Origin of the sequence: Alteromonas sp. S005 (assembly GCF_036864475.1) — a bacterium.
Classification (GTDB): Bacteria; Pseudomonadota; Gammaproteobacteria; order Enterobacterales; family Alteromonadaceae; genus Alteromonas.
Genome location: NZ_JAZETN010000001.1, coordinates 461,372 through 519,042, shown reverse-complemented (window position 1 = coordinate 519,042; position 57,671 = coordinate 461,372). Strand labels below are relative to the sequence as shown.

Below are 57,671 nucleotides of genomic sequence, written 5' to 3'. Positions count from 1 at the left end.
AATGTCAAGGAAACTTACTATGAACCGTTTCGCTTTAGCACCTGCGGTGCTTGCTCTTACAGTCTTTACAACAAACGCAAACGCCAATATAGACCAGCTTAAAGGTCTTTTAGGCGATAAAAAAGCTGACTCAACGGTTACTACTAGTAGCCTGACTGAAATGGCGACTCGCGCTGCGTCTGGTATCGACCTATCTAGCTTGGTTGGCACAGTTTCTGATAATCTCAATGTATCTGAAACCCAGTCAGAAGGCGGTATTGCCTCTATTATGAACTATGTTCAAGGTAACCTTTCTAGTGGTGACTACGCGCAGCTGGCAAACAGTATTCCTGGCATTGATGGCCTACTTGAAAATGTGCCTTCACTTAGCAGCGATACGGCTGCTAGTTCTAGCTCGTCACTATCAGGCTTGCTCAATAAAGCCTCTGAATATAGCTCTACACTTAAATCTGTAAATGATTTGAAGCAACAGTTTGAAGCGCTTGGCCTGTCAACTGATATGATTGCCAGCTTTGCCACTCAAATTAGCTCGTACTTAAATGTAAATGCCGATGAAGAAACCCAAGCACTCTTCAAATCTGGCCTAGATAATTTGCTAGCGGCTCTGTAGTCTATCGAAAGCGTATTGATATATGCAGCCTTGCAGAAATTAATACGCTTTAAATCTTTTTTGCAAGGTTGTATTTCTAATGGCAACCTTGCTCATCTTTTCATACTCAATTACGCAGCCTAATCGCCTATGCAAAATGCAATATCTTGGTTTTCAGCGAAATCAAAGTGGTTTCGAATTTCTACCTACCTTGTCCTTTCCTATCTTACCTATGCCCTTCTATTAGGCGTAGTGACCCCTGCGGTGCTAGAGGCAAAGTTACCTAACCTAGTAAAAGAAAATACAGGTCGAAATGCCACGGTAAAAGATATTGCGATAAACCCTTTTCTATTGAAGGTAGGCATTACTGATTTTGTCATCTATCCAGACTCTAAACCAACAACCACCAGTGACAGTAACAGTGACGAGCAGAGTAAAAATAGCAGTGAAAGCGATGTCAAAAATAACGCGTCAAATAATCGCTTTTTTAGCATCGGTAATTTATCGCTAGACATTGGTTTCTGGCAATCCTTGTTTACTTTCACTCCTGCGATTGAGTCTTTAACTATCAATTCGCCATATGCAAAAGTGGCACGTTTAAATACCGATAACGATACTCAAACATTTAACTTTTCCGATATTCTCGCTCACCTTGAAAAGCGCAGTTCGAATGAGAAAAATGAAGAAGAAGACGTATCCGACGGGCAGATCCCTAGAATAACACTAGGTCTATTTATACTAAGTAACGGCCATATTGTTTTAGAAGATGAAGTTACCGATACTTTGCTTGATTACCCTGAATTGGACGTTGCACTGCAAGACCTAGATACACATGCTGTAATTAGTGTTAATGAAAATAGCCAAGCCGCGTTTAATCAATATCAGTTTGATTTACTTACCGCCGAGAAAGGTAAAATTTCCATCAAAGGTGAGTTCCAACTATCTCCATTTAAAATGGCTACAGACGTTGCGATAAGTGACGTTGCTTTGGCACCGCTTTGGTCACTATCAAAAAATTTGGTAGACGCGAAATTAGTAGACGGCACGGTTAACTTAAGCCTTCAGGCGCAGGCTTTTGAAGAAGAAGATGCATTTCAGTTTTTACTGGAAGGCGGTGAGTTTGCCCTCAACAACTTAGTGTTTAATTCCACAAGGCCATCATCCATATTATCTGCAGCGTCATCAAGTGCGCCAGATAGCGCCAGTATCTCGAAAGAGATCCTCGCCATCCCTTCATTTGCCGTTCACGACATAAACGTAAACGTCGCAGCGCAACAGGTAAATATTGCTAAAGTTGCGCTAAACGATGTCAGAGTGTCGGGCTTGTTTGACGAGACCGGGCTCAATTTACAGCGCCTGTTTACACCTAAAAGTCTGACCGCCTCTGCTACTCAAACAAGCGCCAATGCGAATACAAATTCACAGGAACTAGAGCAAGAAACGACATGGAAGGTTGCACTACAAAAGTTTGTATTCAATAACGGAACTATTGATATGCTAGAGCGCAGTATAAGTGATGGCACCTACTATAGAATTAGTCGATTGGGTATTGAAAGCGGTGAGATCACCACTGATTTATCTAAACCCATTTCTTATACCACAAGTCTACAAGTCTCGGCCGATACCCAAGCTTTTAGCAACACATCAAAAGGTACCCTGACAAGTAGCGGAAGCCTAGTAATTGCAGAACAAACGGTTAAAGGCAAAGCAGCCATTGAACAACTAGCACTTAATCAGTTTCAACAATATATCTCACCCTACGCCAACGTCACCCTCGAAAATGGGCTATTCAATCTAAATGTTGAATTTGACGCTGCAGTTGGTGATGAGGGAACTGAAACATTAATCGTTAAGGCAAATACGAAGGTTGCTGACTTAAGTGTTTTAGATGATGCCAAAGAGCCATTATTGCAATGGCAGTCATTAATAGTGGACGATATTAATTTTAACCACGCCTTAAACCAGCTAAGCGTAGACAATATTCAGTTACAGTCCCCTTTCGCTCGACTCATTATTGACGAAGCCAAGCAAACCAATGTGAGTAAGCTACTTGTTGCTTCAAAAGAAGACAACAAAGAAGAGCAACCCGCTAAAAATAATATCGCTGGCGAACCTGACGGCATGAACTCAACAAATTCGGCAGCATCTGCAACTAGCGAAAAGGCGACTTCAAACGCTCAAGAGCTCGCTATTGTCGTGAACGCTATATCAATAGAGAACGGTAAAGCCTATTTTGCTGACTACTCATTAACACCAAAATTCGCGTCGGCCATTGAGAGCCTAAATGGGAAAGTGACAGGCATAGACTCACGTTCAGATACGCCGGCCAATGTGGATATCACTGGAAAAATAGATAACTACGCACCGGTAAAACTAGCGGGCACCATTCACCCGTTCAAAAGTGATCTAGACCTAGATTTAAACTTCTCTGTAAAAGGCGCTGAACTTACATCGGTTAACCCCTATTCTGGCACCTATATGGGCTATTACATTGATAAAGGTTTGTTGTCATTAGCAGTGCAATACAAACTCAATGGTAAAGCGCTGGAAGGCAAGAATCATGTGGTTATCGATCAGCTAACCTTAGGTAAAGAATCTAATTCTGATCAAGCGCTAAGTTTGCCACTAGGTCTGGCTATCGCGCTGCTAGAAGATAGCAACGGCGTTATAGATTTAGGTTTAGATGTATCTGGAGATGTAGACAGCCCAGATTTTAGCTTTGGCTCCATAATCCTCAATGCTATTGGCAATATCATTACCAAGGCGGTAACCGCGCCGTTTACACTACTAGCAAATCTGGTTGGCAGTGACGATGAGCTAGACAGTGTTGCGTTTACGTTTGGAGAGCACAAGCTAAATGCTGAAGCCAAGGAAAAGCTAAACACCCTAGCTAAGGCCTTAAAAAAACGTCCTGGGCTAAGAGTGAACATTGAAGGTACGGTTAATGCGATATCAGACTCAAGTATACTGGCACAACGCCAGTTAAATGCCACGCTGTTCGCAAAAAGTGGGCTTGTTAACTCCACTACTACCACCGGCAGGTCAACTACGAACGGGAATACTTCTGCAGGTGGTGACATGGAAAATCAAATCTACAATGGTAGCTCCCAAGATGAACCATTAACTGGCAGCCGTATACCTCTGGAAGGCCCATTAGCCGACGCCCTTTTGTCACACTATACAGAGATGTTTACGCCAGACCTTAATCAAGAATATAAGAACATGTTGGCTCAGTTATACCCTGAGTTAGCAAGTGAAGGTAAAGATCTAAACAGTAGTGATGACTTTATTGATGAGATTAACGAAGAGGACGTGCAAAGAGCGCTGACGATTGCCCGATACAACAAGCTTCGTAATAGTATCGACATTCCTGAAAGTGAGTTAATTGAACTTGCCGACTTGCGCAGTAAAGCGGTAAAAAGCTATTTGGCCAACGAAGGAGAAGTTGAAGCAAACCGTTTATTTTTGCTAAATACCCAGCATGACTTACATACTGAAGTTAGCGGCGTTGAGTTAACCCTAGAAGCAAATTAGTAAACAAAAAGGGTAGCCAGTTTCGCTAGGCTACCCTTTTCCTCTAATACTTATTTGAAATTTCCAGCTAACTAAACGCTGCAAGCAACACGCCAGATCCCTTAAAATCTTTACGCTACTTTTTCAAGTGTGGCGCACAGGTTTCAGCAACTTTTGACGCGTCAAAAATCTCAATCCAATAGCCATCTGGGTCTTTAATAAATGCGATGCCTTTCATAGAGCCATCATTGAGGCCTTTTTGAAAAGGAACGTCGAGGGATTCGAATCTGGCGCAGGCGGCTTCAGCATCAGGTACATGAAAACCAATATGGCCAAAGCCCTTAGGTTCGGTATTGCCGTTGTGGTAGCTAACGGTTTCTGGCGTATCGCCCCAATTATGAGTTAACTCTAACATGGCCGGACGACCAAAAGTTTGCTGAGTACGTTCGTTTACATCGTCAGAAATATCAGAGAAATCATCACCTGCCGCCAAAAAATAAAGACTAAACTTCATTTCTTCAAAGTCTAGACGTTTAATGAGCGTCATCCCCATCACTCGCGTGTAAAAGTCTAACGAGCGCTTGGGTTCGGCAATGCGCAGCATAGTTTGGTTGAACACAAAGCCTTGTGTGGCGGCATCTTTCTCTTCATACAGGCCTTCGGCCTTATCGAAATGTCGGCTCATAATTTTTCCTTTTTACTTTATTGAAATAAATTTAGTTATTTTCCTTTTTAACTTCTCTTACAAAGTTAACTACTTTCGAGACAAATTCGTCGGTATCAAATACCGGATCGCCATGGCGATTACCTTTAGCAAGGAACAACTCATTTGGCACGTCAAACTGGTCTAGGCGGCGACTTAATAATTCGCTTTGCGTAGCGGGTACTACACCATCATCAAGTCCATGGAAAATAATAAAAGGCGGCGTTTCATTATCTATATAAGTGGTCGGCGAGGCTTCTCGCGCTAGGGCTTCGTTAACCAGTGGAGATTCACCCAAAAATTGAGCTTCTGCGGCATCAGGCGCGTCGTGATCCACTTTGCCGCTGTTGCCTCGCAAAGCCACAAGATCAGAAGGTCCAAAAAAATCAACCATACCGATTACACGGTAGCGCGGCTTTGCATTAAGAAACGAAACGTCGTCATTGTTTGATGTGGTCAAAAGCGAAGCCAGATGCCCACCCGCTGAGCGTCCCATCATGATCACGTGATCAGCGCTTAGTTTAAGATTATCGCTATTATCAACTAAGAAATTTATCGCATCGTTTATGTCGTTGGGTGCGGCAGGATAAATAGCCTCACCGCTAAGACGATAATTTACTGCCGCAACCGCAACACCTTCATTGAGCAAAGAAGCGACTAAATTACCATTTTTAGACAGAGTTTCGTTTTTACTCCCTCTCATCCAAGCACCACCATGAACCCATACGGCGAGTGTGGGGGCAGTTCCTAAGGAAGTTGGCATGTATAGATCCAGCGCTAAATCTTTGCCATTAACCGTCTTGTAAACTATCGACTGGGGTTTAATGTCGTCTAAATTAGCGTATGGCGTTTCGGTCTTTTCACTCTCTGTTTCTTTTTTATCGCTTTTCGTCGTACCGCACCCTACTAGCATTAGTGCTATGCCAAGAAGTGTAGCGAGCCCAAAAGTAAACCGCATAAATGACAGCTCCATTCAATATTGATTGAAGTCAGTAAGCCTAACAAGCTATCAAACTCTGGCAAATGGAAGCCATCTAGCGGTGAACTTTATTCACCGCTTTTTAGCAGGTAGCTCGCCCCACACAGACGTATTAGTTTGCTTCTTGCCTTTCTGCGCTTCATTGTTAGCACTTTGGCTAACTACGCGCTTAGCCTTGTTAGTTGCCGAAGATGTAACTCTTGGCTCATTAGTATGAGAGTTATTCCCGTTCGGATTTCCTTTGATGCGTTTTCTATCGTTTGTCCGATTTTTTTCTGACACATTAGCGGCTGGCTTGTTAAGACTTGTTTGCGCGCTGCGGCCAGTACCTGATGAATCTGGTCGATATTTTTTCACCATACCCTGCAGTAAATTACGAACCACTTGATCGCCTGCGGGTTTGTAATTGCGGTGGTCTGGCTTTCTAAAAAGTGCAGAAAGTTCACTTTTGCTAATTCTAAAGCCAGCCAATTGAAGTACTTCAATCATATCTTCATCTTTGTAACTCATTGCTATACGAATTTTGCGAAGTACTTCGTTATTACTTAATCGCTCTTTTGGTCCAAGCTCTTTGGGTGCTTGCCCTTCTTGTCGACCTCGGTTCTTTATAATCAATCCATCAAGAAAAAGCGCGATAATCTTATCTCGACACGGCAAATAGCCAACTTCATCTTCTCGCTTCATTACGGCATGTAAATAGTCAATTTCCATATCGTAGTTAACCAATTTGAAAATGCTAATAGCAGCGGTATCGTTTATAGCTAACGCATAACGAAGGCGACGTAGAACATCGTTGTGAATCATGTAAGTAGGCCTGAAAGGTGAGGTCGCCAATAAGCGGCATAGATTAAAGGTGTAGAGCCATCCGCTCTTTTTAACATTTTACACCACTTAAGCATTTGCATCTATCTCGGGCTTAAAAGTAAGCGACATCAATTGGCTCAAGGTGAAACCAAATTAATTTTCATGGCGTAAGGATATTGTAAATCTCGTTACGCTCATTTCTCTGGAGTACTGAAATTGAGCTTATTGGTAAAAGGACACTTCCATGGCAACGTTAAATCTCAATGGGAAAGACGTCGGTCTTCCTGAGGATCCGCGAACTACACTGTTAGATTTTCTTCATCAACATTTATCACTGTTTGGCACTAAAAAAGGCTGCGATCACGGTCAGTGTGGCGCATGTACTGTTATTGCTGACGGAGAGCGCATTAACGCGTGCTTAGTGTTTGCATTTCAGCTAGAAGGCGCTGAAGTCACAACTATTGAAGGTATAGGTAACGGTACTGGTAAAGGTGAAGATGAAGCGCTTCATCCCTTACAACAGGCTTTTATCGAGCGCGATGCGTTTCAATGTGGCTACTGCACATCCGGTCAGATATGTTCAGGGGTATCTTTACTTCGCGAGTTGAGTAATGAAGACCCTAGCGCTGTGACTTACAGCCGCTCTCGTAATAGCAAAGCATCTCTCAAAGAAGACATTAGCGAACGCATGAGTGGTAATCTTTGTCGATGTGGTGCTTATCCAAATATTGTGGACGCAATCACAGATGTCATCGCTTTGGAGAAACAATAATGCAGCCATTTAATCTCCATCATTACAACGGCGAAACTCCATTAGCTAATTACCCCCTAGACAATACTTCACGCTTTTTAGCCGGCGGTACCAACCTGATAGACTTAATGAAGCTACAGGTAGAAACGCCTCAGACTCTCGTAAGTCTAGCGAAATGGGGAAACGCTAACACTATCAGCGAAGACGACAATCACTATTATATTGGCGCCATGGTGACTAATTCTGACTTAGCGAAGTTTGCTCATACGCAACCCTCACTGTCTTTGCTTGCACAAGCTTTATTAAGTGGAGCAACAGTTCAACTTAGAAACCGTGCGACGACGGCCGGCAACTTACTACAGCGTACCCGCTGTTATTACTTCTACGATACAACGAAAGCCTGCAATAAAAGAGAGCTTGGGACTGGCTGTAGTGCTATTAATAGCATGAATAGAATTCATGCTATTTTTGGCACCAGCGACCATTGTATTGCCACCCACCCTTCTGACATGGCGGTGGCCATGATGGCCCTAAATGCACAAGTGCATATCCAGCAACCTAATGGCAGCACTCGCCAAATTTCGCTAAGGGATTTTTATCGTGAACCGGGCGACACTCCACACATAGAAAATCAGTTACATGAAGATGAACTTATCACCCATGTCAGCATAGAGAAGAAAGCTAACGGCACGCAGTACTACCACAAAGTACGAGACCGTTCTTCGTATGCATTTGCCCTTGTGTCTGTTGCCGCTGGCTTAAAAATTGACGATGGACGAGTTAAAGACCTTACGCTTGCTTTTGGTGGTGTAGGCACCAAGCCTTGGTACCCGCAAAAGGCGATTCGTGTTCTTGAAGGCGCAGAAATAACGTCTGAGGTTATATCGCAGGCGGCTGAAGCTGAATTATCAAGCGCGAAAACTTACGGCAGTAACGATTTCAAACCAGAACTATTGCGCAGGACGTTAGAAAAAGTGCTTTTAGAGATAGCAAAACATCAGGAAAAGCACCCCGAGCATGAAGGAGCTTTATATGACAACGCATAACGTTAAAACCGTAGGCACGTCAGTTAGCCGGGTGGATGGCGCGGCAAAAGTGACAGGGCAAGCAAGGTATGCTGCTGAGCATATGAGCGAGCGCACGCCTTTAATAGGCTGGGTTGTATCAAGTGATACTGCTGCAGGTGAAATCACGAGCCTTAATACAGAGCAAGCGGAACAGGCCGATGGCGTACATGCAGTTATCACGTATAAAAATGCAGGTACTCTTAAGCCATTTAGCAAGCCTGCGGATGAAAGCCGGTTCACTCAAAGTCGCGCAGTCCTTAACGAACCTCACATTCGACATTTTGGTGCGCCCGTAGCATTAGTTATTGCTGATACGTTGGAGCAAGCACGCTATGCTGCAAGTCTAGTCAGCTATACCATAGATGGTAAAAGACCAGACTTACTCACAGAGTTTGATGATGCTAATCAAAAGCCTGAGTCATTAGATGGTGGGTTTGAGGCTGACGCATTAAGCGGAAATAAACCACAGCAAAGCGATATTCGCGCAAGCGTCCACACAACCTATACCACGCCAAGCCAAATCTCGGCCGCTATGGAGCCTCACGCTACGGTTGCCGATTTTAAAGATGGCAAGCTTGAGGTTTATTGTAGCGTGCAAATTATTGCAACGGCTGTAGAAGCGCTCGCGATTACCCTAGAAATGGAACCAGAAAACATTGTAGTACAAAGCCCCTTTGTAGGTGGTGGCTTTGGCTCTAAGCTAGGTCTTCATTTTGATGCTACGCTCGCTTGTATAGGGGCTAGGCATTTAGAGCGCGCAGTAAAGGTGGTGTTAAGTAGACGGCAAGTCTTTTATAACACTCCTCACCGCGGTCACAGTACTCAGCACATAAACCTTGCGTCTGGTGATGACCATGCACTGTTAAGCGTACAGCACAAAAGCGCCATGCCAAAAGCAAAAGGCTATGAATTTGCCGAAGCAACAGGTGCTGGCGCACGGGTTACCTATAAATCACAGTTTATTGAGAGCACGCATAGGGTTAAAGACGTAGACCTTCCGCTTATCGACTCTACCCGCTCTCCCGGAGATGCCATTGGCTCTCTTGCTTTTGAGTCGGCTGTTGATGAACTTGCTCACGAAGCAGGTATTGACCCACTTACATTTCGCATAAAGAACCTGCCTGTCGTACACCCTATGAAAGGCACGCGGTTTACCACCCACAACTTAGGTGAGTGCCTTCGCCAAGGCGCGCAAAACTTCAAGTGGCAGCACAAAGCACAGCCCACACCGGGTAAAAAAATCGGTCATGGCGTAGCGAGCGCTATGCGTATGAATGTGTTGGTGGAAAGTTCAGCTGAAGTTGAATTAAGTGCCAATGGTGAAGTAACGGTTCGCACTGATATGACAGATATTGGTACAGGCACCTACACTATTCTTACACAAATTGCCGCCGATACTCTGAATACGTCGGTAGACAATGTCACAGTAAAACTAGGCGATAGCCGCTACCCCGCCTCATGCGGTTCGGGTGGTTCATTTGGCGCTGCGAGTTCTGGCTCGGCGGTTAAAAGAGCGTGTGAAGCGCTCATCACTAGTATCAAAAGCTCCCTCCCCCCTGCCCATAGCAAATCTGACATGCAGATTTCAGATGGAGAAATAAAGTTGGTGCCAAACGTACAAGATGACGGTGAAAAAGCCTCTAAGCCGCAATTACTTGCCAATTTCATGTCTGAAAACGACTTCCCAATATCAGCAATGGGTAAAGTATCCGGCGATGATACAAGCGATGATGAGCAATATTCTTGCGGCGCGCACTTCGCGGAAGTTGAGGTAGATGAATACACAGGTGAAGTTAGACTTCTTCGTCAGTACGGCATGTTCAGTGCGGGGCAAATTTTGAATATAAAAACTGCATCTTCTCAGATAAAGGGAGGAATGGTTTGGGGCGCAGGCTATGCGCTTACTGAAGGGATCCATCACCATAGGGACACGGCAAGCTTTGTAAATCCAGATTTTGGTGAATATCATGTGGCAGTCAATCGCGACATTGCCGAAGTTAGCTTGGATTTCTTACAAGAGGCAGATTATGCCGCATCGCCAGTAGGCGCAAAAGGTATTGGTGAACTAGGCATTACTGGTGCCGGTGCCGCTATCGCAAACGCAATTTATGATGCATGCAAAGTGCGGGTACGAGACTTCCCCATTACCATGGATAAAATAATCGCAGGTAAAAACTAAGTAATAAAAAAGCGGCCTAAAGGGCCGCTTCTATGCTCGTTATTTCAAATGTCTATCAAAAAAGTCTACCGTTCGACGCCACGCTAATTCAGCATCTTTGGGGCTGTAACGACTTGTTGAATCGTTGTGAAAGCCATGCTGTGCTCTGGCATAAGTAAAAGCTTCATACTCAGCGTCTTTTTCCTCTAATATGGCTTTATAGCTCTCCCATGTGGCATTCACTCGCTTATCGTTCTCAGCAAAGTGAATCAATAGAGGACCCTTTACCTGGTCGACTAGCGGCTGCTTGGCTGGTGTGCCGTAAAAAGGAACAGCAGCGTCTAACCTATCAGGTATGCTGGCGGCTAGAAAATTAGCAATATACCCACCAAAGCAAAAACCTACCACGCCAAGCTTACTTGTGGTTTTTTTGTGATCTTTTAACCACAGCGCTGCCGCTACCATATCTTGCTCTATTTTGTCCCTATCAAGGCTCTTTTGCATAGCGCGGCCGTCATCATCATTTCCCGGATAACCACCTAACGGAAACAGCGCATCCGGGGCAAAAGCGACATAGCCTTGCTTAGCAAGCCTTCTGGCTACATCTTTTATATAAGGATTTAACCCGCGGTTTTCGTGCACCACTAAAACGCAAGGCGCCACGCCAGATTCAGGTAAGCTCGTGGGCTGCACTAAATAACCGCCGCCCTCTCCATGGCCTTTGGGCGATGAAAAAACTTCGTAGGTAGCTTTAATTGCTGGGTCGTTAAACGACACTTGCTCTGCTTTGGCGTAGTCAGGAGTAAGTGCACCACCAATAGCGCTCACGGTGAGGCCAGCAACTGAAAGGGAAGCAAGGCGAGTTAGAAACGTGCGACGGTCTATATCCCCGTGGGCATATTCATCGTACCAATCGAACGCCTCTTGAGGGATGTTAAGTTCTTTTTGTTGCGATGCTTCTTGCGATACTTCTTGCAATACTTTTCGCGGTTTTGGGGTGTTATTTTGCTTCATTTTTTGAAACCTTAAGTTTACACCGCTCAGCATTGATAATTGCCCCCTCACTGGGTATTAATCTTTGCTGAGTGGTATTAAGTGGTAGCACAAACACCGTGCCCCGAAAAATGTCGATAATATCTACTGTACGTGGGATAGCCAAAGAAGCAAGGCACGATTCCCTTTTAAGGCAATAGCCCTCATGTCACATAAGCTTAGCAACTTATTGCCACCAAGACGCGGCAACTTGAATTGGAGAAGGGTCGTTAGCATGGGATATCCAGACAACAAGGGCGCGTTTTGTGGTGTCTACATGCGAATTGCTAGGCAAAGGCAGGCTTGTCTCATACTGAAATCCGCGAGTGTTGTCAGTTTCGCTACTTGCCACCGCTTTTTCATAATCTAGCACAACAAAATCATGAGTTAGCTTACGCCCTGCGTTCTCACCCCGCTTTACCGATGTTTCTATGCCAAAGCCCAGTAATGCCGTATGTACCGTTAGTGAAGGATTATCCTTGCTGGCGTTTGCTTTATTGAACGTCACGTCTATGTTGCCGTTTTCTACCGAAGCATGAAGTACGCCAGACAGAGGGACGGTTTTGTTCGGTAACTGCTGTCCACGAAACCAACCGTTCCAAGCGCGACCATTTAAGGCAAAACCGGGCGTGGCAATAGTGCTGGCTTTGCCTACGCGCTTATAGTCTCGTTGCCTTTGACTAAAAGCGCTATCAGCAAACGGGTCTTTCCAACCAAGGTAATCCCAGTAGTCCACATGAAAGTTTATAGGAACCAACTCTGTCCATAATTTATCGCTATCTACAAAGCCCGAAATCCACTTTTCTGCTGGGGGACAGCTGCTACAGCCTTGAGACGTATATAGCTCTAAAACTGTCGTTTGATTAGGCGTACTGGTAAGTAAAAAAGGGGCTTCCGATGCTGCTCGCGGCTCAGGTTCAGGTTCATCGTTCATACTTTCCCGAGAATGAAGCGCAAAAGCAGCCTCTACGATGAGGTTCTTCGAAGCTTGGCTAGGCAACTTTTTTAAGCCGTTTTCTTGAAATTTTGTGGTATTGGTCTGTTCCGGCTGTGCATTAATACGCCAGTCGTAATCAATAAAGCGAAGCTTGTAGTTGGCAGGAATTGGTTGCTCGATATATTGGTTAATGTACTGGGGTAAATCTTTGGCTTTGCCCGACGCAACAAAGTCCTCTGTGTAGAAGTCTAATATTTCTGATACATACACTCGTTTGCGTTTATCATCCAAATAGAAGTGCTTTGGCTTGTTGAAAAATTCATAGGTAAGCTGTCCTAGCGTTTCATTTAATGACTCTGGGTAAAATGGCGTTTTAGGTAGTCGTGGACAATCTTTCACCATGCAGTTAAGGGCGAAGTGTATTCTTGGTTCGTTAAGCGGCCTTATAACATCATTTTCATAGTCGTATAGATTAGTGACCTTCCCACCAATCACCACATCCCGAAACTTAAAAAAAGCGGCGCGAGAGAAGAAACTTGTAAAGCCATCCGGAATACCTTTTTCAATCACGCCAAACATTGCCAATGCATTGTAACTATTGATGTGATAGCTCATTACTTCTTCTGGCGAAGTGAATAATTCAGGTGTTGCGGTTGGGCTAGCAAAGCCGATAAAGGTCACAACATTTTCGAGCGGCGCAATATCCTCAGACAAGCCTTTAAAATTAGTTCGTCCTTCTTCATCAACATAATTTGCTAATACATACTCCCAGTCTTGAGTCGCTCGTTTGTAAGCTTGCTTCAGCATAAAAAGCGCTTGGGTTTCAGCGTTAGCAGTCATTGAACTTACTTCATTTGGCTTTTCGCTTGCACTTACACTTTGTACAAAAAACAACAGGGAAAACGCTAGAACCCATGAAACAAACACCCGCAAAGCGTCACCGAAAGCGCTGTTAAACTTGAGCGAATTAGAATACTGCATGGCTTCTTCCTTACCCTATTTGCTGAAGTTTGTTGATTTAAGGGAACGCTACTTGGTCTAGCGCCAAGATCGTTATTTACCCCGTGAGTTAGCTCCTGGTTTACATCGCTAACTGGCTTACTGCTTGATTCATTCGATGACCTTTCGTTGGGTTCGTGAATCGGCTTATCATCGGCAAGCAGTCGAATAGGGATCACGTTATCCTCTCGATAACGCTCTCCCAATGGCTGGTATTGCTTTACCTGCCCGCGATGGTTGGTGTACGAAAGTGGTTTCAATATATGTTCGTCGCGCTCGGCGTTGTGTTTACACATTGATACAGGGCCATCTGCTGTCATTACCATAAACGAACACGCATCAATTCTGTCCTGCTGCAGCGCACTGGCATCCATAAAGTTTTGAACGAAAAACGACAGCTTGTGCACTCGCCCGCGACTGTTAATTAAACTAGTGCGCATTTCTAACAGCTTTGCCGATGTTGCCTTTGCTAACCGCCAAATCCAGTGAGGGCGCAAAAGTAAAGCTTGAATGTAATCTCTTACTATTTTTGCCTTACCATGCTGCCGGGTTGTTTGTATGTGCTTAAAGTCTTCAATAAATTGCGCAAACAATTGCGCGTTATCAACTACCGAATAGACTTGATTATCGGCAACTAAAGTGGGCATGTAGCTATGACAATCACTATGACCTATACGTACCTTTTCCCATGGCAAAACTTTAGAAATTGTTTTTTCGATTGCCGCTTTTACGGTAAGCGGGTCGACCACATCCGTTCGTGCGCCCCACTCGCCTCGTCCGGTTTCAGCTTGTAGCTGAAACGAAGCAAAACTTACCGCATCTGCGTGCTGTACAAAAAAATCCACCAGCATGGGCAGTTCTTTGAAATTATCGGTGTGTACTGTGGTATTAAAAATGATCATGAGCCCCAAACCTTTGGCTCGTTCTATGTATTCTTCACGAATAGCATTTAGCGACTGCTCATCATCATAACCTTTGCGTTCTTGGGTGGTGTCTACGTGAAATGCAACGTCGTTAAGCCCAGCTTCGGCAAGCTCAATGAGTAGGCCTCTAGTGGCAGCAATACCGTTTGTAAATAGCGCCGTATGTAAGCCAAGCTTATCTGCATAAGCAACAATATCGATAAGCTCGCTGCGTTTTCTTAACGTAGGGTCGCCCCCAGTAATTTGCACGCTGGTTCCAGGCCCATAGTGTTTGAGCACATTGGCTAATCGCTTGAATACTTCTTGAATGGGAATATCACGAACTGCTTGCGAATGCTCTGACAAATAGCATAAGGTGCAATCAAGATTACATTTTTGCGTGATTTCAACAGCAACACAGCCAATGGTATGTGTTCGCCCCAAAAGTTGATTGGGAGTAAAATGTTCACCCATTCGCTTTCGTGTAGAAGCAAGCTGTTGATTTCTTGTGATACTAGGGGAGCACGTCATTTCAATGTGCCTTTTTCAAACTACTCAGTATCAACAAAGACCTTTTACACTTAAAAATACTTTCAAGGCATGCCGTTTTTTTGCACTAGCCACATTGTTTTATTGTGTAATAAGTCATGCAGAAACTAGTGAAGCACAATTCAAAATAGCAACACCATTGAGCGCGTTCGAAGAAGTGAAAAGCCTAATCTTTTCTGACCCTTACTCAAGCCTTCCGCAATATGAGGTGTCGCGCAAACACTTTGACGTCAACGGCGAGAATGTACTGCTGAAACACGCTCAGAGAACCCTTTCATCTAATGCAAACTTTGTCGAATTAGATACCAGTCATAAGCTACTTCAAGCCAACGGAATTTGCTTTGCCGGTATATGGAGGATGAGTCAAATCAGTCCTTACTCTGGGCTTTTTCAAGCGGGCACAGAGGTACCTGTTATTGTTAGGGCATCCGTCAGTTTAAGCGGAACAAAACAACGCGATAAGCGTGCATTTGGAATAGCAATTAAGCTTTTCCCTTATGCCCATAGTGCACTTACTGAGAACATATTTCTTATGCACTCCCTTGGCGGTACAAAAACAAAGCATGTTGCAAACTTGCCTATGACTAACGAACCAGCGCTTGGTGAGCTGCCGCCCTTTAGCCAGTTGCTTACCGCCTATCGATTGGAAAGCGACCTTGAGAAAGCCGATAAAGCGTTTAGCGGTAAAAAAGCCAATGCGCGGTTTAGACCCGTTTCTCATTTAGCTGAGGTAAAGATTGGTGATGCACACCTAAGGCCGGCGCAGCATACAGAAGAAAGTACGCCAAAGCTGAGCCTTTCAGCGCCAACTACTTCGAAACAAATGAAGATAGAGCGCGAACTTGAAGTAAAAAGCAAAGCTGATACACAAACCGAAATACAAGACCTTCACTGGCTAAGAGCTGCATTAAGCCCAGATATACCGCTGGTAGACAAAGATGACTTTCGAGACGAGCTTTCGTTACAGCATTATCCTAATCAGGCGCTGTCTTGGGTTTTATCTGCTGCGAATTTTAACGAAGCAGGAATAGATAAAGCGCGTTGGCAAGAAATTGGCGAAATTATATTAACCGAGTCGGTTGTTTCACTTACTTGCGATACAAAGCTTCACTTTAATCACCCCGCAATCAAATGACACTGGATAATTCCGTTTAAACGGATAAACATCGCGCTAGACGGTTTTTACTGCCTATCAAGATTACCGTATAGTATTCGGTGTATTTATCGTTTTGTTTTAAGTGTTGTTTCATGTCCGCTTCCTTTCGCAAAAACAGTCGCAAGTACAGTCGCAGTATTCACTTGTGGCTGTCACTGGTTATTTTTATCCCTGTGATCATTGTTATCGCTAGCGGCTTGTTATTGCAGGTTAAAAAAGAATTCGACTGGATCCAACCGCCTACGCAAAAAGTGCAAAAAGGCCAAAACAGTACGCCAACGCTGCCCTTTGAGGAAGTGCTTGATGCTGTAAAGCAGGTGCCTCAGGTCAACTTAAGTACGTGGGACGATATCGACCGTTTAGATGTTCGCCCCGGAAAAGGCATCATAAAAGTACGCGGCAAGAACCACTGGGAAGTACAGCTTGATGCGCAAAGCGGCGACGTACTTCAGGTTGCTTACCGCCGCACAGACACCATCGAAGCTATTCATGACGGCAGCTGGTTTTTTGAAGGCGCCAAATTATGGCTGTTTCTCCCCGCTGCCCTTTTACTTTTTGTACTGTGGGTAACCGGCCTTGTTATGCTGTACAGCACCCTGAAAAGCAAATATCGAAAAAAGAAATACCGCCAGCCGCTTAATAACTCATAGTTGGTAAGTGATGGCTAGCTGTACACTTTCCCCTTGAGCAAACGCGGCTTTGTCATCGGCGCTGGTGTAATAACGTTGATTGGTGAGGTTACTCCAGCTTGCTTGAAGTTGAATATCCTCACCTAACTGCCAGTTTGCGCCAATATCTAGGGTAAGAACATTGCTAAGGGCTCGTTCGCCATCTGCAATGTCTGTCTTACTGGCTCGATAGCTTAGTACCGTAAAAAAGCGCGTGTCTTGCCAATTAACACCTACATCTAGGCGCTGATTGTTTGCCGGTATATCTGCAATGGTATTTCCCAAGTTATCTTCACCGCTAATCCACATGCCACTAAGTCGAGCATCTACGATGCTATCTTGTGATTGCCAGCTAACCTGATAGCTTGCGCCTTCTATGGTTGCACTATCTAAATTAGCATATTGAAGTACATCTTCAGCAACAGTAATTCGTTCAATATAGTTATCAATTTGCTGATGAAACACTTCAATCGAGCCCTGAATGTGTTTTGCGCTATAGGCCACGGTTAGCTGTTTATTAAGGGCTTGTTCGGTTTCAAGCTGTGTACTACCCAGCACCGTACCCCGAGGCGTTTCTCCAGTAAAAAAACGCTCAGTTAACGATGGGTTTCGAAATGCACTAGAAACATACACGCTAGCTGACCAATGGGGAGAAAGCTGATAATTTGCGCCCAGATAGCCACTAAAATTCGTGGTTGATTGCGACCTACTGGGCTGGGCATTATTAGGCTGAGCTTCATTAGGCTGAGTTGGGCTGCCACTTGAATCATCAGACTGTCGCTGCCAATCAACCCTTGTACCGATGCCAAGTGAAAGGCTTTGCCACTGGCGTGAAGCATCAACAACGGCTGCAGTATTAATTTCACTGGCGTCAAGCGTACGGACTTCATAAGCTAGGTCGGACTTAAATGAACCTAGTGAAAAGTCTGAGGCCGCAGTGTTGGGCATTACGATTTCTGCTGGCGTTAACGTAAACTCCCTTTCATCAGCCACAACGCCTTCCCGACCGGATAGCTGAAGCTGCCAGTTTACATCCCAGTCTTTTAATTGCGTATCTGTATTGATATTTAAGCCATAATCAAACGCCTTGTTTTCACTGTCATTTATACGACTGCCTGGTCGTAACACCGAAGTATCAAGTGTTGATTTATGCCACCAGATATTCCCAGCAAATAAATTATCTTCAAACGCTATTTTACCGAGCCAGTGGGTATTATCTGGGTAGATTGTTCTTCTGCTTTCAGGGTAGTCACTGCTGGATTTACCTATATCATTGTTATCTGAATATAGTGTCCAGGCTTCTTTTACAATACTGTTGTCAGGTCTATGCCTGAGAAACAGTCCTGTTTGCTCAAATTGATCAAGCAGTGTATTTCCGTTTGCATCCTCACCGTTATTCGCGCTTCTATATGAAATGTTCCAATCTGTAACCCCAGACTTTTCTGTGCCGTTTGCGCCATTTTTGCTGCCATAGGCAGCACTGGTACCGGCATAACTCACGGCTTTCATCTGCTGATTACTGCTGTAACCTACTTTTAAGTAGGACTTTTGCAGTGATTCAAGCTGTAAGTTCACCGCGCCGCCAATAGCGCCCGAGCCTAGATAAGTGGAAGCAGCACCCGGTAATACCGTAGCTGATGAAATAAAATCAGACGGAACAAAGCCTACACTTGAACCTGCGCGCCTATCGCTGATGATAGGTACGCCATCCAGCAAGGTTTGAATGCGCCACCGCGAATACCCTCGTACATTAATACTTTGTATCTGTCCCCCCTGCCCATTTAGCGATACTGACGGCGATTGAAGCAGGACATCATTAGTGTGCAGCGGCGAAACCAAACTTTTTTTATCAAATTTATATTGAGGAAATATGCGTGACAGCGCCTCGTCATAATAAGGGCGCGTAGCCGTTACTGTATAGCGTTCAACGCTTTTGGGTGGTTCACTTTGGGCAAAACTCGGTGTCGCTAACAGTGATAACAAAAACGCTGCAAAAAGCTTTGGGAAACATATAGATGGCAAAGTAATAGATGCAGGCAAACCTGATGAAATTTCAATTAACGTTGAAGGACGTTGAGCTGGCAAAAAAGAAAACAATAAAGGTCTCACTAGCCGATACGTACGAATGATAGAAGTACGTACCGAAAAATTTGGTTAAAAATAAAAAGAAAAACGCGGCAGTAGTGCTACTGCCGCGTACTAAGCCCAACTAGACTAAAAATTAGGCTAGTCGGCTGCTATTTTGCGATGACAGGAAGACCAGAAGTCCAAGGGCCACCGGCATCAACCACAGCTTGTTGCAGCTTAGGTACAGCAGTGTCTTGCAAGGTGCTGATACGCGTCACTACGCTATCTAGGCTGTCTTGAGCATAACCAAGCTGATCTTTGTGCTGCTGTGTCGGCCCATAAGATGAACCTAACGCAGAACGTGCATAACGCAGGCGACTCATGATATTCGCCGGCTTGATGCCCATTTTATCGCGAGATTTAAGACCGTAAAACGCTCTATTCACTTCGTTTATCTCGTCTTGAATCGCAGCAAATTGGGCTTCAAGTTTAGCCACATCATTTGGCGTGCGGTCTATAGCTGTGCGCAACAGAGCCATTGTATCTTTAAGCTGCGTCAGCACTGTCGTTGAAGAAAGTGCACGTTTTTGCGCTGTGCTTACCTTATCTGAATAAGCAGTAATTTCTTCATAAGTAGCACCTTCAAGCGCACCCTGAACAATAGGCTTAAGTTCAAACGAAACAGGTTCAGAAAGTTGTGTAACTTTGGCATTAACGCGCTTAAACAAGGTAGCAGTGTAGGTGCCTGGCAACGCCATCAGACCTCTGTCTTTGCTTTCTTTATCCGTTAGCGGACTCGTCGATGTGTGCTTCATATCCCAAGTGATGCGATGTAAGCCTTTATTAACTTTACCCTCAACGCGCTTTATAACGTCTCCACCGCTGTCGCGTACCTCAACATAAACCGCAGGCGCCGCTTCTTGGTTCTCTGCTTCCACAGCTTCCCAGCTAGGGTATTTTGGGTACTTCTTATCCTCTATTAACTTCTTCTCTGCTTCTTGGCGTTTTTCTTTTGCCGTAAGCAAACTGTCTTTCAGGTAATAAGTGAAAGTTGCACCATGCTCAGGGTTTTCTGCAACAAAGCGGTCGTCGCCGTCAGAGTCAGTATGATTGTCATCTAGCTGGAACCATTTAACTGGGCGGCTTGGGCCAAACAAAATGGCATCTTGCTGCATAGACTTCTCAGTCAATGAACGCAGCGGCGCATAGTCATCAAGAATGTAGATACCACGACCAAAAGTACCGGCCACTAGGTCATTCTCTCGGCGCTGTATTTTAACGTCGCGGGTTGAGATGGTCGGCATACCACCGTCAAGCTCTACCCAATCTTTACCGCCATCTACCGAGAAAAATACACCGAACTCTGTACCGATAAAGAGCAAGTCTTTGTTCACATGGTCTTGCACTATACGCCAAACAAGATGCTTCTCAGGCAGGTCTTCAGCAAGCGATGTCCAGCTTTTGCCTAAGTTAGTCGATTTAATAAGATAGGGTTTATAGTCGCCATATTTGTGATTATCTAGCGCCACATATACAGTATTTGGATCGAACAAGTCAGCGCGAATATCATTCACATACGAATTAGCAGGAATGCCTCTGATATCGTCTAACTCAATCTTTTTCCACGATTTGCCGCCGTTAGTTGTAACTTGGATGATTCCATCGTCGGTGCCTACCCATAGAATATTTTCATCCACTGGGCTTTCAGCAAAGTTGGCGATGGTATGAAATTCGGTCATGGCATATAAGTCCCAACCGGCTTCTACCGACCAAGTGCGCCCCATCAATGGCGAATGCATACGATTACCGTTTTTTGTTAAATCGCCTGATACCGGCGTCCAGCTGTCGCCGCGATCATCGCTTCGCCAAACACGCTGCGATGCAAAGTAAATACGCGCTGGGTCGTGCGCTGAAACATTTATCGGCGCGTCCCAGTTGTATCGTTCTGCCGGGTCGCCTGGAAGTGGCTGAGGTTTAATATAAACCCCTTCGCGAGTCTTCATATCTACGCGAGTTAAATTACCCTGCTGCCACTGAGAATACATAATATCGGGGTTGCCTGGCTCTACCGCTGGGCCGTGTCCGTCACCGCCTAACGTTAAGAACCAGTCTTTGTTCTTTATACCTTCTTCTCGCATAGTGCGTGAAGGGCCGCCTTGTGTTGAGTTATCCTGCGCACCGGCGTAAATCTTGTAAAAAGGCTTTGAATCGTCTGGCGCAACTTTATAGAACTGGGTCAACGGCAAATTAGCCATAAAACGCCAGTTCGCCATTCTGTCGTGAGACATATAAATACCGCCATCAGACCCCATTAAAACAAAATCTGGGTCAGTGGGGTGAAACGCCATGGCGTGGTCGTCTACGTGCTTGCGTTTAGTATTAATAGGCGTCCATGTTTTACCGCCATCATCTGATACTTTACTGTAGTTACTCGCGATATAGACACGGTCAAACTGATGCTGGTCCGCGAAAATTTCTTGATAATAGTGAGGACCAGTTCCGCCGCCAACTTCATCAGACATTTTAGTCCAGCTAGCGCCCTGATCGGCTGAACGATAAAAGCCACCACCGCGATTATCAGTTTCAATAGTGGCATAGATAACATCAGGGTTTATAGGCGATATAGCCATACCAATTTTACCCATATTGCCTTTTGGCAACCCTGTTTTAAGCTCAGTCCAGGTTTCGCCACCATCGTTAGAAGTATGAATACCTGCGCCTTCGTTTGTGCCTACGTAAGCACCAATTGAGCGTTGACGTGCCCACGTTGCTGCGTAAAGTTTATCTGGGTTGCGCGGATCAATAAGTAAGGATGTTACGCCCGTCCATTTATCAGCAGGCTTAAGTACTTGCTTCCAGTTTTCTCCCCCGTCGGTAGTTTTATACAAGCCGCGCTCGCCACCACCACTCCAGAGAGGACCTTGCGCTGATACCCACACGATATCTGGGTTAGTAGGATGAATAATAATGTCTGAAACGTGCTCTGACTTCGACAGCCCCATGTTTTTCCAGGTCTGTCCGCCATCCAATGACTTGTAAACTCCGTCGCCGAAGCTGATGTGTCGACCGCCATTATTTTCGCCAGTTCCTACCCAGATAATGTTTGAGTTACTTGGCGCAATGGTTACATCACCAATGGAATAAACAGGCTGGTCATCAAAGATGGGTTCCCACGTTGTACCTGCGTTGGTGGTTTTCCACACGCCGCCAGAACCTACTGCGGTGTACCATGTAGACGGGTTGTTCTGATCTATGGCAATATCGGCTATTCGGCCGGACATATAGGCAGGCCCAATGTTTCTAAGCTCCATGGCTTCAAAGGTTGAGCTACTGAATATGCCGTCGCTATCGTCTTTATCTGCGTAGGTGGGTGAGCATGAAAGTGCAATTGACACCGCAACTGCCGCTTTAAGAAGCTTTCTCATTATTATTATCCAATGTGTGTTGGTAGAGCATGGCGCTCTGTTTAAATTTTAGTAAACCAGTTATAGCATTACTAATAATTGCTTGAAGTTACAATGTAACACACGACCAACAGCACAATAGTAGAGTTAAATACATTCAGCACTTACTATGCTTTCTTTAATATTTTAATTAATAAACAGCAAAACCAGTAAGATATGCTCAATAGTCTCGAAGTGCCCCCAGTGCTTTTAACTTGTATATTAAGAGCGTCAAATTCATCACGAAAAGAATAACAAATAGCCAACCTTCGCCTATCGAAAGAGCGATACGCAAAGTTAATGTTATAGCTAGTGGTTACCGTATTAGTAAGCATCGCTTTAGTTTTTTACAGAAGCTACGCCGCGTCGCGCCGTAAAAATGCAGAGCTTCACTATCTTGCTACTCACGAAGCGCTTTTCTTTTCAAAGGCAAACGGACGCAACCAAGTTAACGCTTATAGCGCTAACTTGGCAGCGTCTATCAGCATAACTCAAGCAGCCTGCGGTCTTCAGGGGATTAAACTAACGAACAAATTTCTTAGAACGTAACAATGTCGTCGTCTTTTAAATGGCCTACCACCGGGCTTGATTCTGCATCTTCAAATGCCTCATCAATGGCTTTGAACCTAGCCATAGTCACCTTGCGATAGTTTGGGTGGGTGTAAATATACGTTTGTTTTGATTGAAGGGCTTCTATTACACGCTCTGCTAACAGCGAAGCAGATATACCCGACTCAACCGCTTTAGTTGCCGCTTGGGCACCAGCTTTAAGCTTTTCTTTATCAATCCGTTTTTCAGCCGCTACGGCGTATTTTTCTTGCCTATTTCTGTATGACTCGTGAATACGGGTTTTCACAAATGCTGGGCACAATACCGAGGTATGAATACCAAAAGGTTTCAACTCTGGCACCCAGCTTTCCGTCATAGATACAACCGCTGCTTTTGAAGCGCAATAAGCCCCTGCATACGGCATTCCCATCATTCCCGCCATGGACGCCACGTTTAATACCCAGCCGCCTTCACCATGTTCCTTAATAGCAGGCACACATGCTTGTGTGCCGTAAAGCACACCCATTACGTTAACATCCATAACCCATCGCCAGGTTTCATGCTCTGAGTCTTCTACTTTTCCCGGTGTACCACCTACACCAGCATTATTAATGACCATGTGTACCTTGCCGAATTTTTCTTTAGCATTGGTAACAATATCTTCCCATTGAGAATGGTCGGTGACATCAAGAGCGCAGGTCAGTACGTCAAAGCCTTGTTCACGCAGCGCATTACCCGACTCTGTCAAAACCCCATTATCAATATCGCCCATGACGATGTTCATGCCCTGCTTTGCCAGCGCTTCAGCCAACGCTAACCCTATGCCACCGGCGGCACCCGAAATAATGACGGTTTTACCCGCAAATTCATTAGACATTCTACACTCCAATTATTGTTATAGCGCCGCAGGCTTGTCGTATTGAGTCTCTCCACATCCACATAAGAGAAGTCTTTTCGTTCAATTAGCTTACGCTTTTTAAGCACTTCAGCGCTTCTGATCACAATTAGATTATGAATAAACTAGTAGAGAAAATACTTTATTTGGCTAATTAAGAATGCTTCACGAAATTGATAGGTCAGATAATGGTAAACGGGGTTACCCAATATGATGGAAGAGATAATTACGCGAAAACCGGTGACTCGGTAGTGAAAAAGGCAGCCCGTTGACTGCCTCTTCTTTCAAGTCTTTAATCTGCCTAAAACTTTTATTTAGCGGGCATCACATAAACTTCACGCACACATGCTGAGTCGTCTGCGCTTAGTGCAAACAATACCGACTTCGCAATGTCTGCTGGCTGAAGTTTATCTTCCTTAGGCTCGTCAAAAAATGGCGTGTTTACCATTCCGGGGCAGATAGTGGTGCATCGACCGCCCCACTCACGCATCTCTTCAGCAAGATTTTGCCCCAAGCCATAGGCGAACCATTTGCTAGCACCGTAAACAGAACCCTTAATGGCAATTCTTCCGGCAACAGAACTAGTAATAATAAAGTGGCCCTTTGTCTTACGAAGATAAGGTAAACTTGCTTTAGCGGTATAGAGTAAACCGTTGACGTTAGCTCCTAACATGCCATCCCAGTCTTCTACATCGCCTTGTTCGATACCCGCTGCTTTTGCGCCGCGCCCAGCATTGGCAAATACGCCATCTAGACGACCAAAATGTTCATGTACATGCTCAAATGCGCGGTTCACGTCGTCAATGTCACTCACATCAGTCTTGATGGCGCGCGCATTGTCTTCGCCCAAATCGTTGACTAATTCATTTAACTTATCTTCACTGCGCGCCAAAAGCGCAACTTTGTAACCTTTATCAACTAGCTGCTTTGCTGTTTCTTTTCCGATACCGCTAGAAGCACCTGTAATTGCAATAACTTTGTCGCAAGGTGTCGTGTTAGACATATTGTCTCCCGTTTTAACTTATAGAAATTGTTGTGTATCTCTTTCTCTCACAGCTTATTGCCATTAAGAAAAGCCAAAAGTACGAAAGACACTATGCAATCATCTTACTAATTTGATCGACAAAGGCTGGGATATCGTTAGGGTTTCGGCTGGTGACTAATTTATCGCTTACGACTACTTCTTCATCTACCCAATCCGCGCCTGCGTTTTTCAAATCCGTTTTAATGCTAGGGAATGAGGTTAGCGTTGCACCTTTTGCTAAACCCGATTCCACTAGTAGCCATGGTCCATGACAAATCGCACCTACCGCTTTGATGCTATCAGTGTTATTTGCGTTCTTAATAAAGTTCACTGCATCTTCGTTGGTACGAAGTACGTCAGGGTTTATCTGACCGCCCGGAAGAACAAGAGCGTCGTAATCACCAAGGTTTGCCGATGATACCTGCAAATCAACCTTAATGTCTTTGCCCCAATCGTCTTCATCCCATGCTTTAATAGAGGTTTGATCTTCAATGGATAAAACATCAACCTGTGCACCACGCTCAGTAAGCATATTTTTAGGCTGGACCAACTCACTTTGCTCAAAACCGTTGGTTGCTAAAATGGCAATTTTTTTACCCTGAAGATTTTGAATGTTACTCATACTTGTTACTCCTTTTCATAGTTCTATCGAACACCCGTAGCACCACTTGAGCCAGTAAGACTAGACAGCGCCACAGTTTCAATGTAGTAAGTAGCTTTTTTGCAAATTCTTGCAAATTACAAACCACGAACTCAAAACAAACATAACAAATTGTTTTTTATTAGATTTTCATAGGCAAGCTGAATTAATCCCAACATAAGGCTTCATCAATTTTTTGCACGGCCTGTGAATGATTTACAGAGAGCGTTAAGCCGTCTTCTTTATTTTGATGTATATAAGAATACGAATGCGTACTTATCAAAAAGATTAGAGGAACTATGAGCAAGGGACGGTTTAGCCACGCAAAATCTGCATTTGAGCTTTCGCTGAAAAGCTGGTGGAGCATAACAAAACGCATATTCACCAGCCTTCAAAAAGACAATATTCCCCTTATTGCTGCAGGTGTTGCTTTCTACTGTTTATTGGCGATATTCCCCTTACTGGGTGCCACTATTGCTTTATACGGACTTATGGTTTCACCCGAAGAACTACAAAGTCATATGGCGTTACTTGTAAACGTTGTGCCTGCTGATAGCCGATATATTATTGAGGAACAACTTACTAATTTAACGGAGAAATCCAGTACAGCTTTGGGATGGAGCTTTCTATTTACTCTATTGCTCTCGCTTTGGAGTAGCAGTAAAGGCGCAAATGCGCTCATCAAGGCCTGCAATATTACTTACAGTGAATCGGAAGGACGGGGCTTTCTAAAAGGTATATTGGCTCGCGTAACTTGCACAATATTTATGATTCTTGCAGTTATTATCGCCTTAGCCTGTATTACGATTTTGCCTGAGGCTATTGTTTTTATATCAGCGAACACCATTAGCGAAGAACAGTCGATGTGGATAACTTGGCCTGTTATGCTTGGCTTATTCAATTTAGCCTTATCAGCGTTGTACCGCTATGCTCCACATCGTCGGGAAGCTCAATGGCGATGGGTGACGCCAGGTTCGTTATTTGCCACTGCATTGTGGCTTATTGCATCCTATGGCTTTTCAATATATCTAAACGAATTTGCAAGCTATAGCAAAACGTATGGTTCAGTGGGCGGCATTATCATTTTACTTATGTGGCTATACATAAGTGCCTACATCATTCTTATCGGTGCAGAGGTAAATTCGTCAATAGAACTTCAGACCACTGCAGACAGTACCAAAGGCGAAGACAAGCCCATGGGCGAACGAAATGCTTTTGTCGCTGACCACACTCCAGACGATCTGAAACGTTAGCAACTTGAAATAGAGCATGGCGCGGTAAAATTAAAGTCGAATCCTACGGGCAAATAAGTGAGTCACGTAATGAGGGCAGCTTAAACCCTATATTTCTATTCAGCCATTTTCACTTTACCCTGCTATGCACTCTAGGGGCGAAAACCATCCTTTTGCCATTTTTCTTCACCACCTCGCCATAATCACTGTTCATAATTCGCCCTATTCGGGGCGTTTAATAATAAGCATCGTCACTTAAAACGAGCTTATTCCATGCTATTTTCCAAAACACCCAAGCGCGACTACCTTACCCCTACTAATTCGCATAAGCCGTTGTTTCGCGAGCGGCAACATTCGCCAAAGTCTCGTAGCCATACATTGTTGATACTTGTGTCATTGCTCTGTTTTTTGCTTGGTGTTGTGATAAGCCCACTGAGTCACGCAGATTCTGGTGAACTAGTGATGGAGGGCGAAGATGGAGAGTCGGCGCCAGCCTTATTACATTCAACTGACGTTGAGCTAAAAGTTAATGGCATGATTGCTCATGTGACCTACTCTCAAACGTTTACCAATAACAGTGACGAATGGAAACATGGAGTGTACACCTTTCCGCTAAATGAAAACGCAGCGATAAGTAGTATGGAAATGCTTATCGGCGATAGGATTATCCGCGGAAAAGTAAAACCGAGAGCACAAGCTAAAGCAGCGTTTGATGCAGCGCAAAAAGCGGGAAAGAAAGCCAGTTTAACGCAACAACAGCGCCCGAACCTGTTCACTCAACATGTGGCGAATATAGCACCGCGTGAAAATATCACGGTCAAGCTAGGGTACATTCAGCAAGTGATTTATGACAATGGAGAATTTAGTTTCCACTTGCCTACCACCCTCACCCCGCGCTACATACCGGGTATTCCTACAAGAGACTTAAGCGATACCGATTTAATTGAACATGCTTACCCTAGCAACATTGGAGCAAACAATCACAAAGAAGAAAATGTCAATGACGCGTCCAGCGACGACGCTAAAAGTAGAAGTAAGCGAGCCCCGCAAAGCACAGACCATGGAAGCAGTCGTTTAACGAGCGATAACACATTTGTTTCAGGCTGGGCGCTACCCACAAATGAAGTCAATGACGCCGATAAAATAACACCGTTTATGGCGCCAGCTCAGCCCGATAGCAATACGAATCAGCTTTTTTTCAATGCAACAATAAATGCAGGGGTGCCTCTTGATTCCATCAATAGCACTGGCCACAAACTTAACTGGCAGTCTGTTGAAAACGCTAGAAATCAATATCGCGTCTGGCTTGATGTTAAACACATAACCATGAATAAAGACGTCTGGTTACGGTGGCGTCCATCGACGGGTTCCTCCCCACAAGCGGCCTATTTTGCTGAAGATATAGATTCAGACCACTACGCGTTAGTGATGTTGACACCACCTCAAGTTAACCCTAACGATCTTCAAGACTTTCCACGCGATGTGACTTTTATCATAGATACCTCAGGTTCAATGGGAGGACGTCCAATAAAGGATGCCAAAGCCGCGTTGAGACTGGCCATTGAAAGACTAGACACAAAAGACAGGTTCAATGTTGTAGCATTCAATTCAAGCTACACAAAACTATTCAGCCAGCCTGCCAATACTAAGCCGCATAATATTAAGACAGCCCTGTCCTTTATCTCTGAACTGCGCGCCAGTGGTGGAACTGAAATGGCGGGTGCCCTTTTAGAAGCGCTTATCACACAGCCAAAGGAAAACCACATCAAACAGGTTGTATTTATTACTGATGGCGCCGTTGGAAACGAAGCTTCACTCTTCTCACTAATTCGACAACAGCTGGGTAGCGCTCGGCTTTTTACGGTAGGAATTGGTAGCGCACCTAACAGCTATTTTATGACCCGCGCAGCTCAATTCGGTCGAGGCAGTTATGTGTTTATCGACAATGAGAATAACGTACAAAGAGAAATGCAGCACTTGTTTAGCAAGCTAGAGAGCCCTGTGTTGAGCAATCTTTCTTTAACTCTACCTAAGAATATGCAGCACAGGGATGACATTGAAGTTTATCCAAAACGACTGCCAGATCTCTACGCTGGAGAGCCACTGCTCATTAACTTAAAAGTGCCCGACCTCGCCCACGAAGAACACGAAAAACGCGAACAGGGCAATGATTTGGTTGAAAACACCACAGACAATAGCCTAGTGCTTGAAGGTACCTTAACCGATAAAGACGGTAATACCCATAAGTGGCAACGCAGTATACAAGCTCGTTATTTAACAGCTCAGCGTAACAATAACACAAGCGATAATTCGTCCAATGCTAAGCCACCACATTCAACTCAAAGTAAAGGTATCGCTACCGCATGGGCGCGTAAAAAAATTTCGGCACTGATGGATGAAAAGGCACTTGGTAGAGATGCAAACGATGTCAAAAACGATATTGTTAATGTAGCTTTACCGCACAACCTCATTACGGCGTATACCAGCTTTGTTGCTATTGAAGAAGTAGTATCAAGACCTGGATCGGTAAACGTTAAATCGCAGAACGTAAAAAACTTGATGCCGCAGGGTACACAAATGCGTGCCGTTAGCTTTCCGCAAACCTCTGCTGGTATTATCTTTTACCTCACTATTGGTGCTCTTTCATCCCTCTTTTTGGTACTGCTTTACTCAAGTGAAACACAGAGATTTTTTTCAAGGCAATGTCCTATTTTAGTAAAAGATGAAAGAGTAACGCATCATGGTTAAGCCCAAAGTACTCATAAGTTTATTGCTTATTGCGGCTGTCACCTTTGGGTTTGGTAATGCTGCGTGGATAACGATAAAAGCAGAGTTAGCCCAAGTGCTGATTAAAAAAGCGTGGACAAAAACCTTACAAACGGGCGCTGAAGTTAAGCCTTGGCAATGGACAGACACGTGGCCCGTCGGGCGATTAGTACACCCAAAAAGCGATACCGACTTGTATATTCTAGAAGGCTCACAAGGTAATGCCCTAGCCTTTGGCCCAGGAAGACATATCAATGCAGGAGAGTTGGCCAGTGAAACCAGCGTTATTGGTGGCCACAAAGACACACATTTTTCTTTTCTTGAAAAGGTAAATGTTGGTGATGCGCTACAACTTCAAACTTCTGATGGGATATGGCATCCCTATCGAGTTTCAGCCAAGCGCATTGTTAACATAGAAAGCCAAAAGCTACATGTTCAGCTAAATCAAAAAAGGCTGTATTTAGTCACTTGTTACCCATTTAATACCATTGCCCAAGACAACTATTTAAGATTGATTGTCGAGCTCAAGCTCTCATAAAGCCGAAGTGATGGGGTCAGAATTCTTACTCTGGCCCCACTTTCCTTATGAGCGCAGCTTTGTCGCTTTCACTTAAGAACGCTATTGCTAAGGCGTTTTCTTGCGCTTGTCTAATATGAGCAGGAGTCAGGCCCGCTTGCTTAGCCGCCACATCAAATTCGTGATCCAGCTCTATCCCTTGAACGGCCGGGTCATCGGTATTTAGGCAGGCTAATATGCCGTGCTCTAAAAAGGTTTTTAATGGGTGTTCTGGTAATGAAGTGATCGTATTTGTGAGTATGTTGCTGGTTAAACAACTTTCTATGCCAATGCGCTTATCGCGCAAATAGTCCATTAGCTTACTATCATAAATAGCGTTAACGCCGTGGCCTATTCTCGTAGCACCTAAATCATTGATAGCTTGCCAAATACTCTGAGGGTCCACAGCTTCACCCGCGTGCACTGTGATTGCTAACTCTTCGCGCCGCACCTGTTTAAAGTGTTCCACGAACAAGTCACCAGGAAAGCCTTTTTCATCGCCCGCCAAATCGATTGCAGTAATGTGCGTTTTGCACGCCAGTATTGCATCTAACTCTTGTTGACACGCTTTTGCGCCATAAGAGCGCGACAATATCCCTATCAGGTTAACCTTAACATCGTGCTCTTGGGCTGCACTTTTTACACCGTCGATAACCGCTTCAACCACACCTTGTATAGGCAAATCGTGGTTTTCAGCCATAAAATAAGGGCTAAAGCGCAGCTCTGCGTAATCAATGCCCTGCTTTGCGGCATCCTCAACGTTTTCAATAGCCACACGTCTACAAGCATCAAGATTGCCTAACACCTTAACGCCCCACGTTAGCTTATTTAAAAACGATACCAAATCGGGCGCGATTTTCATTACCTGAACATGAGGTCGCAACCCCTCTATCGAGTTAGCGGGCAGATTAATATTAAACTGCTGCCCAAGCTCAAGAATAGTTTCCGGACGCACATTACCATCTAGGTGGCGGTGCAAATCTAAAAGCGGAAGTGGGTTATTAATCATGGTAATACGATTTGAATTGGAGCATTCCCAAGTATAACACTTGCCGCCTTAAACCTCGCTTTCTTGCAAAAAATAACTTTATTATGGCGGGACAAAACTGTGCTTTTTTTGAAACAAAATTTGTTTTAAGTTTGGGCCTATGCGTCGACACACAACTTATCGATGCTTTCAAGTTTTCTTCCAGCAAAGTCCTCTCAATGCTAGAGGCAGGTTTTACACAAAAGCGGTTTTTCACCAAAGGCCGTTTGGTCATCTTCCCAACCACAATGTATTTAACAGGAGCACAGTCATGTGCGGAAAATGTATAGAAGGCTGCTATTTAGCAGGCTGGCGTAATGGCGCGTATTCGTTCGACAACATGCAAGAAGAACCTAGTTTTATGGGGCAAGATGTAATGGCAGCTCATGGGTTAGTAGAGTTAGTTGGTTCGCCGGGTACATCACTTAATGATATAAAAGCGTTCGGCCTAAATTCATCGCCTATGATGGCGTGGGCAGGGTATATTTATTCCACAAGTTCGCCCCATGCCTCTGTCGAATTAACCGACTACAACTGTTACCTAGAAAGCCAAAAAGCGAAACGTTGTTCAACAGACAGTGAATGGACGGAGCTAAATACTCGCTACCCAATAGTTGCGCTATTTTTGGATAACTTAACGTTGCAGCACATTGGTAACCATTCGGATGCAGCTCTTCTAAATGAGATAGAATCGTTACTGCTTGCCATTCATGGCAATGGCTATTACACCTTTGAATTTGTGTCCTCGATGTTTGCTGCTGAAGGTGTGTTCCCAATTGTTGAACTAAGTAAACAGGCTAAGCCTTCTCTATTTGTTGAGCACGCACTTGAAATCTTTTTGCTTACCGAACACCTGTTGCACTACCGACCTTTAAGTTGGGCGCTTCAAACAGCACTCAGTGTTGACCTAACGTGCGATTTTGACAGCTATCACATGTCATGGCGCCGCTATACGGCAGATCGCATTTTACAAAATTTGAACATTGACGATATTCAAACGTTGGGAGGTACGCTAGCGCTCAATACTATTCACGCGGTGTGTCAGCGCAATGTAGAAAATAAACCGCTGCTTAAGGCACTATTGAACGTAGTAAAAGACTGTAAGGGCGATACCTACATTGCCCCTAAAAACCTAGCGTCGCAAATCGCTACCCTACTTGCCGTTTAAGTGCTGGCGGCTTTTTTAAGTGGTGGTGGCGATAGCTTATCAAGGCTCAAGGACTGCGCCTTGATAAGGCTTACTCGGCTCATTACATCTCTTTTTTAAGTGCTTTTGCTACCGCTAATACCAGTTCTACCGAAGGGCGAACTTTGTAATCTGGGTTCACATAACTAAATAAAACTTTCCCTTTTTTATCTAGCATAAAAATAGCAGGCGCTGGCACCGCATTTTGCTGGTAATATAGCGTCAAAATTTGCTGAAGCGTTTGTTCGCATGGCATACAAGGCTTTTCTCAAGCCTTAATAAAAACAAAGCAGGATCACCATGGCTCTTAAAGCGACCATTTTTAAAGCTGACATATCAATAACGGATATGGATCGTAACTACTACAACGATCACAACCTTACTATTGCCCGGCATCCATCTGAAAATGACGAGCGCATGATGCTGCGTATTATCGCCTTTATTGTTAATGCTCACGAGCGCCTGCAGTTTACGAAAGGATTGTCTGACGACGACGTGCCAGATTTATGGCAGAAAAGTTTTAGCGACGAAATAGAATTGTGGATTGAATTAGGCCAACCGTCCGAACAGCGCATCAAAAAGGGCTGTAATCAAAGTCAACAAATGATGATTTATTCATACGCTGACAATAGCTTTGATGCCTGGTGGAAGAAAGAGCAAAACAAATTACAGACAAGAAAGAACCTATCAGTTTTTACTTTGCCAGAGCAGCTAGCCGCTACGTTGGCGAATGCTGTTCATCGTTCTATGCAAATACAAGTTACCATTCAAGACGGGCAAATCTGGCTAACCATTGAAGGTGCTGATGTCACCGAAAGTGTTGAAGTGCCTATCGAGAAACATTTGTAATGAAAAAGCTCTCTGCCGTTCAGCTTAAACAACAGGCACTGGTTTTCAGTATAGCCGATAGCCTAGAGGCACAAGGAATTGAACAACTTGAAGGTATGGAGCAATGTTGGTTTGACGTTCAATATCATCAGTTCCCAGGTTCTTTGCTACTAAGGTTTCAATTCGAGAATGAAGAGGTACTGTCACGGGCCGAGCCTGAATTAAAAAAATGGCAAAGACGATTAAGCGCGGCGCTGCTTAAAAAAGGTGTCGTTTTGAAAGACATGCGTCGACATCTTGTGTTCACTACGCAAGGTCCAGAGGATTAACCCGCGTAGTGCATCACAAAACTGCTTCTTTCGGTGCACATATTTTCTATAAATCACACATTTTTTGTTATAAACCTTTCATTTTTCCGCATAAAGTCTACTTACACTTTATTAGATAAGTAGGCTAGACTGGGCTGGTTGAACATTCAGCTTGCCTAATATTATTAATTTAGTGGCTAGTAAGCCTTAGCCTTATGCTGCATGTTCGAACACCATGTTGACCGGTTATAAAAATAACCACTATCCCAGTAAAAGGAGCTTCATAATGAAAACTAAAGCAATGGCGTTAGCACTACTACTGTCTTTAATGGGCTGTACAGAGTCTAGCGAAGAAACAAAAAGCGAAGTAAGTAAAGAGATGGAACAGGCAGGCGAGAACACTTCTGAAGCCTATGAAGAGGCTAAAGAAAGCGCGGCAGATTCTTGGGATGAAACCAAAGACGCAACATCTGATGCCTACGAAGACGGTAAAAAAATGGCTTCTGATGCCTACGAAGATGGCAAAGAGATGGCTTCAGACGCATACGACGATGGCAAAGAAATGGCCTCTGACGCGTATGACGCAACTGCAGAAAAAGCAGGTGAGTTTAAAGATGCCGCAGCGAAGAAAGCACATGAAGCTTGCGTGAAAATGAAAGAGCAAATGGGCGGCGACGTTAGCGAATGCGACGATTAAATTAACCTAGCTACAAAAAATAGAGAGCGAGCCTTCGGGTTCGCTTTTTTGTTCGCATTTAACTTGGCGAATAATAAAGCTGCCGTTTGTAGCTAAGGCTAATCACACCCCGCTAAAATCACAGAATCGGACGTTATCGTTAAAGGGGCAACCCTTAATAACGTGTTAATACCCAAAATATTATTTCCTTGCGGAAGCACTGCTACCTCCACCGGCCCGACTTCACAAGTGTTACCAATTCGAACAGAGTTCAACTGATACTGAGATACCTTGACGATCTTTCCGTTCGCCATTCTCGCTGCCGAAGTTCGCGTAGCAAGCGGCTTTTGGTTGCGTGTTAAAGCATCGAAGGTGGCTTGATTGAGGGTCAGCAGACTTGAGCCCGTATCCAGTAAAAATGAGGCATTCACATTGGATTCCAAGGTTGCCTCTAAATAAAGCGTACCGCCTTTGCTTTGTGAAAGTGGAATACTTTGTTCTATCGCCGACACTGTCGATGCAAAAGCGAACAATAAAGTTGATAGCGCCAGTGACGGCACCTTTAATTTTAACTTCACCGCAAGTGTACCTTGTGCCAGTTCTTCTAAATAGGTATTAGGTGACAGCAAGATAAAGACCAAAGAGTAAGTAATTGATTTAGCCAGCAGTCTTTAAAACTTCGCGCTGCCAAAGCACCAGAACAGTGCACACAAACATTTATCCTGCACTATAGTTAACCATCTAATTTCTATCATGGCCTATTGTCACTTTACTCACTCGCGAACGTCTTGATTGTTTAAAATACCTTATAAGCAACCAGGTGATAGCAAATAACTATCACCAGTCGGCATTGTTTAGAACTTTTTTGGTCATACAATATACTAAAGTACCAATTCAATAAGAGGACACAACATGAAATTACGCTATGTATTAGGTTCATTGATCACCGCTGTTTCACTTGGCGTTTCTGCAAATACAGCACAGGCAATGTCTGCATCAACCGATGAAACTATAGATGTGCAAGTTGTCGATTACTCTGGCAAGCCACCGTTCAAACGCAAAATCGTAAGCTTGTCAGTTAACGATGTTGCGCAACTAGAGTCGGTAGGACAAGACGCCATTGAGTATGTAGAGGTGAAAGACGTCATTATGCGCGGTAAGCCACCATATCGCAGAGTGACGAAACTGATGCCAGTCTACGACGTAGCTCAACTTGAAGTACTCGAAGAACAAGCTGACACTCAAAAAAGAGGCACGCGCCCACCGTTTAAGCGTCACTAACCATTGCTTGCAACTTCCAACCGATTGCACCAAAGCGATTCACTTTTGCCTGAGTGAATCGCTTTTTTATTGTGCATACGTAATCACGTGACCTGTTATTTTGCTCTGTACTACAACATTCGTTTTGCCTGTTTTATTTTTAATAACGCGTCAGAAGCGATAAAGTAATAAAAAACAAAAAGAGACAGTAAATGCAGCCTCACGACCATTCACCACTCAATGATTTTATCGAATACCCTGAAGAACAAATGCTAGCTCGTAGCGAAGAATTCTTGAAAACCATGCAGCGTCGCCATAGCATTCGACACTTTAGCGACCGACCTGTTGATAAAGCCGTAATTGAAAACTGTATTTTGACTGCTGGTACTGCACCTAGTGGAGCGAATCATCAGCCTTGGCATTTCGCCGCCATTCAGTCGCCCGAAGTAAAACAACAAATACGCGAACAGGCTGAAGCGCATGAGCGCGGTTTTTATAATGGGCGTGCGGGGCAACAGTGGCTAGATGACCTAAAGCCGTTAGGCACTGATGCAAGTAAACCTTATCTTGGAACAGCGCCTTGGCTTATAGCCGTATTCAGTCAAAAATTTGGAGAAACGGAAACTGGGGGAAAAAGCCAAAACTACTATGTGCATGAGTCTGTTGGTATCGCTGTGGGCATACTTATTACCTCACTTCACAACGCAGGTTTAGCAACCTTGACCCATACGCCAAAACCTATGAACTTTCTAACCGACGTGTGCCAACGACCAGACAACGAGCGCGCTTACATGCTCATTATTGCAGGCTACCCAGCAGATAATGCCACCATTCCGGCTCACGCCAAGAGTAAGAAGTCGCTTAGCGAGATTGCAAGTTTTCTATAGAACAAGCGCACACATTTGGCTTGTGCGCACACACTAATAACAGGGTTTAAGCAGCACAGCTTTAGCGAACAATAGATTTGTAAAGCTTTGCTGTGCCGTTCCCCCTTTTTCATCTTATCCATTAGAAAGCACGTGATAACAAGCCATGTGGGCCTAATACTATTAACGACATAGACATGGGAAATGCAGCACTTATAATGCGTCCTCGTTATTAAGGGCTGCGACCTTTTCTTTACGAATTTCGGTCAACCATATTTAACAGTCCCTCGGAGCTCGTATCCTCATGTCATCGCGTCACGCATTTTCTCCACAACTTCCTTTTTTACTGTTAAGTCTATTAACTGGCCTAACATCGTCGTTTGTTACGCCACTGATGAGCTATTTCCTCATTGATGAGATCAACGTTGAGCCTATTTATATCAGTATTTATATGGTGTCCGTTACATTATCAGGGTTGGTGATCAGTCAGTACCTCGGACACTTGGCAGACAAAGGTTTTAACGCAAATCGTCTTTACGGGCTAACCATGATTTGCGTGGGCATTGCCATGGTCGCCTTTATCTTTAGCAAACAGTTTTGGCACGTATTTCTTGCTGGCGTCTTATTTATGTCGGTGGGCGCTGGAGCCGTGTCTCAAATGTTGACCGTTTCGGGATTATGGGCAAAAAACCAAGACATCGATTTAGCCGCATTTAACTCAAAAGTTCGCGCTGCCATTTCTCTCGCTTGGGTAGTAGGTCCGCCGCTTGCATTTACGCTGGTTGCCAATTTTGGCTTCGCAGCGTCCTTCTCTGTGGCCATCGCATGCGTGATTGTTGCAACGCTTTTTGTGGTGAACGTTGTACCGCCTCAAAAAGCCAATCAACAGTCACTTAACACTTCGCTAAAAGGCTCACTCTCTCTGCCTTTTTGGCTGGTTGGTTTGGCCATACTTGCCGGAATGGCAGGTAACGTTATGTACTTATCTTCAATGCCTTTGTACGTTATGAATGAGCTAGGGCTAGCGGAAAATTTGCCAGGGCTAATGATGGGCGTGGTAGCCGCGCTTGAAATACCTACGATGTTGCTAGCAGCCAAATTAGCCCGACGGTTCCCACCTGCGGGTATCATGGCTGTGGCGTTTATTTTCGGCTGTTGCTTTTACGTTGGTGTGTACTTTTCTCAGTCAAGTTGGGAGTTATTGACCCTTCAAATATTGAACGCGCTATTCTACGGTTTATATGCCGGTATTGGATTGACCTTGCTGCAACAACAAGCCCCCGACTTAACTGGATTCACTTCAGCGTTTTATTCAAACGCCACTCGGGTGGGTATGATGCTAGGCACCATTGGCGCCGGCACCGTGGCTCAATTCTTTAGCTTCAGAGATGCCACTATCGGTTCGTTGTGCATTGCCATATTTGGCTTAAACGTGATGTTAGTGTTTATGTTTGTAAAGCGTCGAGTACATCGCTGAAGAGCTACCATGCCTCATTGATTGGGTTACACGTAAAACCCAACCAAAATGCGATACTGCTCAATACGCAATTTAGCTTAAGTCGATAGCAGTTCATCCGTAGGAAAAAAGTGACGGTTCGAGATCACTTCGCCTGGCACCGGCTACACCAATAAAGACGTCGCCCGTTATACGTTTGGCGTTTTATTGGAGTGGCGCAGACTCTACAAGGATACTCTTCCCTGTCGAACACCATAAATCGCGTACCTTCAAAGTTAACGCCTTTTGCTTCAAGCACTTCGCGTAGTTCCGTGTACACTGTATAACCACCAGTTTCATAGCTGCGTTTGCATATGGCTAAGGTGTGATGTGATAAGCTGCGCAGCTGCTCATCAACTAATTGAGAAGGTTTGAGTGATGGATGAACACCTGCTGCAAATAGTATTTCACTGCGAAGGTAATTCCCCAGTCCTGCCATAAAGCGCTGATCTAGATATAAACCGCTAAGTGCCCGGTTATAGAATGCTTTTGAACGTAGTCGTTCCAACACCAGCTCTTCTGTTACCGAATTGTTGAGTACATCAGGCCCTACCCGCTGCAAAAAAGGATGTTCATGAATAGTTTGTGTTGGCCAAATGCTAATGTCAGACGCACTATATAAAATAGCACTGTGTGTTTCAGTATGAAGCCCAACCCTTAATTGACGTGTAGTGTCAGGCAGTTCATTGCGTTTGCAGGTATGCCACACACCATAAAGCTGATTGTGTGAATACATAGAAAGCCCATTGCTAAAATGGGTAATTAACGCCTTGCCACGGGTTTCCATACGCAAGACGTTTTCGCCTTCTAGCTGTTTGGCATAGGGTTTAAGCTGAGCTAATCCAAACTCCACTTTTTCTAGGGGGATATCTTTTATCACCGCTTCGACTTTGTCTGCAGCACGACGAATCTCTGGGCCTTCAGGCATGTTCTTTAAAACCTATATTTATACGTTCTTTTTGCCGACACCTTTGACGTACTTTTAGCATTCTGAAATCCAATATACTTGAATACAAAAAGGGCCCGGTGACCTTTAATGTACCTTTAAACCGTGGTTTACACATCAAAGATCAACGAGCCCTTCTACTTTAATCTATTAAATTAAAGCATGGAGCTTTAAAGCTCAGGCATTAGTCGCCTTTATTAGGCACAATCAGATATTTCGTGCCTGTCTTTTTCGCATTATACAAAGCCACATTCTCTGGCTGTAACGCTTCTTCGAGGCTTAAGTCTTTGCTGTACGATGAAGCAAAAGTAGTGTTAATTTCCGTAGCCACTTTTTGGTATAGCTCGCCTACACGTTTCTTATCAAGCTTACCTAAGAAGCGCATTAGTAACCAACCACCAATACTCCAAGTCATACCGTAAGCACGGTTTAGAATTGTCGGAGAGAAGTCTAAGCCGCCATAGATATACACTTGTTTATTGCTGTCAGAGCCATAGGTGTTGAAACCTTTTGCATCTTTACTGCCCGAGGCTTCCATCATGGTAAGAATATCGCTAACTAGCTCACCGCCACCAATGGCGTCGAACGCAAGTGTAGCGCCAGTGCTATCTATGGCCTGGTAAAGTTCAGCTTTGAAATTCTCGCTGCTGGAATCAAGCACAATTTTCGCGCCAATACCTTTAAGTAGGTCTACCTGCTCTTGGCTACGAACGATATTGACTAGTTCTACGCCTTCCTCTAAACAAATTTTGTTTAGCATTTGCCCAAGGTTAGACGCCGCTGCAGTGTGAACCAAGGCTTTATGCCCTTCCATACGCATGGTTTCAACCATACCAAGTGCAGTAAGCGGGTTAACAAATGAAGACGCAGCTTGTTGCGGCGTAGTGCTATCCATATGAGGTAAACACGCCTGTACGGGTACACACGCATACTCTGTATACGCTGCGCCGGTAAGAATAGATACGGTCTTGCCCATCAAAGCCTGCGCTTCAGGACTATCACCCGCGGCAACTACTGTACCTGCGCCTTCATTCCCAATAGGTAAAGTTTGGTCAAGACGTGACTTAATACGGCTTAGCAAAGGCTTATGAACCGGCGCAACCAATGCGCTCTTATCAGCATCGAAGGTCGCCTTATCAAGACTTGCCGGGCCAAACATGGGCCACATATCTGACGGGTTTATTGGAGAGGCTTCCATGCGCACAATAACCTCGTGCGGCTTCGGCTCTGGAACATCTACCTCTTTTAGCGATACCTGAAGCTCACCTTCTGATGTAATTAGCGTAAATAGTTGTTTAGATTTATTCATATTGACTCTTGTGCCCTAAAAATTAAACGCTGTGTGTGCTGTTAAGCTAACACGCCACCACTATCAGCAGTATTTATATTTCGAATACATATGCGTTTCGATGGTTTATACACCCGATTACCTAGATGAGTTACACTGCAAAGCGAATATCGACCTGTAATAGCGAATAAAAAATGAAAAGACACTGTATATACCTCTTTCTAGGACTCATCGGCATAAGCAATGTGGCGTTTGGTAAAGCTGCTCCTTTGGTCTCAATTCCTTCCCACGATGCGTTTTTTAATTCAATAAAAGCGCACTGCGGGAAAGCGTTTCAAGGGAAAGTAAGTAAAGATAATGTAGGTAATACCTTCGGTGATGCAGAACTTGTTATGCACATACGAAAGTGTACAGACTCAGAAATTCAGATACCTTTTCATGTGGGTGACGACGCATCCCGCACCTGGATATTAACAAAGACTGGCGCTGGTCTTATGTTAAAACACGACCACAGAAATAAAGACGGCAGTTTCCACTCTTCAACCATGTACGGCGGGCACACTGTAGATGAAGGATACGCCCAAGTTCAATCATTTCCTGCAGACGCCTACTCAAAAGCATTATTTATAGAGTCTGGTATTGCAGCATCCACCGATAACGTATGGCAAATGATGATTTACCCCAACCGCTTTAGCTACCGATTGATTCGCCCAGCGCGCGAAGTCCAGGTTGATTTCGTTCTAGATAACACAGTCCCCGTTCCCAGTACGCCCTGGGGCTACAAAGATTGACTGAGGCTGAAACTGGACTCGGGTATCGTTGCGTTTATTACCACAACACCATATAACAAGTTTTAAATTTCTTCTTTATTTTGTCCCAACATACGACAAGATAGAAATAGTTAGACCTAAATCATCAACTACTCGGATAAAAAGAATGTCTTCTGATCCCAATGTTTTACAACAGCTTTTTGGCTTTTCGTCGTTTCGCGAGGGGCAAAAAGAGGCGGTGGATTCTCTACTTAGTGGGCATTCAACGTTAGCGATCTTTCCGACGGGTTCGGGCAAATCTTTGTGTTACCAGTTCGTCGCTACGCAGCTGCCACATTTAACGTTGGTGGTCTCTCCGTTACTGGCGCTAATGAAAGATCAGCTGGAATTTTTGCATAGCAAAGGCATTGCAGCAGCTAGCATAGATTCCACCTTAACACCTGAGCAAAACAAGCAGGTGATGAACGATGTGCGTTCAGGGCAGTGTAAAATTTTAATGGTGTCAGTGGAGCGTTTTAAGAACGAGCGCTTTAGGCAGTTTATTGAATCCGTTCAGGTCAGTATGCTTGTGGTTGATGAAGCGCACTGTATTTCTGAATGGGGCCATAACTTCCGCCCAGATTATCTTAAGCTTCCCGCCTACCAAAAAGAGCTTAATATCCCACTGGTATTGCTACTTACAGCAACGGCCACCAAGAAAGTAAAAGAAGATATGTCGGCCCGCTTTGATATCGCGCCAAGCAATATTATTCAAACGGGGTTTTATAGACCTAACTTAAATTTATATGTGCGGCCCGTTCTCGAACCCCGCAAAAACCAAGTGCTGGTTGAAGAAATTCAAAAACAACAAGGTGCTGGGATTGTTTACGTTACATTACAAAATAGCGCAGAGGACGTAGCGCGCTTTTTGCAGCAGCAAGGGTTTGCTGCAAAGGCCTACCACGCTGGACTTGACAGTGAAATAAGGCAAGGTATCCAACAAGACTTCATGAACAATAAGATTCAAGTCGTTGTAGCTACTATTGCCTTTGGTATGGGAATAGATAAATCGGATATTCGGTTTGTAATTCATTACGACTTGCCAAAATCTATCGAAAACTACAGCCAAGAAATTGGCAGAGGCGGAAGGGATGGAGAAGCAGCAAACTGTACAGTTCTCGCGAACCTAGATGGGCTTGTCACCATAGAAAACTTTGTTTACGGCGACACACCAGATAAAAGCGCTATCGAACGGGTAATTGGTGACATCAAGTCTCAGGCACCTGCCAAGCAAGCTACAATTAAACAAAATGATTCTCTCGTAAACGCAGAAAACAACCAATACCAATGGGAAACTCAGATAAACAGTTTGTCAAGTGCAAGTAATATTCGTCAGCTTCCGCTAAAGACCCTGCTTGTTCAGCTCGAACTGGCTAACGTTATTCGCCCGTTATATGCCTATTTCGCAGAATACAAATTCCGCTTCATTTCAGATAAAGCAAATATACTGAGTTTATTTTCAGAAGAGCGAGCGCGCTTTTTAGACGCCGTGTTTACCCATTCAAACATGAAGAAAGTATGGGGTGTGGTCGATTTTGATAGTATTTATCAGCACTACGGCGCAGAGCGTTCTAGAGTGGTGGCGGCTTTAGAATACTTACACGAACACAATCATATAGAACTCGCATCGCGCTTAATTACAGATGTATACCGTGTTAATAACGAACTACTCCAAGCCGGAGATTTAGCAACTCAACTAGCCCAGTACTTTGCGGAGAACGAGCGTAAAGAGGTCGAGCGCATTGCCGCACTTGTAAGCTTTTTCGAACAAGACACCTGCCTGAGCCACAACTTGTCATCGTATTTTGATGATACTCAAGCACCGAAGGCGTGTGGACATTGCAGTGTATGCAAAGGCGATGTGGCAAAGCTTAGCTATTCATCACCAATATCAACGCCAGATTGTGAGCAAGTATCGGAAGCTATGACAGCGCTAAAAACGCATTTAAGCGGTAAGTTTGAAGGCACCATCACGCCTTCTATTTATTGCCGCTTTCTAACTGGCATGACTATGCCTTTATTTAGCCGTTTGAAAATACGACAAGTAAAAGGATTCGGCAGCTTTGAACACTGCCGATATGCAGACGTATTCGAAGAAGTGAACAAAGTTTTATGCCTTTGACTGGCAGAGGTGGCTGCTAAGGGCCAATAACGGGCCAGCCTTAAATTAACCCCGTGTCCGTTACTAAAAACGGGCATATGCTTCTTACTATATACCCGTTACATTAACCGTGTGTACCACCGGATTAGCGAAACTTTAACGCTAATGCCTGATTACGCTTTATAACGGCGTATCACGCCATATTATCAATCTGCTTTAGAATGCTACCAAAAGCGCGACTTCCAACATTTTGAATCTGTTTATCAAAGTAAAGGCTTCCTAAAATAAAAATGGTAATATGTCCTTTTGAGCGCCAAGTAACATGTGTTTTTCCGTCCTCGTCTTTAAGCGTTATTTCACCTAACTGATGGTCGTACGGTAATGGCTTAGACTTCACCACTTTGTAGCCCAGTTTATGAGGCGGCTCGTAGGCCACTATCTCTTCGTGAAGATTCGAGCCCCCTGAAATAATTTCACGTACAGCTCCTAACCCATTTTTTTCATGCTTCCCTTCTACCAATAAATTGGACTGCTCAATAGCTTTAAACTGAGCATAACTAGCATGATCACTCAAAATGGCAAAAACCTCTTCGATAGGTTTATCTATAGTTCGCTCTACATGAATTGAAAACACGCTTTATTCCTTTTTTTGTTCATTTTTATTAGCGATGTTTTTCGATAATAGCCTAAACAAGAGCAAACGTTTACTTAATAAAAGTTATCGTTGACGGTCTAACTTGTGAATATAGCAAAAACCTTAATTCTACTTTATAGTGGCAGCAGAAATAGTGTCGTAAACGGTATAGGAAGTATGGACACCACTAAGAAAGGATCGCTAGTTGTGGTCGGCACAGGTATTAGCGTTGCTGGGCAAATGACCATTGCAACCAAAAGTCACATTGAGAACGCCGATATTGTCTTCATGGGTATCATGAACAAAATTGGTGAACACGTGGTTTCTACGCTTAACCCCAATAGTATCTCGCTAGACGACCTCTACGAAAAAGGCAAGTCCCGCGCGCTCACCTATTCTCAAATGGCCGATAGAATTGTAGAGTCAGTGGTTGAAGGCAACAAAGTTTGTGTAGCTTTTTATGGCCATCCGGGCGTATTTGTGACCCCATCTCATGAAGCTATCCGCCGCGTGCGAGCCATGAACCTAGAGGCAAAAATGTTGCCTGGTGTATCAGCAGAAGATTGTTTAATCGCCGATTTAGGCCTAGATCCCTCGCGCTTTGGCTGTCAGTCATACGAAGCAACTCAGTTTCTGTTTCGCGATTACCATATTGACCCACATATGACACAAATAATCTGGCAGATTGGCCTAGCCGGCGAAGCTACATTGAGCGTATTAGACGCAAGCCATAGCCAATCTGGGCTAGCCATGTTGGCAGATATATTGGCCGAACATTATCCCGCGGACCATGAACTTATTATTTATGAAGCCGCGACACTGCCGCTTTGCGAGCCCAAAGTCGAAAAAGTGCTTCTTCGAGAACTCGAATTTGCAACCCCCACCCTAGTCTCAACTCTGGTGGTTCCCTCAAAGGGAATGCCTGCGTACAGGCACGACCGATTAGCAAAGCTCGGGCTAACAGAAAAACAAGTAACTAACTATAGAAACCCAAGCGTAAATTAAAAAGGATTATAAAAATGGCAAAATCTATTCAAGATTTATTGGTTGAACTAGACACCAACAGCAAGCTAATGGAAGCGTATAAGAGCGACCCTGTAGCTACGGCGAAAAAATACGGTTTACCTGCCGATGAGGTGAAAATTATTGCTGAACAAAACTGGGACGAGCTGTCTAAGCGTTTTGACGACACCAGTAAAACCATCCGCGTTATCAGCTACTAACTATCAGCAAGCTAATGATGAAACGCTTTGTCTTGTGTATTGTCTGTGTCATTGCTTTGATGACGCCATCTGAGCGCGGTTTCGCTGCGCCGCAAGTCGAAGTCCCATCCCCCATACACCAGCTTGATGGGCTTAAAACACGCATTCAAGAAAATGATCCGAATGTTCAAAATACCTTTTCGAAATTGCATGCTTTTTTTACAGCTTATCCAGATGATTTCGAGCATGCACGCTTTTTAAACATTAAGTCTTACTTTTATGTTTTAAAGCAAGACTATGCGCCCGCATACGAGGCACTGCTTGAAGCGCGAAAATACGCAAATTCAGCAAAAAACACACTGGCTATGGCGGAGTCGTATCGCCTAGAGGGCTTAATTCTAGATTTATCAGGCGAACATGCTAATGCGCTAGACGCTATGAACCAAGCACTGGCTCTCTATAATAAAGCCGAAAGTGAGCGCGTATTATTGGTGTACAGCGCAATGGGCAACGTTTACATGTCGCTTAAATATTATGAGTTGATGCTAGAATTTTCCCATCAGTATATGTCGTCGGCTCAACGTTTTAATGATAAAGAAGGCGAAGGAACTGCATATTTCTTCCAAGGATATGCGCAAAGAGCATTGGGCAAATATCAAGATGCGAAAGTAAGTCTTTTATTAGCTGAAAGCTTACTTCGTGAGGCTAACTATCCGTTTATTGGGATAGTACACAGCGCCATGGTAGAACTTTATATTGCACAAGGTAACTGGAGCGCAGCGCTAAAAAAACTGAATCAAGCAACAGAAGCCGACCGTAAGGTTGGGTTTCGTTATAACGAAGGCTCGCACCTTCTTCACCTTGTAGACATCTATAAACAACAGGGTGAAATCGAACTTGCAATTAGCGAGCTTGAAGCAGGACTTCAAAAAGACGTCATTAAAAATGACAAGGTATTGATTTTAGATGTGCTCAATCAGCTTATCTCACTATACGAAGACAGCGGAGACTTAAAAGCAGCGCTTGAATATTCAAAGCAGCATAAACAAGCGTACAAGCAAAGCTTTAATGAACAACAGTCGAGGCTTATGGCATTGCATCGTGTACGTTTAGCAGTATCCGAAAAAGAAGAAACAATTAAGCTTTTGGAAAAAGATAATCAACTGAAAGAGCAGCGAAATCTGATCCAACAGAAAAAGAATACCCAGCAACTCTACTTTATTGGCTTTGTTATTCTTTCATTAGGGCTGGTAATCGGGCTATGGCTGAGAACCCGACTACAGCGAAAGGCACTTGATACACTGACGCAGGACTTGCGCAAAGCTACACAAGCAAAGTCAGACTTCTTGGCTCGGATGAGTCATGAAATTCGTACACCGCTAAACGCAATTATTGGCCTTACTAAACTCTCTCAGCGCGCCGCTGAAGATAAAGAACAGCAAACAAACTTGATTCAGATTGAAGGCGCATCGCAAACGCTCCTTAGTATCATTAACGATATCCTAGACTTCTCTAAAATTGAGGCCGGTAAGTTGGATATTGAGTCGACACAATTCAATTTAGATGCTCTAGTGAACCAAACTATTAGACTGCACCTAACCCGCGCGCAAGAAAAGCACATAGAACTCATTCAGCATATCTCTCGCGACGTACCGCTAAATTTAGTTGGCGACCCGTTGCGCATACAACAGGTGCTCAACAATCTATTGAGCAATGCGCTTAAATTCACTGAAGATGGCCTTATTTCGGTCAGCGTAAGGTGCACACAAAACGCAGAGGATATTCAGCTTGAATTTGAAGTGAAAGATTCAGGCGTAGGACTAACGACTGCACATCAAGCTCAGCTGTTCCAACCGTTTAATCAAGGTGACGAATCAATCTCAAGGCGCTACGGCGGCACAGGCTTAGGCTTAGCAATTTGTAAGCAGCTCACCGCATTAATGGGCGGTGAAATTTGGGTGGAAAGCCAGCTAGGCAAAGGGTCTATTTTCCACTTTACGGTAAAAGTACAGCAAGACGCATCTCAGCAAATTATTTCGCCGTCAAAACAACTTTCTGAATTGAAGGTACTTATAGCCGACGATATTGAAGCATCGCGAGACGCTATTTCTGAAGCCCTTTCAATGGCCAAAATTCAAGCCGATATCGCATCTGGCGGAAACGATGCAATTGTAAAGATGCGCGCTGCATTAGCCACCTCATCCCCGTACGATGTGCTCATTTTAGATTGGAACATGCCCGATATAGATGGCCTTGAAGTAGCGGCGATAATTAGCCAAGAGTTTTCTATTAAACAGCCAAAAGTAATCATGCTTTATGCGTTTGAATCGCCACGAATGAGAGAACAAGCGAACCAACTTGGTATACGTAACTTTATTAAGAAACCATTTAGTACAAGTGAGCTGGTAGATGAGCTGCAAGAACTATGTCTTAACGTAAAAACTAAAGCCTTGCCTAAAGACAAACCAACAGTACCTAACTTAAAAGGTACACGTATTCTTTTGGCTGAAGACAATGCACTAAACCAAAAAGTAACTATTGGTCTTTTAGCTGAAACCAAAGCCACGATTGAAGTTGCCAATAATGGTTTAGAAGCAATAAGTATGCTGCGTAAAGACAGCGCATTCGACGCGGTATTGATGGATATCCAAATGCCAGTAATGGATGGATTAACTGCAGCCAAACACATTAGAGAAGAGCTGAAGTTAACTTTACCTGTCATCGCCACAACCGCTCATGCCATGCAGCAAGACATCGATAAAAGCCTAGCGGCTGGCATGGATGGCCATATTAATAAACCTGTCGATCCGAACCGCTTTTTTGATGTACTTGTTGAAGTATTGGATAAAAGGCAGTCTTCAGCCACCTCTGAATTAACAAATGAAGTAAAAATAGCAAACTCATCACTAACATTCATCGACAAACCAAAAGCACTTGAATCACTACTGGGCGACGAAACATTATACAGAGAACTTCTTCACGACTTTATTGCATTAGAAGATGAACTTAATGCCCTACATTCGGCCATTGAAACCCAAGACTACCCGTCCATTGTGCGCAAAGCGCATATTTTCACAACGGCACTTCGATATATTGGTGCGTTTACCCTTGCTGAATTAGCCAGCTCTATTGAGTTGACCATAACGCGTAACGAACACACTGATACAGAAAATTTTAAAGCAAAACTAGAGCTTTTTTATACGTCGCTAACGAAAATGAGGGAACAGCTAAACGCTACACCATAACGCAAAAGGTCATTACGTTATATAAAACCTATCGAATGCGCAGACGCACAGTAACACCTGCATCTACCTGAATATCGTTTACTTTTTGACGAATTGCAGCCTTCAAAATTTTGAGTTTTAATGTATTATTGTTCAGCGTTTTTAAACAGTTAAGCGCTTTTAACTACAACCTCTTTACAATAACGCCCACTAAAGAGGTTTTTTAATAGGGCAAGGAAAAAAAATGAATAAAATAAAAACTATATTACTTCTAGGTGTTTCTCTAATTGCTACTGGTTGCGCAAACAAAGTACATACTTATGCGACCTCAACTGAAAACACAATTGCGTTGCGAGCATTGTCGAAGCAAGATGTTCAGGCTAACATCGGCGAGTTTACCGACTCAGGTAAGAACGAGTCGAAAGTAATGTGCCGTCTTTCTTCTCCAGTGGGGACACCAGAGGGCAGAACATTTGCAACATATATCAGAGATGCAATCTTAGCTGAAATGGTTGTTGCAAATGTTTATGACGACCAATCTTCAACGGTTTTAACCGCGAACCTAAACGATATTTACGGCAGCACCGTTATTGGTAATGCTTATTGGGAGTTTGATTTGTCCTTAGCTTCTAGTAACGGTAAAAACTTAGACATAACGTCTCGCTATGACTACGAGTCAAGTTATCTAGCTACATCTGCATGCTCTGAAATGCAGCGCTCTTTTGTACCTGCGGTACAGAAATTAAATACTGAGATTTTCTCTCACCCAGACTTTCCGGCCTTACTTAAATAAGATTTGACCGTAATTGATGCTTTTCAAATGAAAAGCATCAATTATTTTCTTCGAATGACGCATCAATAAAAGTAAGGTGCTAAACACCTAGACTTTTACTTCTTCTTTACCTCACTGAATCAGTTGTCTGTTTAAGCAGCAAACCTATATTTATTACTGTTCAGACTCTTGCGACGCATACTCATTTTTCATAAGCCATGCATAAGCTGTAGTAAATGCGGTTTCTTGGAACTGTTTTAAACCGGTTTCAGAGAACGGTACTGCTAGCGGGTTTCTGCGGAGTGACTCTTTGATATCTGTAGGGCTAAATACGATAACTTCTAAGCCATCAATTAACTCAATAGCTGCCTCTAGCTTAAAGCCAATTGCACTTCCCGCAAATTTACCTTTGCTTTGACGTTGGCGAATGATCACAGCATCAATTTTATAATCTTCGACAAGCTTCGCGAAGGTGCTTTGAAAGCTTTTTAGCCCCTTAGCACTAGTATCCGCAAGGGTTAAGCGGCGCGTACGGCAGTCGGGCAAATGAAACAAACCGTCAGCTAGCGACACCAAACTAATAATTGCTTCGTTACCTTTTAAATCTATACCACAGACTTTCATATTTATTCCTAATTACGTTTGCCTGCTATTATAACCCGTTTCGCAGCTGTTATTCACTTGCAAGTACTTTTCTTTACCCATCGCCAGTCTTGAGTTACCGCACTAGCCGGGCCATCAAAACTAGCTTAGGACTGATTTGATAGTGTCCTTGGACAAGGGCTTTACAAAGTGTTCGTCGAACCCTGCAGTTTTAGAGTCTTCGACGTATTTTTCAGACCCCCACCCGCTTTGAGAGTAAAATTTGACGTTTTCAGCTTCGGGTAAAACTTTTAGCATTTTAACCAGTTCGTAACCGTCTATATCCGGCATACCGATATCAAGAAATACGCTATTAGGCTTAAAGGCTTTGAACTTTTCCACCGCTTCAGTGGGAGAAGTAATTCCCAAAGCAGTAACGCCCATCGACTCAGCTAACAAGCAATAAGCATCGATAAGATCTGCATTGTCATCCACGAACATCACTTTACTTTTGCTTTGAATAACCGAATCAACTTCTGTACTGTCCGACTGCTCGTAAGCCGTTTTTGAAATAGGTAAGCTCACTTCAAAGGTACTCCCCTGATCAATCCCGTCGCTCATTACAGCGACTTCACCATGATGCAACGCCACCAGCTTACTCACTAGGGTTAAACCGATACCAAGACCACCTTTGGTATGCATAGAGTTGGCTTCAATTTGAGTGAACATATTGAACACATCTTTTAGCCTATCTTCAGGGATGCCCATTCCGTTATCTTTAACAGAAACAACAATCATCACGCCTTTTTTTCTGATATCGACAGCTATCTTTCCAGACTCTTTTGTGTACTTCGCCGCATTATGAATAATGTTAGAGAAGACCTGGCTTAAGCGCGCTTTATCTCCGTAAACGGTGACATCTTCTTCAAGGCAGTTTACCGTTATATCGTGTTTCTTCGCTTTAACCTGCTGTTCAACAATTTCTAAAGAATCAGAAAGTACGTCTCGAATACTTAACCTTTCAAACTCAAGCTTTACCTTACCTCGCGTAATACGAGAAACGTCCATTAGGTCATTAATAAGCTTTGACATGTACTCGGCTTGTCGGTTGATAATAGCCGTTACCCTTTTGCGAGTTTTGTCATCATCAACGCTTTCTAAAATGCTCGCGCCCGACATGATTGGGCCCAACGGGTTTCGCAACTCATGAGCCAATGTCGCGAGAAACTCGTTTCTGTAATTATCTTGTTTTTCAAGTTCTTGAATACTTATGTGCATACGCTCTTGCACATCAAGGGCATAAACCAAAAACATCCTGTTTAATCGGTTGGCAGTATCAATGTCAGTTTTATCGAAAGCTGTTGAATGCCCTTCAATGGTTCGTGTATGGATAGTAAACGCTGAACGAGGTTTAAGTCGTTCCGCTTTCGGCGCATCTTCTGATTTTTCATCTTCTGCCCCAATCCACTTTTGGACTCGATGGGTTTCTTTTCTGAACCAGGCGGTAAAGTACTGCTTTTTTTCAAACAAAGGGATGATCATAATACCCGCAATACCGTGTTCTCGCGCTTCCGGATAATCCTCATATAAAGAATCGTTGGTGTAAGGAAAACCGCCTTCGCTACTGGCTTTAGAAAAAATATCTTTAATGAGCTCTATCGGTAAGGTCGCCCCCAACGTAATAGTTTCGTACTGCGAATAATAAACAAACCCAGAGCTATTAAGCGCATCTAAAAATGCCCGCTCTCCGCTTTTCACCACGCGACTGATAGGGTTTGCCGGGCCTATTCTGTCCAACATAGCATCTACTGCGTTGTCAGTAATATGCTTTTTGCGTTTCGCAATTTCTTCTTCTTTTGCCAACAAATGCCAGCTAAACAGTTGGCTTAAATTCTCGCACTGCAACCTTACATTTTGTGGGATATAGCAGGGCTCGCGATGGTGACAGGAAATCAACCCGTATAGCTCTCCATCTGTCACTAAGGATATGGAAAACGAAGCGCGCAACCCTTGGTTTCTAATGTATTGGAGATGAATTGGCGAGAAGGTACGTAACAGGGAACGAGTAAGGTCCAAACGCTCTCTTCCCGACTCCTCGGCAGAAGGTACTAACCTAGCTGGGGGCAGGTCTGTGTCAGGAGTGAGCCTAACCCAATTTGTTTTGTAAAGCTCCCTAGCTTGCTTCGGAATATCCGACGCTGGAAAGTACAAGTCTTGGTAAGACTCCATATCTTCAGCTTTAGCTTCCGCAATAACTTTACCAGAGTAGTCATTATTGAACTTGTAAAGCACCACTCTATCCATGTTAGTGAGATATTTTATGGTCGAAACCATCTCTTGCGCCATCTCAGCTAACGACGTCATTTCTTTGAAGCGCGGCGCGATAGACATGGAATAAAGCTTAATAAATTGCTCTGCGCTATAGGCGTCTCTAAATTCTGTAGCAGGCTCTAGCTCTACAACATAGTGATGACCCGAATCATAAACGACCGCCAAATAATCTCTCGCTTCACCTTCCTTTAAAAGCGCCTCATTTAAAAAAACCTTAATGGGCAAGCGTATTTTGCTTTTCGATACTCTATCAAAGGTTTCTTCAAGAAAAGCGCGCTCGTCAGTGTCAGAGGAAAGAATATCTAAGAAATTTTTACCAAGGATCCCCTCAGCAAATATCGTTTCGCAGTTCTCGCTGACGATTGAAATATTTAAATCGTCGTAGCTAAAGGCAATAAGAAAACCATAACTTTGTACACTTTCGGGAATGTGTATGGGTTCGTCTTCACAACGTTCAAAGTCAAAGTTTTGAGGAGATTGATTCATAGAGGTCCTAAAGTTTGTATCCGTCCGTTTCGCGCGAGCATGAATCGAAAAGTATCATATCGACAAGCCAATTAATAACCTTCTCACGTTTTACTGGCTTAATTTAATGTTGGTAATTGCGCAGGTTTAACTCACACTCAAACCTAGCGTTTAGATAACGAGCGTTACCTAAACACCGGTTTCATTCCTTCACTAGTTATTAACGGAAAGAAGCTTTATCAAGCGTCCGCCTTCCTTATCTTCGAGAACATAGATATTGCCCATGCTGTCTTGTTCAACTTCACGCACTCGCTTGCCCCACTCGTAACGCTCTGCTTCTTCAACTTTCCACTTACCTTTATCATCTTTATTGAAGGCTACGCGAACCAATGCTTTTGATGACAAGCCGCCGATGAAGCCATTACCTTCCCAATCGCTGAACTTATCTCCTTTATAGATGATAAAACCAGCGGGGCTAATGGCAGGCACCCATGCAAGTTCTGGAGATTTAAAAACGGGAATGTCTTCATGGTTTGGGATTTTAACGCCTGAATAATGGTCGCCCTGCGATACTGTGGGATAACCGTAGTTGCGTCCTTTTTCGATAATATTTAGTTCATCGCCATGGCGCGGTCCCATTTCGTGAACCCATAAGTTACCTTGCTCATCGAAGTCGATGCCAAGCGGATTACGGTGCCCTAACGTCCAAATCTGTTCGGTTACGCTGCCCTGACCATAAAACGGGTTATCTTGTGGCACACTTCCATCTTCGTTCAAGCGCACAACTTTCCCCAAATTCATTGCCATGTTTTGGGCTGGCGTAAATTTCTGGCGCTCACCAGAAGTAATAAACAAATGCCCATCAGGTGAAAACGCCATGCGATGAGAGTAATGCCCGTTACCCGTCATCTTCGGCGACTGACGCCAAATTAGCTCTCTATCAGATAGCCTCGCGCCACTATCAGTAACGCTAAGCGTAGCTCTCTCAATGACTGCGCCGCTAAACGCGTCGTCTTTTTCATCCCGCTCAATATACGAAATGTAAATGGTGCTATTCGACGCGAAGTCAGGATGAACAATGACATCACCTAAACCGCCCTGCCCGCGCGCAGTAACACTTGGCACATTACTCACCGTAAAACGCTTCTGCTGGTTTTCATCTAGCAACCACAGAGCGCCAGCCTTTTCCGTTACCAAGCTGTGCCCATCTGGCAAAAACGTCATGGCCCAAGGACTGTCGAAGGTAGCCTGAATACTACCCATCACAGTTGAACCATTACTGCCATTCATTTCAATTTGTTCAGGAGAGCCAGACTGAGCAAAGGTAAAAAATGAGGAGGTAAAAAGCGTTACTAACAATGCGGCTTTTCTGCTCACGCTGGTTCTGTGCGTATTTAATGTTCTCATCTACGTTCTAACCTTTTAGAGAATTTGCGTACTACTGATTGCTCGTTAAGACGTTAACTACACGTATACGTGCGGCGCAAAGGGTTTCAGTTAGTCTTTGTTACGTAGATTTAATTAAACAGGTTTATATCGTCATTTTGGATTTGCAATTCGTTAAGGTATTAACAGTATGAACTTATTCGCGCTCCCTAAACTTTCTTTAATGTCGCCATACTTTACATAAGCCACGCCTATGTTACTTTGGCTGTAGTTTTAGCAACGAATGTAAGGAGGTGATCATATGTCTAGAGTTAAGGTATTTGAACAGGCAGCTATGAGTGAGGGTCGTTCTAGCTAACCCCTTTTACGCAATTGCTCTATAAGGCTGTCTATTCAGCCCGGCTCGGAAAGCCGCATCACGTTGCTGAATGCGGCTTTTTTTACATTCCAAAAAAATTAACTGGAAAAAACTATATTTTCAGTATGTTTCGTTTCAAAATTCGTAAGATTTAAAATATGCTCAGTTTGCAACAAAGCAAAGAGCGTCAAGATTGTACCAAGGAGTAGGAAGTTGGTCAGGGTTGGACTGTTTATACTAATAGCGTTAGCGACATTTTCTCATGCTAATTCAAACAATATTGAAGATCACAATAGCGTATTCACTCTCCACGCTGATAACGCGTTTTTGACTAAACGGGTCAATCTGGACAACAAGCCCTACTCTACCTCTGTAGATACAGTACAAATGCTTGTTGACGAATTGGGTTACACTGCACCTGTACTTCATGTTCCACTTGTACGCTCGTTTGCTTATATGCGGCAAGGCAAGAACGTTTGCGTACTCAATAAAGTCAAATCCCCAGAACGCGAGCAAAAACACCTTTATTCACTACCGCTTAGCTTTTTCCAAACACAACGTTTTTACCAACTGGCTTCACTGCCACCACCAGGTGACGAACTTTTAAATGAAGCAGGTCACTTATTGAGTATAAGTAAGGCAATGAAGGCCTATCCCGATTCTTATATTGTGCTGCCAGATGAGTATTCATACGGTGCTAGGGTTGACGAAGACTTAGCGCATGTTGATCAGAAGCAAATACTTCGTGTAGCAAATAACGTTTATTATTCTAAGTTTATGGAGATGTTTGCGGACGGAAAATCTGATTTTGCACTCATTTTCCCGGCTACTATTTACCGAAACTTTGGGGACAAGTTGCCAGTTGCTGTACGCAGTTATTCCATTGCGGGTAACACAAGCCATGTATCGGGTCATGTTATCTGCCCTGATACACTGCAAGGGGCAGAGCACATAGCGCGTATAAACGCCGCAATAAAACGCATTTATTTAAAAGCTGAATTTATTACTGCGCATACCCGGTATTTGCCTGCACAGGATAGGCAAAACTTGCAGGCTTTTATCAAGCAAACGATTCAAACGCTATTGCTGGACGAATAATGGTTTCGCCACCTTGCCTTATTAACAAACCACCAACAAATATTAAAAAATATTGTCTAAAAATCAGTCTCATACATCTAAACCCATTGACTAAAGAGCAGTATAATTCAAGGGTGAATTATTGAGGTATTAGACATGAGCAAACACAGAAAAGAAGTGAGTAAAGAAACAGCAAAAGTGGTAGCTACAATGATGGTGCCTATGGTGGCATTGGGCCTAGTTTGTTTATCAATAGGTGCTTATTTGATGAATAATGTCTTTACTGGCATTTAGCACTAAAATAGTTTTAACAAGTAATAAGCAGTATTCGCCATCACTGGTAAAACGAATGCTGCTTTGCTCGCTCTACCTCAAGAAGTTTAAACAAATCTTACTGCCATCCAAATTGCACACATATTCGCCATAAAATAACTTTGCTACTCGCTAGCCCGGTTCGCTGTCGCTTGTAGTTGAATGCGTTTTTTTTAACTTCAAAATAACCGAGAACACTCTTTCACAAACTATGTACAAATGTGCGATAGGAGATTGTTCGTTAACCATGTTTTTTCTAGCAATTATTAACCATCATAAACAACACAAAGTACAGTTTACTAAACAATATTTTGGTTGATAATACAGTTACCTGCAATGAGGCAGGATTTTATAAAAGGAATTTAAAATGAAATGCGAAGAACTCACACAGATTGAACTTGAATATGTCTCGGGCGGATTTAGAAATTTTATGTTCGGCTACTTAGTGTCAAAGGCAATGGATAGTTATGTTGATTGGGTACAGGGTGGCGCCGGTGGTTGGAAAGTTGAGTACAACGGCACCGGTTACGATGATCCACTGCTTTAAACAGACAGATAGAGTTAACTAAATGAAAAACGTGCCTCTCTTGAACAAAGTCGTTTATTTTGGGCTTCTTCTGCTAGGCACGTACCTATGCAGCAAATTGCTACAAGTAATCACTCTCTATTTCCTGGACCAACCATTTTTCGTAAATCCCTTGTCTATCACTCAGTCCGATGAATTTACATCTTCAATTAAAGTCTCTCTTATCCTACTTGATTTTATTAGCTTTGCTCTTTGTTATTTTGTGCTGAAAAAATGCTTAAGTTTTTTAGAAAAAACTGAGAAGAAGTAAGCAAAGAAGCCGCTTAAGTGGTAGCCATTATGATGGTGCCAATGGTGGCGCTAGGCCTGGTATATTTATCAATTGGCGTTTATTTAATGATTAATATATTTACTGGAATTTAGTACATAAAATTCTTAGTAAGAGATAGCAGTATTCATGTGCTTCTGGCAAAACGTGAATACTGCTTTCCCCGCTATAACTAGAACCCAACCGAAGAAGTTAAAACAAATCTTGTGGCCGCATAAGTCGCGTACAAAAGCACTATAAAACAGCATTGGTGCACGCAGACCCGGTTCGCCGTTGCAAATTGGTAAATGCGTTTTTAACTGGCTATTATTTGACTAATTTTTGACTAGCAAGAGTGACTCTGACAGCGTAGGATAAACAAATTATAAAAAGCTCGCGCCTGATAGCGAGAAAGGGAATTTCATATGTATCATAAGCTTGCCTGTGTTATTATCGGTGCCGTATTTATCCTTAGCCTTAGCCTTCCCGTAAACGCTAAAGTGCGTGGCGAGGCCGTAGTTACAACAATAAAGTCAGAAGTCTTGAGTGAGTCACGAGAACTGCTTATTCACTTACCTAACAACTATTCCCGCTATAAAGACACCACCTACCCAGTTTTATATTTGCTAGATGGCCAGCGTAATTTTGCCCATACCGTAGGCACGCTTGATCTGCTAAATCAGTCTGGAATGGCGCAGGAAATGATTGTTATCGGTATTACCAACACCGAGCGCACGCGAGACTTCACACCTACCTATGATGAAAGCTACAACCAGTGGGGAATATCTGGTGGTGCCGACAACTTTTTAGACTTTTTAGAAAAAGAACTAAAGCCTTACATAAAAGCAAACTATCGCACCAATAACTACGCGATTATTTCCGGGCATTCATTAAGCGCCCTTTTTACCTTATACGCACTGCAAGAGCGGCCTGAACTATTTCAAGCTTACTTCGCATTTAGCCCAAGTTTGTGGTGGCACGAAGAAGTGATATTTCCAGAGGCAAAAGCTTTCTTTGCGTCAGATAGCGACCTTAACAAATACCTTTATATCAACATGGGTAACGAAGGTGGAAACATGCTAAGCGCATACGAACGCTACGCTGAACTGCTAAATAGCAGCGAACGAAAAGGGTTTACCTTTGATACCGAGCTAGACATATCTGAAAGCCACAATACGACTGCACTTGCAGGTATGAGCTTGGCGCTTCAAAAGCAGCTAAATTCGTTACGCCCAACAGGTGCGATAATACAAGAAGGTATTCCTGCGGTAGAGCAATACTATAAAGACCTTTCTGCAAAATACGCTTTTGAAGCAAAGCCAGAATATAAAGCAGTAAACCACGCGGGTTATGCGGCGCTAAACAAACAAGACTTTGAATCCGCCATTGCAATTTTTAAGAAAAATATAGCTCGCTTCCCTAACAAGTCTGATGCTTACGACAGCCTGGCAGACGGTTATGAAGCTAACGGCGATTTAGCCATGGCACTTGAAATGCGAGAGAAAGCGCTAGCAATGAGCTATGAAGAGAACGTTGAGAATGGTGCTTATAAAACGCGGCTAGCTAACTTGCGAAAGAAGATTGAGGAAGGTACAGGCAAATAGCTATTGAGCGCCTGATTTAGCATATTGCTAGCATTGACCAAATAATAATAGGAACGTACGCCGGTATGTTCACTCGTAATGGAATACACACAATGAAAACAAACAAGCTCTTCGCCTCTTTA

49 protein-coding genes (1 of these 49 cut by a window edge) are annotated in these 57,671 nt (G+C 43.8%); 29 read left to right on the top strand and 20 right to left on the bottom strand.

The genetic code is table 11. The features are described 5' to 3' along the window. The first annotated feature begins 19 nt into the window (after window positions 1-19). Both V7R55_RS02150 and V7R55_RS02145 read left to right on the top strand, forming a co-directional pair. Window positions 20-610, top strand: a complete 591-nt coding sequence (locus V7R55_RS02150) for a DUF2780 domain-containing protein (protein WP_334056925.1) — start codon at window positions 20-22, stop codon at window positions 608-610. Window positions 611-739: 129 nt separating this feature from the next. Continuing rightward, window positions 740-4,123 carry a DUF748 domain-containing protein gene (locus tag V7R55_RS02145; RefSeq protein WP_334056923.1) on the top strand — a complete coding sequence of 1,128 codons (3,384 nt, stop codon included), beginning with the start codon at window positions 740-742 and terminating at the stop codon, window positions 4,121-4,123. Between the two features lie 115 nt (window positions 4,124-4,238). On the opposite strand, the gene gloA is transcribed toward V7R55_RS02145, so the two are convergent. The 3 genes from gloA to V7R55_RS02130 all read right to left on the bottom strand — a co-directional run bounded on the left by gloA (window position 4,239) and on the right by V7R55_RS02130 (window position 6,588). Further along, window positions 4,239-4,787, bottom strand: a complete 549-nt coding sequence (gene gloA, locus V7R55_RS02140; protein WP_334056921.1) for a lactoylglutathione lyase — start codon at window positions 4,785-4,787, stop codon at window positions 4,239-4,241. A 31-nt stretch (window positions 4,788-4,818) separates the two neighbouring features. Beyond that, complete coding sequence (locus V7R55_RS02135; protein ID WP_334056919.1) at window positions 4,819-5,763, bottom strand: alpha/beta hydrolase; 945 nt, start codon at window positions 5,761-5,763, stop codon at window positions 4,819-4,821. A 93-nt stretch (window positions 5,764-5,856) separates the two neighbouring features. After that, window positions 5,857-6,588, bottom strand: coding sequence for a DUF1456 family protein (locus V7R55_RS02130; RefSeq protein WP_334056917.1), 732 nt, complete (start codon window positions 6,586-6,588; stop codon window positions 5,857-5,859). Between the two features lie 244 nt (window positions 6,589-6,832). On the opposite strand from V7R55_RS02130, the gene V7R55_RS02125 reads away from it, so the two are divergent. The 3 genes from V7R55_RS02125 to V7R55_RS02115 are packed head-to-tail and all read left to right on the top strand — an operon-like array spanning window position 6,833 to window position 10,585. Beyond that, the gene (locus tag V7R55_RS02125; protein WP_334056915.1) at window positions 6,833-7,360 is read left to right on the top strand and encodes a (2Fe-2S)-binding protein; all 528 of its coding nucleotides are present in this window, start codon (window positions 6,833-6,835) and stop codon (window positions 7,358-7,360) included. Further along, window positions 7,360-8,385 carry an FAD binding domain-containing protein gene (locus V7R55_RS02120; protein ID WP_334056914.1) on the top strand — a complete coding sequence of 342 codons (1,026 nt, stop codon included), beginning with the start codon at window positions 7,360-7,362 and terminating at the stop codon, window positions 8,383-8,385. Before V7R55_RS02125 ends, V7R55_RS02120 begins: the two co-directional genes overlap by 1 nt. Beyond that, entirely contained in the window at window positions 8,372-10,585 is a 2,214-nt protein-coding gene (locus V7R55_RS02115; protein ID WP_334056912.1) for a xanthine dehydrogenase family protein molybdopterin-binding subunit, read from the top strand. The genes V7R55_RS02120 and V7R55_RS02115 overlap by 14 nt, the downstream gene beginning before the upstream one ends. 39 nt (window positions 10,586-10,624) lie before the next feature. Here V7R55_RS02115 and V7R55_RS02110 read toward each other — a convergent pair whose 3' ends face one another. The 3 genes from V7R55_RS02110 to V7R55_RS02100 all read right to left on the bottom strand — a co-directional run bounded on the left by V7R55_RS02110 (window position 10,625) and on the right by V7R55_RS02100 (window position 14,908). Then, window positions 10,625-11,578, bottom strand: coding sequence for a dienelactone hydrolase family protein (locus V7R55_RS02110; RefSeq protein WP_334056910.1), 954 nt, complete (start codon window positions 11,576-11,578; stop codon window positions 10,625-10,627). 205 nt (window positions 11,579-11,783) lie between these two features. Continuing rightward, entirely contained in the window at window positions 11,784-13,514 is a 1,731-nt protein-coding gene (locus V7R55_RS02105) for a DUF1223 domain-containing protein (protein ID WP_334056908.1), read from the bottom strand. Beyond that, window positions 13,439-14,908 (bottom strand): radical SAM protein, encoded by a 1,470-nt coding sequence (locus tag V7R55_RS02100; RefSeq protein WP_334056906.1) that lies wholly within the window; start codon window positions 14,906-14,908, stop codon window positions 13,439-13,441. Before V7R55_RS02100 ends, V7R55_RS02105 begins: the two co-directional genes overlap by 76 nt. Window positions 14,909-15,122: 214 nt before the next feature. Between V7R55_RS02100 and V7R55_RS02095 the strand changes: the two genes are divergently transcribed. Further along, window positions 15,123-16,118: a hypothetical protein gene (locus V7R55_RS02095; protein WP_334056903.1), complete on the top strand. Its 996-nt coding sequence runs from the start codon at window positions 15,123-15,125 to the stop codon at window positions 16,116-16,118. A gap of 113 nt (window positions 16,119-16,231) precedes the next feature. Further along, window positions 16,232-16,789: a PepSY domain-containing protein gene (locus V7R55_RS02090; protein WP_334056902.1), complete on the top strand. Its 558-nt coding sequence runs from the start codon at window positions 16,232-16,234 to the stop codon at window positions 16,787-16,789. Here V7R55_RS02090 and V7R55_RS02085 read toward each other — a convergent pair. Both V7R55_RS02085 and V7R55_RS02080 read right to left on the bottom strand, forming a co-directional pair. Beyond that, window positions 16,784-18,904, bottom strand: coding sequence for a TonB-dependent receptor (locus V7R55_RS02085; RefSeq protein WP_334056901.1), 2,121 nt, complete (start codon window positions 18,902-18,904; stop codon window positions 16,784-16,786). The two genes, V7R55_RS02090 and V7R55_RS02085, sit on opposite strands and share 6 nt — an antisense overlap. Before the next feature lie 140 nt (window positions 18,905-19,044). Continuing rightward, window positions 19,045-22,299, bottom strand: coding sequence for a WD40/YVTN/BNR-like repeat-containing protein (locus V7R55_RS02080; protein ID WP_334056900.1), 3,255 nt, complete (start codon window positions 22,297-22,299; stop codon window positions 19,045-19,047). Window positions 22,300-22,629: 330 nt separating this feature from the next. Between V7R55_RS02080 and V7R55_RS02075 the strand changes: the two genes are divergently transcribed. After that, window positions 22,630-22,866: a hypothetical protein gene (locus tag V7R55_RS02075; protein ID WP_334056898.1), complete on the top strand. Its 237-nt coding sequence runs from the start codon at window positions 22,630-22,632 to the stop codon at window positions 22,864-22,866. Here the strand turns inward: V7R55_RS02075 and V7R55_RS02070 are convergent. The 3 genes from V7R55_RS02070 to V7R55_RS02060 form a co-directional block, all read right to left on the bottom strand. Continuing rightward, a complete protein-coding gene (locus tag V7R55_RS02070; protein WP_334056896.1) occupies window positions 22,856-23,743 on the bottom strand; it encodes an SDR family NAD(P)-dependent oxidoreductase in 888 nt (295 codons plus the stop codon). The two genes, V7R55_RS02075 and V7R55_RS02070, sit on opposite strands and share 11 nt — an antisense overlap. 328 nt (window positions 23,744-24,071) lie before the next feature. Continuing rightward, complete coding sequence (locus V7R55_RS02065) at window positions 24,072-24,764, bottom strand: SDR family oxidoreductase (RefSeq protein WP_334056894.1); 693 nt, start codon at window positions 24,762-24,764, stop codon at window positions 24,072-24,074. A gap of 91 nt (window positions 24,765-24,855) precedes the next feature. After that, window positions 24,856-25,407 (bottom strand): type 1 glutamine amidotransferase domain-containing protein, encoded by a 552-nt coding sequence (locus V7R55_RS02060; protein ID WP_334056892.1) that lies wholly within the window; start codon window positions 25,405-25,407, stop codon window positions 24,856-24,858. 317 nt (window positions 25,408-25,724) lie between these two features. Between V7R55_RS02060 and V7R55_RS02055 the strand changes: the two genes are divergently transcribed. The 3 genes from V7R55_RS02055 (at window position 25,725) to V7R55_RS02045 (ending at window position 29,961) form a co-directional block, all read left to right on the top strand. Then, window positions 25,725-26,678, top strand: coding sequence for a YihY/virulence factor BrkB family protein (locus V7R55_RS02055; RefSeq protein WP_334056890.1), 954 nt, complete (start codon window positions 25,725-25,727; stop codon window positions 26,676-26,678). Between the two features lie 252 nt (window positions 26,679-26,930). Continuing rightward, window positions 26,931-29,405 (top strand): marine proteobacterial sortase target protein, encoded by a 2,475-nt coding sequence (locus tag V7R55_RS02050; protein ID WP_334056888.1) that lies wholly within the window; start codon window positions 26,931-26,933, stop codon window positions 29,403-29,405. Continuing rightward, complete coding sequence (locus tag V7R55_RS02045; RefSeq protein ID WP_334056886.1) at window positions 29,398-29,961, top strand: class GN sortase; 564 nt, start codon at window positions 29,398-29,400, stop codon at window positions 29,959-29,961. Before V7R55_RS02050 ends, V7R55_RS02045 begins: the two co-directional genes overlap by 8 nt. 25 nt (window positions 29,962-29,986) lie before the next feature. Here the strand turns inward: V7R55_RS02045 and add are convergent, their stop codons facing one another. Then, complete coding sequence (add, locus tag V7R55_RS02040; RefSeq protein ID WP_334056884.1) at window positions 29,987-30,988, bottom strand: adenosine deaminase; 1,002 nt, start codon at window positions 30,986-30,988, stop codon at window positions 29,987-29,989. A 289-nt stretch (window positions 30,989-31,277) separates the two neighbouring features. Between add and V7R55_RS02035 the strand changes: the two genes are divergently transcribed. Then, on the top strand, window positions 31,278-32,174 hold the full coding sequence (locus V7R55_RS02035; RefSeq protein WP_334056882.1) for a hypothetical protein: 897 nt from the start codon (window positions 31,278-31,280) through the stop codon (window positions 32,172-32,174). Between the two features lie 82 nt (window positions 32,175-32,256). Here the strand turns inward: V7R55_RS02035 and V7R55_RS02030 are convergent, their stop codons facing one another. After that, window positions 32,257-32,448, bottom strand: coding sequence for a hypothetical protein (locus V7R55_RS02030; RefSeq protein WP_334056881.1), 192 nt, complete (start codon window positions 32,446-32,448; stop codon window positions 32,257-32,259). A gap of 44 nt (window positions 32,449-32,492) precedes the next feature. Between V7R55_RS02030 and V7R55_RS02025 the strand changes: the two genes are divergently transcribed. From V7R55_RS02025 to V7R55_RS02015, 3 genes are all read left to right on the top strand, one after another. After that, complete coding sequence (locus tag V7R55_RS02025) at window positions 32,493-33,041, top strand: YaeQ family protein (protein ID WP_334056880.1); 549 nt, start codon at window positions 32,493-32,495, stop codon at window positions 33,039-33,041. Further along, the gene (locus tag V7R55_RS02020; protein ID WP_334056878.1) at window positions 33,041-33,349 is read left to right on the top strand and encodes a hypothetical protein; all 309 of its coding nucleotides are present in this window, start codon (window positions 33,041-33,043) and stop codon (window positions 33,347-33,349) included. Before V7R55_RS02025 ends, V7R55_RS02020 begins: the two co-directional genes overlap by 1 nt. A gap of 265 nt (window positions 33,350-33,614) precedes the next feature. After that, the gene (locus V7R55_RS02015; RefSeq protein ID WP_334056876.1) at window positions 33,615-34,025 is read left to right on the top strand and encodes a hypothetical protein; all 411 of its coding nucleotides are present in this window, start codon (window positions 33,615-33,617) and stop codon (window positions 34,023-34,025) included. A 98-nt stretch (window positions 34,026-34,123) separates the two neighbouring features. Here V7R55_RS02015 and V7R55_RS02010 read toward each other — a convergent pair whose 3' ends face one another. Further along, complete coding sequence (locus V7R55_RS02010; protein WP_334056875.1) at window positions 34,124-34,633, bottom strand: retropepsin-like aspartic protease family protein; 510 nt, start codon at window positions 34,631-34,633, stop codon at window positions 34,124-34,126. Between the two features lie 283 nt (window positions 34,634-34,916). On the opposite strand from V7R55_RS02010, the gene V7R55_RS02005 reads away from it, so the two are divergent. The 3 genes from V7R55_RS02005 to V7R55_RS01995 all read left to right on the top strand — a co-directional run bounded on the left by V7R55_RS02005 (window position 34,917) and on the right by V7R55_RS01995 (window position 37,607). Next, the gene (locus V7R55_RS02005) at window positions 34,917-35,285 is read left to right on the top strand and encodes a hypothetical protein (protein WP_334056874.1); all 369 of its coding nucleotides are present in this window, start codon (window positions 34,917-34,919) and stop codon (window positions 35,283-35,285) included. A 191-nt stretch (window positions 35,286-35,476) separates the two neighbouring features. Continuing rightward, window positions 35,477-36,151, top strand: coding sequence for a nitroreductase family protein (locus V7R55_RS02000; protein ID WP_334056872.1), 675 nt, complete (start codon window positions 35,477-35,479; stop codon window positions 36,149-36,151). 283 nt (window positions 36,152-36,434) lie between these two features. Further along, entirely contained in the window at window positions 36,435-37,607 is a 1,173-nt protein-coding gene (locus tag V7R55_RS01995; RefSeq protein WP_334056870.1) for a sugar efflux transporter, read from the top strand. Between the two features lie 124 nt (window positions 37,608-37,731). On the opposite strand, the gene nei is transcribed toward V7R55_RS01995, so the two are convergent. Both nei and V7R55_RS01985 read right to left on the bottom strand, forming a co-directional pair. Beyond that, a complete protein-coding gene (nei, locus tag V7R55_RS01990; RefSeq protein ID WP_334056868.1) occupies window positions 37,732-38,553 on the bottom strand; it encodes an endonuclease VIII in 822 nt (273 codons plus the stop codon). Window positions 38,554-38,755: 202 nt separating this feature from the next. Continuing rightward, a complete protein-coding gene (locus tag V7R55_RS01985) occupies window positions 38,756-39,880 on the bottom strand; it encodes a zinc-binding dehydrogenase (protein WP_334056866.1) in 1,125 nt (374 codons plus the stop codon). Between the two features lie 173 nt (window positions 39,881-40,053). Between V7R55_RS01985 and V7R55_RS01980 the strand changes: the two genes are divergently transcribed. Then, complete coding sequence (locus V7R55_RS01980; protein ID WP_334056864.1) at window positions 40,054-40,650, top strand: hypothetical protein; 597 nt, start codon at window positions 40,054-40,056, stop codon at window positions 40,648-40,650. A gap of 145 nt (window positions 40,651-40,795) precedes the next feature. Beyond that, window positions 40,796-42,790, top strand: a complete 1,995-nt coding sequence (locus tag V7R55_RS01975; RefSeq protein WP_334056862.1) for a RecQ family ATP-dependent DNA helicase — start codon at window positions 40,796-40,798, stop codon at window positions 42,788-42,790. 172 nt (window positions 42,791-42,962) lie between these two features. Here V7R55_RS01975 and V7R55_RS01970 read toward each other — a convergent pair whose 3' ends face one another. Further along, the gene (locus V7R55_RS01970; protein WP_334056860.1) at window positions 42,963-43,403 is read right to left on the bottom strand and encodes an SRPBCC family protein; all 441 of its coding nucleotides are present in this window, start codon (window positions 43,401-43,403) and stop codon (window positions 42,963-42,965) included. A gap of 177 nt (window positions 43,404-43,580) precedes the next feature. On the opposite strand from V7R55_RS01970, the gene V7R55_RS01965 reads away from it, so the two are divergent. The 4 genes from V7R55_RS01965 to V7R55_RS01950 all read left to right on the top strand — a co-directional run bounded on the left by V7R55_RS01965 (window position 43,581) and on the right by V7R55_RS01950 (window position 48,622). Further along, window positions 43,581-44,408, top strand: coding sequence for an SAM-dependent methyltransferase (locus V7R55_RS01965; protein ID WP_334057137.1), 828 nt, complete (start codon window positions 43,581-43,583; stop codon window positions 44,406-44,408). A 14-nt stretch (window positions 44,409-44,422) separates the two neighbouring features. After that, entirely contained in the window at window positions 44,423-44,626 is a 204-nt protein-coding gene (locus tag V7R55_RS01960) for a hypothetical protein (protein WP_334056859.1), read from the top strand. A gap of 14 nt (window positions 44,627-44,640) precedes the next feature. Beyond that, entirely contained in the window at window positions 44,641-47,850 is a 3,210-nt protein-coding gene (locus V7R55_RS01955) for a tetratricopeptide repeat-containing hybrid sensor histidine kinase/response regulator (protein ID WP_334056857.1), read from the top strand. Between the two features lie 223 nt (window positions 47,851-48,073). Next, entirely contained in the window at window positions 48,074-48,622 is a 549-nt protein-coding gene (locus tag V7R55_RS01950; protein ID WP_334056856.1) for a hypothetical protein, read from the top strand. Between the two features lie 153 nt (window positions 48,623-48,775). Here the strand turns inward: V7R55_RS01950 and V7R55_RS01945 are convergent, their stop codons facing one another. From V7R55_RS01945 to V7R55_RS01935, 3 genes are all read right to left on the bottom strand, one after another. Continuing rightward, complete coding sequence (locus V7R55_RS01945) at window positions 48,776-49,225, bottom strand: DUF3010 family protein (protein ID WP_334056854.1); 450 nt, start codon at window positions 49,223-49,225, stop codon at window positions 48,776-48,778. A 120-nt stretch (window positions 49,226-49,345) separates the two neighbouring features. Further along, window positions 49,346-52,000: an ATP-binding protein gene (locus V7R55_RS01940; protein ID WP_334056852.1), complete on the bottom strand. Its 2,655-nt coding sequence runs from the start codon at window positions 51,998-52,000 to the stop codon at window positions 49,346-49,348. Window positions 52,001-52,192: 192 nt separating this feature from the next. Further along, a complete protein-coding gene (locus V7R55_RS01935) occupies window positions 52,193-53,386 on the bottom strand; it encodes a PQQ-dependent sugar dehydrogenase (protein WP_334056850.1) in 1,194 nt (397 codons plus the stop codon). Window positions 53,387-53,936: 550 nt separating this feature from the next. Here V7R55_RS01935 and V7R55_RS01930 point away from each other — a divergent pair. The 5 genes from V7R55_RS01930 to V7R55_RS01910 form a co-directional block, all read left to right on the top strand. Further along, entirely contained in the window at window positions 53,937-54,821 is an 885-nt protein-coding gene (locus tag V7R55_RS01930) for a hypothetical protein (RefSeq protein WP_334056848.1), read from the top strand. Between the two features lie 135 nt (window positions 54,822-54,956). Beyond that, window positions 54,957-55,094 (top strand): hypothetical protein, encoded by a 138-nt coding sequence (locus V7R55_RS01925; RefSeq protein ID WP_334056846.1) that lies wholly within the window; start codon window positions 54,957-54,959, stop codon window positions 55,092-55,094. 385 nt (window positions 55,095-55,479) lie between these two features. After that, on the top strand, window positions 55,480-55,659 hold the full coding sequence (locus V7R55_RS01920) for a hypothetical protein (RefSeq protein ID WP_334056844.1): 180 nt from the start codon (window positions 55,480-55,482) through the stop codon (window positions 55,657-55,659). Window positions 55,660-56,370: 711 nt separating this feature from the next. Beyond that, window positions 56,371-57,549, top strand: coding sequence for an alpha/beta hydrolase-fold protein (locus V7R55_RS01915; RefSeq protein ID WP_334056842.1), 1,179 nt, complete (start codon window positions 56,371-56,373; stop codon window positions 57,547-57,549). Between the two features lie 92 nt (window positions 57,550-57,641). Next, window positions 57,642-57,671, top strand: the beginning of a protein-coding gene (locus V7R55_RS01910; protein ID WP_334056840.1) for a serine hydrolase domain-containing protein. It continues 1,488 nt past the right edge of the window; 30 of the gene's 1,518 nt are visible here — the first part of the coding sequence; its start codon is at window positions 57,642-57,644; the stop codon falls past the right edge of the window.

Excerpts from the sequence above, each read along its gene's own strand:
- V7R55_RS02150 (WP_334056925.1), top strand. The coding sequence starts at position 20 with ATGAACCGTTTCGCTTTAGCACCTGCGGTGCTTGCTCTTACAGTCTTT.
- V7R55_RS02145 (WP_334056923.1), top strand. The coding sequence starts at position 740 with ATGCAAAATGCAATATCTTGGTTTTCAGCGAAATCAAAGTGGTTTCGA.
- gloA (WP_334056921.1), bottom strand. The coding sequence starts at position 4,787 with ATGAGCCGACATTTCGATAAGGCCGAAGGCCTGTATGAAGAGAAAGAT.
- V7R55_RS02135 (WP_334056919.1), bottom strand. The coding sequence starts at position 5,763 with ATGCGGTTTACTTTTGGGCTCGCTACACTTCTTGGCATAGCACTAATG.
- V7R55_RS02130 (WP_334056917.1), bottom strand. The coding sequence starts at position 6,588 with ATGATTCACAACGATGTTCTACGTCGCCTTCGTTATGCGTTAGCTATA.
- V7R55_RS02125 (WP_334056915.1), top strand. The coding sequence starts at position 6,833 with ATGGCAACGTTAAATCTCAATGGGAAAGACGTCGGTCTTCCTGAGGAT.
- V7R55_RS02120 (WP_334056914.1), top strand. The coding sequence starts at position 7,360 with ATGCAGCCATTTAATCTCCATCATTACAACGGCGAAACTCCATTAGCT.
- V7R55_RS02115 (WP_334056912.1), top strand. The coding sequence starts at position 8,372 with ATGACAACGCATAACGTTAAAACCGTAGGCACGTCAGTTAGCCGGGTG.
- V7R55_RS02110 (WP_334056910.1), bottom strand. The coding sequence starts at position 11,578 with ATGAAGCAAAATAACACCCCAAAACCGCGAAAAGTATTGCAAGAAGTA.
- V7R55_RS02105 (WP_334056908.1), bottom strand. The coding sequence starts at position 13,514 with ATGCAGTATTCTAATTCGCTCAAGTTTAACAGCGCTTTCGGTGACGCT.
- V7R55_RS02100 (WP_334056906.1), bottom strand. The coding sequence starts at position 14,908 with ATGGGTGAACATTTTACTCCCAATCAACTTTTGGGGCGAACACATACC.
- V7R55_RS02090 (WP_334056902.1), top strand. The coding sequence starts at position 16,232 with ATGTCCGCTTCCTTTCGCAAAAACAGTCGCAAGTACAGTCGCAGTATT.
- V7R55_RS02080 (WP_334056900.1), bottom strand. The coding sequence starts at position 22,299 with ATGAGAAAGCTTCTTAAAGCGGCAGTTGCGGTGTCAATTGCACTTTCA.
- V7R55_RS02070 (WP_334056896.1), bottom strand. The coding sequence starts at position 23,743 with ATGTCTAATGAATTTGCGGGTAAAACCGTCATTATTTCGGGTGCCGCC.
- V7R55_RS02065 (WP_334056894.1), bottom strand. The coding sequence starts at position 24,764 with ATGTCTAACACGACACCTTGCGACAAAGTTATTGCAATTACAGGTGCT.
- V7R55_RS02060 (WP_334056892.1), bottom strand. The coding sequence starts at position 25,407 with ATGAGTAACATTCAAAATCTTCAGGGTAAAAAAATTGCCATTTTAGCA.
- V7R55_RS02055 (WP_334056890.1), top strand. The coding sequence starts at position 25,725 with ATGAGCAAGGGACGGTTTAGCCACGCAAAATCTGCATTTGAGCTTTCG.
- V7R55_RS02050 (WP_334056888.1), top strand. The coding sequence starts at position 26,931 with ATGCTATTTTCCAAAACACCCAAGCGCGACTACCTTACCCCTACTAAT.
- V7R55_RS02045 (WP_334056886.1), top strand. The coding sequence starts at position 29,398 with ATGGTTAAGCCCAAAGTACTCATAAGTTTATTGCTTATTGCGGCTGTC.
- add (WP_334056884.1), bottom strand. The coding sequence starts at position 30,988 with ATGATTAATAACCCACTTCCGCTTTTAGATTTGCACCGCCACCTAGAT.
- V7R55_RS02035 (WP_334056882.1), top strand. The coding sequence starts at position 31,278 with ATGTGCGGAAAATGTATAGAAGGCTGCTATTTAGCAGGCTGGCGTAAT.
- V7R55_RS02030 (WP_334056881.1), bottom strand. The coding sequence starts at position 32,448 with ATGCCATGCGAACAAACGCTTCAGCAAATTTTGACGCTATATTACCAG.
- V7R55_RS02025 (WP_334056880.1), top strand. The coding sequence starts at position 32,493 with ATGGCTCTTAAAGCGACCATTTTTAAAGCTGACATATCAATAACGGAT.
- V7R55_RS02020 (WP_334056878.1), top strand. The coding sequence starts at position 33,041 with ATGAAAAAGCTCTCTGCCGTTCAGCTTAAACAACAGGCACTGGTTTTC.
- V7R55_RS02015 (WP_334056876.1), top strand. The coding sequence starts at position 33,615 with ATGAAAACTAAAGCAATGGCGTTAGCACTACTACTGTCTTTAATGGGC.
- V7R55_RS02005 (WP_334056874.1), top strand. The coding sequence starts at position 34,917 with ATGAAATTACGCTATGTATTAGGTTCATTGATCACCGCTGTTTCACTT.
- V7R55_RS02000 (WP_334056872.1), top strand. The coding sequence starts at position 35,477 with ATGCAGCCTCACGACCATTCACCACTCAATGATTTTATCGAATACCCT.
- V7R55_RS01995 (WP_334056870.1), top strand. The coding sequence starts at position 36,435 with ATGTCATCGCGTCACGCATTTTCTCCACAACTTCCTTTTTTACTGTTA.
- nei (WP_334056868.1), bottom strand. The coding sequence starts at position 38,553 with ATGCCTGAAGGCCCAGAGATTCGTCGTGCTGCAGACAAAGTCGAAGCG.
- V7R55_RS01985 (WP_334056866.1), bottom strand. The coding sequence starts at position 39,880 with ATGAATAAATCTAAACAACTATTTACGCTAATTACATCAGAAGGTGAG.
- V7R55_RS01980 (WP_334056864.1), top strand. The coding sequence starts at position 40,054 with ATGAAAAGACACTGTATATACCTCTTTCTAGGACTCATCGGCATAAGC.
- V7R55_RS01975 (WP_334056862.1), top strand. The coding sequence starts at position 40,796 with ATGTCTTCTGATCCCAATGTTTTACAACAGCTTTTTGGCTTTTCGTCG.
- V7R55_RS01965 (WP_334057137.1), top strand. The coding sequence starts at position 43,581 with ATGGACACCACTAAGAAAGGATCGCTAGTTGTGGTCGGCACAGGTATT.
- V7R55_RS01960 (WP_334056859.1), top strand. The coding sequence starts at position 44,423 with ATGGCAAAATCTATTCAAGATTTATTGGTTGAACTAGACACCAACAGC.
- V7R55_RS01955 (WP_334056857.1), top strand. The coding sequence starts at position 44,641 with ATGATGAAACGCTTTGTCTTGTGTATTGTCTGTGTCATTGCTTTGATG.
- V7R55_RS01950 (WP_334056856.1), top strand. The coding sequence starts at position 48,074 with ATGAATAAAATAAAAACTATATTACTTCTAGGTGTTTCTCTAATTGCT.
- V7R55_RS01945 (WP_334056854.1), bottom strand. The coding sequence starts at position 49,225 with ATGAAAGTCTGTGGTATAGATTTAAAAGGTAACGAAGCAATTATTAGT.
- V7R55_RS01940 (WP_334056852.1), bottom strand. The coding sequence starts at position 52,000 with ATGAATCAATCTCCTCAAAACTTTGACTTTGAACGTTGTGAAGACGAA.
- V7R55_RS01935 (WP_334056850.1), bottom strand. The coding sequence starts at position 53,386 with ATGAGAACATTAAATACGCACAGAACCAGCGTGAGCAGAAAAGCCGCA.
- V7R55_RS01925 (WP_334056846.1), top strand. The coding sequence starts at position 54,957 with ATGAGCAAACACAGAAAAGAAGTGAGTAAAGAAACAGCAAAAGTGGTA.
- V7R55_RS01920 (WP_334056844.1), top strand. The coding sequence starts at position 55,480 with ATGAAATGCGAAGAACTCACACAGATTGAACTTGAATATGTCTCGGGC.
- V7R55_RS01915 (WP_334056842.1), top strand. The coding sequence starts at position 56,371 with ATGTATCATAAGCTTGCCTGTGTTATTATCGGTGCCGTATTTATCCTT.